Annotated in this window: 61 protein-coding genes and 6 tRNA genes (2 of these 67 cut by a window edge); 22 read left to right on the top strand and 45 right to left on the bottom strand. The window is 43.9% G+C overall.

Annotated features, from left to right (window positions below):
- The 12 genes from ccoN to V7R42_RS13110 form a co-directional block, all read left to right on the top strand.
- Window positions 1-1,408: the 3' portion of a cytochrome-c oxidase, cbb3-type subunit I gene (gene ccoN / locus V7R42_RS13055; RefSeq protein ID WP_014949589.1), read on the top strand. 26 nt of this gene lie to the left of the window's left edge; the window shows 1,408 of its 1,434 coding nt (coding positions 27-1,434); its start codon lies off the left edge, out of view; the stop codon is at window positions 1,406-1,408.
- Between the two features lie 15 nt (window positions 1,409-1,423).
- Entirely contained in the window at window positions 1,424-2,029 is a 606-nt protein-coding gene (ccoO, locus tag V7R42_RS13060) for a cytochrome-c oxidase, cbb3-type subunit II (protein WP_014949590.1), read from the top strand.
- A 1-nt stretch (window position 2,030) separates the two neighbouring features.
- Window positions 2,031-2,192, top strand: a complete 162-nt coding sequence (locus V7R42_RS13065) for a cbb3-type cytochrome oxidase subunit 3 (RefSeq protein WP_012518547.1) — start codon at window positions 2,031-2,033, stop codon at window positions 2,190-2,192.
- A gap of 16 nt (window positions 2,193-2,208) precedes the next feature.
- Complete coding sequence (gene ccoP, locus V7R42_RS13070) at window positions 2,209-3,162, top strand: cytochrome-c oxidase, cbb3-type subunit III (protein ID WP_334020715.1); 954 nt, start codon at window positions 2,209-2,211, stop codon at window positions 3,160-3,162.
- Window positions 3,163-3,393: 231 nt separating this feature from the next.
- Window positions 3,394-3,873, top strand: a complete 480-nt coding sequence (locus V7R42_RS13075) for a FixH family protein (RefSeq protein WP_334020716.1) — start codon at window positions 3,394-3,396, stop codon at window positions 3,871-3,873.
- A complete protein-coding gene (locus tag V7R42_RS13080; protein WP_334020717.1) occupies window positions 3,873-6,341 on the top strand; it encodes a heavy metal translocating P-type ATPase in 2,469 nt (822 codons plus the stop codon). Before V7R42_RS13075 ends, V7R42_RS13080 begins: the two co-directional genes overlap by 1 nt.
- A 1-nt stretch (window position 6,342) precedes the next feature.
- Window positions 6,343-6,573, top strand: coding sequence for a cbb3-type cytochrome oxidase assembly protein CcoS (gene ccoS, locus V7R42_RS13085; RefSeq protein ID WP_334020718.1), 231 nt, complete (start codon window positions 6,343-6,345; stop codon window positions 6,571-6,573).
- Window positions 6,560-7,219: a sulfite exporter TauE/SafE family protein gene (locus V7R42_RS13090; protein ID WP_334020719.1), complete on the top strand. Its 660-nt coding sequence runs from the start codon at window positions 6,560-6,562 to the stop codon at window positions 7,217-7,219. The genes ccoS and V7R42_RS13090 overlap by 14 nt, the downstream gene beginning before the upstream one ends.
- Before the next feature lie 45 nt (window positions 7,220-7,264).
- Window positions 7,265-8,002, top strand: a complete 738-nt coding sequence (gene fnr / locus V7R42_RS13095) for a fumarate/nitrate reduction transcriptional regulator Fnr (protein WP_334020720.1) — start codon at window positions 7,265-7,267, stop codon at window positions 8,000-8,002.
- A gap of 268 nt (window positions 8,003-8,270) precedes the next feature.
- The gene (uspE, locus tag V7R42_RS13100) at window positions 8,271-9,194 is read left to right on the top strand and encodes a universal stress protein UspE (protein WP_334020721.1); all 924 of its coding nucleotides are present in this window, start codon (window positions 8,271-8,273) and stop codon (window positions 9,192-9,194) included.
- 127 nt (window positions 9,195-9,321) lie between these two features.
- Window positions 9,322-10,275 (top strand): tRNA 2-thiocytidine(32) synthetase TtcA, encoded by a 954-nt coding sequence (gene ttcA / locus V7R42_RS13105; protein WP_334020722.1) that lies wholly within the window; start codon window positions 9,322-9,324, stop codon window positions 10,273-10,275.
- Complete coding sequence (locus tag V7R42_RS13110; RefSeq protein ID WP_334020723.1) at window positions 10,276-11,298, top strand: patatin-like phospholipase family protein; 1,023 nt, start codon at window positions 10,276-10,278, stop codon at window positions 11,296-11,298.
- Between the two features lie 14 nt (window positions 11,299-11,312).
- Here V7R42_RS13110 and V7R42_RS13115 read toward each other — a convergent pair whose 3' ends face one another.
- The 14 genes from V7R42_RS13115 to V7R42_RS13180 form a co-directional block, all read right to left on the bottom strand.
- Window positions 11,313-11,960: a DUF2987 domain-containing protein gene (locus V7R42_RS13115; RefSeq protein ID WP_334020724.1), complete on the bottom strand. Its 648-nt coding sequence runs from the start codon at window positions 11,958-11,960 to the stop codon at window positions 11,313-11,315.
- Window positions 11,957-12,748 (bottom strand): glucosaminidase domain-containing protein, encoded by a 792-nt coding sequence (locus V7R42_RS13120; protein ID WP_334020725.1) that lies wholly within the window; start codon window positions 12,746-12,748, stop codon window positions 11,957-11,959. Before V7R42_RS13120 ends, V7R42_RS13115 begins: the two co-directional genes overlap by 4 nt.
- Window positions 12,741-13,472: a stress protein gene (locus V7R42_RS13125; RefSeq protein WP_334020726.1), complete on the bottom strand. Its 732-nt coding sequence runs from the start codon at window positions 13,470-13,472 to the stop codon at window positions 12,741-12,743. Before V7R42_RS13125 ends, V7R42_RS13120 begins: the two co-directional genes overlap by 8 nt.
- A gap of 82 nt (window positions 13,473-13,554) precedes the next feature.
- The gene (locus V7R42_RS13130) at window positions 13,555-14,181 is read right to left on the bottom strand and encodes a LysE family translocator (RefSeq protein ID WP_334020727.1); all 627 of its coding nucleotides are present in this window, start codon (window positions 14,179-14,181) and stop codon (window positions 13,555-13,557) included.
- Between the two features lie 12 nt (window positions 14,182-14,193).
- Window positions 14,194-14,919 carry a Sir2 family NAD+-dependent deacetylase gene (gene cobB, locus V7R42_RS13135; RefSeq protein WP_334020728.1) on the bottom strand — a complete coding sequence of 242 codons (726 nt, stop codon included), beginning with the start codon at window positions 14,917-14,919 and terminating at the stop codon, window positions 14,194-14,196.
- A 121-nt stretch (window positions 14,920-15,040) separates the two neighbouring features.
- Window positions 15,041-15,871 (bottom strand): sulfurtransferase, encoded by an 831-nt coding sequence (locus V7R42_RS13140; protein ID WP_334020729.1) that lies wholly within the window; start codon window positions 15,869-15,871, stop codon window positions 15,041-15,043.
- Between the two features lie 125 nt (window positions 15,872-15,996).
- The gene (gene tpx, locus V7R42_RS13145; RefSeq protein WP_334020730.1) at window positions 15,997-16,494 is read right to left on the bottom strand and encodes a thiol peroxidase; all 498 of its coding nucleotides are present in this window, start codon (window positions 16,492-16,494) and stop codon (window positions 15,997-15,999) included.
- A gap of 74 nt (window positions 16,495-16,568) precedes the next feature.
- Window positions 16,569-17,261 carry a tRNA-uridine aminocarboxypropyltransferase gene (locus V7R42_RS13150; RefSeq protein WP_334020731.1) on the bottom strand — a complete coding sequence of 231 codons (693 nt, stop codon included), beginning with the start codon at window positions 17,259-17,261 and terminating at the stop codon, window positions 16,569-16,571.
- A gap of 231 nt (window positions 17,262-17,492) precedes the next feature.
- On the bottom strand, window positions 17,493-17,813 hold the full coding sequence (locus V7R42_RS13155; protein WP_334020732.1) for an STAS-like domain-containing protein: 321 nt from the start codon (window positions 17,811-17,813) through the stop codon (window positions 17,493-17,495).
- Window positions 17,797-18,519, bottom strand: coding sequence for an ATP-binding protein (locus tag V7R42_RS13160; protein WP_334020733.1), 723 nt, complete (start codon window positions 18,517-18,519; stop codon window positions 17,797-17,799). Before V7R42_RS13160 ends, V7R42_RS13155 begins: the two co-directional genes overlap by 17 nt.
- A gap of 855 nt (window positions 18,520-19,374) precedes the next feature.
- Window positions 19,375-19,563 (bottom strand): hypothetical protein, encoded by a 189-nt coding sequence (locus V7R42_RS13165; protein WP_334020734.1) that lies wholly within the window; start codon window positions 19,561-19,563, stop codon window positions 19,375-19,377.
- Window positions 19,564-20,667: 1,104 nt separating this feature from the next.
- Window positions 20,668-20,856, bottom strand: a complete 189-nt coding sequence (locus V7R42_RS13170) for a hypothetical protein (RefSeq protein ID WP_334020735.1) — start codon at window positions 20,854-20,856, stop codon at window positions 20,668-20,670.
- A gap of 130 nt (window positions 20,857-20,986) precedes the next feature.
- Window positions 20,987-21,193, bottom strand: a complete 207-nt coding sequence (locus V7R42_RS13175) for a hypothetical protein (protein WP_334020736.1) — start codon at window positions 21,191-21,193, stop codon at window positions 20,987-20,989.
- A gap of 9 nt (window positions 21,194-21,202) precedes the next feature.
- Window positions 21,203-21,487 (bottom strand): hypothetical protein, encoded by a 285-nt coding sequence (locus V7R42_RS13180; RefSeq protein WP_334020737.1) that lies wholly within the window; start codon window positions 21,485-21,487, stop codon window positions 21,203-21,205.
- Between the two features lie 84 nt (window positions 21,488-21,571).
- Here V7R42_RS13180 and V7R42_RS13185 point away from each other — a divergent pair, with 84 nt between their 5' ends.
- Complete coding sequence (locus V7R42_RS13185; RefSeq protein WP_334020738.1) at window positions 21,572-21,736, top strand: DUF3950 domain-containing protein; 165 nt, start codon at window positions 21,572-21,574, stop codon at window positions 21,734-21,736.
- Window positions 21,737-21,998: 262 nt separating this feature from the next.
- Here the strand turns inward: V7R42_RS13185 and V7R42_RS13190 are convergent, their stop codons facing one another.
- The 14 genes from V7R42_RS13190 to ovoA all read right to left on the bottom strand — a co-directional run bounded on the left by V7R42_RS13190 (window position 21,999) and on the right by ovoA (window position 33,787).
- The gene (locus V7R42_RS13190) at window positions 21,999-22,403 is read right to left on the bottom strand and encodes a hypothetical protein (protein ID WP_334020739.1); all 405 of its coding nucleotides are present in this window, start codon (window positions 22,401-22,403) and stop codon (window positions 21,999-22,001) included.
- Between the two features lie 65 nt (window positions 22,404-22,468).
- A complete protein-coding gene (locus V7R42_RS13195) occupies window positions 22,469-22,879 on the bottom strand; it encodes a hypothetical protein (RefSeq protein ID WP_334020740.1) in 411 nt (136 codons plus the stop codon).
- 12 nt (window positions 22,880-22,891) lie between these two features.
- The gene (locus V7R42_RS13200; RefSeq protein ID WP_334020741.1) at window positions 22,892-23,167 is read right to left on the bottom strand and encodes a helix-turn-helix transcriptional regulator; all 276 of its coding nucleotides are present in this window, start codon (window positions 23,165-23,167) and stop codon (window positions 22,892-22,894) included.
- Between the two features lie 84 nt (window positions 23,168-23,251).
- Window positions 23,252-23,902 carry a hypothetical protein gene (locus tag V7R42_RS13205; protein ID WP_334020742.1) on the bottom strand — a complete coding sequence of 217 codons (651 nt, stop codon included), beginning with the start codon at window positions 23,900-23,902 and terminating at the stop codon, window positions 23,252-23,254.
- Window positions 23,903-25,096 carry an integrase domain-containing protein gene (locus V7R42_RS13210; protein ID WP_334020743.1) on the bottom strand — a complete coding sequence of 398 codons (1,194 nt, stop codon included), beginning with the start codon at window positions 25,094-25,096 and terminating at the stop codon, window positions 23,903-23,905.
- A gap of 167 nt (window positions 25,097-25,263) precedes the next feature.
- Window positions 25,264-25,350, bottom strand: a tRNA-Leu gene (locus tag V7R42_RS13215).
- 59 nt (window positions 25,351-25,409) lie between these two features.
- Window positions 25,410-25,483: transfer RNA gene (locus tag V7R42_RS13220), tRNA-Cys, on the bottom strand.
- A 41-nt stretch (window positions 25,484-25,524) separates the two neighbouring features.
- Window positions 25,525-25,600: transfer RNA gene (locus tag V7R42_RS13225), tRNA-Gly, on the bottom strand.
- A 169-nt stretch (window positions 25,601-25,769) separates the two neighbouring features.
- Entirely contained in the window at window positions 25,770-26,342 is a 573-nt protein-coding gene (gene pgsA / locus V7R42_RS13230; protein WP_014949608.1) for a CDP-diacylglycerol--glycerol-3-phosphate 3-phosphatidyltransferase, read from the bottom strand.
- A gap of 123 nt (window positions 26,343-26,465) precedes the next feature.
- On the bottom strand, window positions 26,466-28,283 hold the full coding sequence (uvrC, locus tag V7R42_RS13235; protein WP_334020744.1) for an excinuclease ABC subunit UvrC: 1,818 nt from the start codon (window positions 28,281-28,283) through the stop codon (window positions 26,466-26,468).
- 31 nt (window positions 28,284-28,314) lie between these two features.
- Window positions 28,315-28,959, bottom strand: a complete 645-nt coding sequence (gene uvrY, locus V7R42_RS13240) for a UvrY/SirA/GacA family response regulator transcription factor (protein ID WP_334020745.1) — start codon at window positions 28,957-28,959, stop codon at window positions 28,315-28,317.
- 179 nt (window positions 28,960-29,138) lie between these two features.
- Window positions 29,139-29,867, bottom strand: a complete 729-nt coding sequence (locus tag V7R42_RS13245; RefSeq protein WP_334020746.1) for a pirin family protein — start codon at window positions 29,865-29,867, stop codon at window positions 29,139-29,141.
- Between the two features lie 207 nt (window positions 29,868-30,074).
- Window positions 30,075-31,538, bottom strand: a complete 1,464-nt coding sequence (locus V7R42_RS13250) for an aminotransferase class I/II-fold pyridoxal phosphate-dependent enzyme (protein ID WP_334020747.1) — start codon at window positions 31,536-31,538, stop codon at window positions 30,075-30,077.
- Between the two features lie 137 nt (window positions 31,539-31,675).
- Window positions 31,676-33,787 (bottom strand): 5-histidylcysteine sulfoxide synthase, encoded by a 2,112-nt coding sequence (ovoA, locus tag V7R42_RS13255; protein ID WP_334020748.1) that lies wholly within the window; start codon window positions 33,785-33,787, stop codon window positions 31,676-31,678.
- Window positions 33,788-34,214: 427 nt separating this feature from the next.
- Between ovoA and V7R42_RS13260 the strand changes: the two genes are divergently transcribed.
- Window positions 34,215-34,616, top strand: a complete 402-nt coding sequence (locus V7R42_RS13260) for a hypothetical protein (protein WP_334020749.1) — start codon at window positions 34,215-34,217, stop codon at window positions 34,614-34,616.
- Between the two features lie 70 nt (window positions 34,617-34,686).
- Here the strand turns inward: V7R42_RS13260 and V7R42_RS13265 are convergent.
- The 4 genes from V7R42_RS13265 to V7R42_RS13280 form a co-directional block, all read right to left on the bottom strand.
- A tRNA-Ser gene (locus V7R42_RS13265) sits at window positions 34,687-34,778 on the bottom strand.
- A 398-nt stretch (window positions 34,779-35,176) separates the two neighbouring features.
- Window positions 35,177-35,268 (bottom strand) — tRNA-Ser (locus V7R42_RS13270).
- Window positions 35,269-35,437: 169 nt separating this feature from the next.
- Entirely contained in the window at window positions 35,438-36,328 is an 891-nt protein-coding gene (locus tag V7R42_RS13275; RefSeq protein WP_334020750.1) for a DODA-type extradiol aromatic ring-opening family dioxygenase, read from the bottom strand.
- Between the two features lie 95 nt (window positions 36,329-36,423).
- Window positions 36,424-36,873, bottom strand: coding sequence for a DoxX family protein (locus V7R42_RS13280; protein ID WP_334020751.1), 450 nt, complete (start codon window positions 36,871-36,873; stop codon window positions 36,424-36,426).
- A gap of 194 nt (window positions 36,874-37,067) precedes the next feature.
- Between V7R42_RS13280 and V7R42_RS13285 the strand changes: the two genes are divergently transcribed.
- Window positions 37,068-37,973: a LysR family transcriptional regulator gene (locus V7R42_RS13285; RefSeq protein ID WP_334020752.1), complete on the top strand. Its 906-nt coding sequence runs from the start codon at window positions 37,068-37,070 to the stop codon at window positions 37,971-37,973.
- A gap of 173 nt (window positions 37,974-38,146) precedes the next feature.
- Here V7R42_RS13285 and V7R42_RS13290 read toward each other — a convergent pair whose 3' ends face one another.
- Together V7R42_RS13290 and V7R42_RS13295 are read right to left on the bottom strand one after the other, a co-directional pair.
- Entirely contained in the window at window positions 38,147-39,613 is a 1,467-nt protein-coding gene (locus tag V7R42_RS13290) for a DUF3360 family protein (RefSeq protein ID WP_334020753.1), read from the bottom strand.
- A 140-nt stretch (window positions 39,614-39,753) separates the two neighbouring features.
- Window positions 39,754-39,845, bottom strand: a tRNA-Ser gene (locus V7R42_RS13295).
- A 239-nt stretch (window positions 39,846-40,084) separates the two neighbouring features.
- On the opposite strand from V7R42_RS13295, the gene V7R42_RS13300 reads away from it, so the two are divergent.
- The 6 genes from V7R42_RS13300 (at window position 40,085) to V7R42_RS13325 (ending at window position 43,020) form a co-directional block, all read left to right on the top strand.
- Window positions 40,085-40,750, top strand: coding sequence for a Bax inhibitor-1/YccA family protein (locus V7R42_RS13300; protein ID WP_014949619.1), 666 nt, complete (start codon window positions 40,085-40,087; stop codon window positions 40,748-40,750).
- Between the two features lie 54 nt (window positions 40,751-40,804).
- Complete coding sequence (tusD, locus tag V7R42_RS13305; RefSeq protein WP_334020754.1) at window positions 40,805-41,194, top strand: sulfurtransferase complex subunit TusD; 390 nt, start codon at window positions 40,805-40,807, stop codon at window positions 41,192-41,194.
- The gene (locus tag V7R42_RS13310; RefSeq protein ID WP_334020755.1) at window positions 41,194-41,562 is read left to right on the top strand and encodes a DsrE family protein; all 369 of its coding nucleotides are present in this window, start codon (window positions 41,194-41,196) and stop codon (window positions 41,560-41,562) included. The genes tusD and V7R42_RS13310 overlap by 1 nt, the downstream gene beginning before the upstream one ends.
- On the top strand, window positions 41,562-41,873 hold the full coding sequence (locus V7R42_RS13315) for a DsrH/TusB family sulfur metabolism protein (protein WP_334020756.1): 312 nt from the start codon (window positions 41,562-41,564) through the stop codon (window positions 41,871-41,873). Before V7R42_RS13310 ends, V7R42_RS13315 begins: the two co-directional genes overlap by 1 nt.
- A complete protein-coding gene (locus V7R42_RS13320; protein ID WP_334020757.1) occupies window positions 41,870-42,217 on the top strand; it encodes a TusE/DsrC/DsvC family sulfur relay protein in 348 nt (115 codons plus the stop codon). The genes V7R42_RS13315 and V7R42_RS13320 overlap by 4 nt, the downstream gene beginning before the upstream one ends.
- A 365-nt stretch (window positions 42,218-42,582) precedes the next feature.
- The gene (locus V7R42_RS13325; protein ID WP_334020758.1) at window positions 42,583-43,020 is read left to right on the top strand and encodes a host attachment protein; all 438 of its coding nucleotides are present in this window, start codon (window positions 42,583-42,585) and stop codon (window positions 43,018-43,020) included.
- 86 nt (window positions 43,021-43,106) lie between these two features.
- On the opposite strand, the gene V7R42_RS13330 is transcribed toward V7R42_RS13325, so the two are convergent.
- The 7 genes from V7R42_RS13330 to lrp all read right to left on the bottom strand — a co-directional run bounded on the left by V7R42_RS13330 (window position 43,107) and on the right by lrp (window position 51,376).
- Entirely contained in the window at window positions 43,107-43,811 is a 705-nt protein-coding gene (locus V7R42_RS13330; protein ID WP_334020759.1) for an SOS response-associated peptidase family protein, read from the bottom strand.
- Window positions 43,812-43,917: 106 nt separating this feature from the next.
- Window positions 43,918-45,216 carry a serine--tRNA ligase gene (gene serS, locus V7R42_RS13335; protein ID WP_334020760.1) on the bottom strand — a complete coding sequence of 433 codons (1,299 nt, stop codon included), beginning with the start codon at window positions 45,214-45,216 and terminating at the stop codon, window positions 43,918-43,920.
- 10 nt (window positions 45,217-45,226) lie between these two features.
- Window positions 45,227-45,610, bottom strand: coding sequence for a fluoride efflux transporter CrcB (crcB, locus tag V7R42_RS13340; RefSeq protein ID WP_334020761.1), 384 nt, complete (start codon window positions 45,608-45,610; stop codon window positions 45,227-45,229).
- A gap of 75 nt (window positions 45,611-45,685) precedes the next feature.
- Window positions 45,686-46,993, bottom strand: a complete 1,308-nt coding sequence (locus tag V7R42_RS13345; RefSeq protein WP_334020762.1) for a replication-associated recombination protein A — start codon at window positions 46,991-46,993, stop codon at window positions 45,686-45,688.
- Window positions 46,980-47,792 carry an outer membrane lipoprotein chaperone LolA gene (gene lolA / locus V7R42_RS13350; RefSeq protein ID WP_334020763.1) on the bottom strand — a complete coding sequence of 271 codons (813 nt, stop codon included), beginning with the start codon at window positions 47,790-47,792 and terminating at the stop codon, window positions 46,980-46,982. The genes V7R42_RS13345 and lolA overlap by 14 nt, the downstream gene beginning before the upstream one ends.
- A gap of 16 nt (window positions 47,793-47,808) precedes the next feature.
- Window positions 47,809-50,604 (bottom strand): DNA translocase FtsK, encoded by a 2,796-nt coding sequence (locus tag V7R42_RS13355; RefSeq protein WP_334020764.1) that lies wholly within the window; start codon window positions 50,602-50,604, stop codon window positions 47,809-47,811.
- Window positions 50,605-50,890: 286 nt separating this feature from the next.
- A complete protein-coding gene (lrp, locus tag V7R42_RS13360) occupies window positions 50,891-51,376 on the bottom strand; it encodes a leucine-responsive transcriptional regulator Lrp (protein WP_334020765.1) in 486 nt (161 codons plus the stop codon).
- Window positions 51,377-51,561: 185 nt separating this feature from the next.
- Between lrp and ald the strand changes: the two genes are divergently transcribed.
- Window positions 51,562-52,695 (top strand): alanine dehydrogenase, encoded by a 1,134-nt coding sequence (ald, locus tag V7R42_RS13365; RefSeq protein WP_334020766.1) that lies wholly within the window; start codon window positions 51,562-51,564, stop codon window positions 52,693-52,695.
- 178 nt (window positions 52,696-52,873) lie between these two features.
- On the opposite strand, the gene pyrF is transcribed toward ald, so the two are convergent.
- The 4 genes from pyrF to V7R42_RS13385 all read right to left on the bottom strand — a co-directional run.
- Window positions 52,874-53,572 carry an orotidine-5'-phosphate decarboxylase gene (gene pyrF, locus V7R42_RS13370; RefSeq protein ID WP_334020767.1) on the bottom strand — a complete coding sequence of 233 codons (699 nt, stop codon included), beginning with the start codon at window positions 53,570-53,572 and terminating at the stop codon, window positions 52,874-52,876.
- A 6-nt stretch (window positions 53,573-53,578) separates the two neighbouring features.
- Window positions 53,579-54,748: a lipopolysaccharide assembly protein LapB gene (gene lapB / locus V7R42_RS13375; RefSeq protein WP_334020768.1), complete on the bottom strand. Its 1,170-nt coding sequence runs from the start codon at window positions 54,746-54,748 to the stop codon at window positions 53,579-53,581.
- The gene (locus tag V7R42_RS13380) at window positions 54,748-55,005 is read right to left on the bottom strand and encodes a LapA family protein (RefSeq protein WP_334020821.1); all 258 of its coding nucleotides are present in this window, start codon (window positions 55,003-55,005) and stop codon (window positions 54,748-54,750) included. The genes lapB and V7R42_RS13380 overlap by 1 nt, the downstream gene beginning before the upstream one ends.
- Before the next feature lie 266 nt (window positions 55,006-55,271).
- Window positions 55,272-57,017 carry the 3' portion of a PilZ domain-containing protein gene (locus V7R42_RS13385; RefSeq protein ID WP_334020769.1) on the bottom strand. The gene runs 597 nt beyond the window's last position, so only the last 1,746 of its 2,343 coding nucleotides appear in the window; the start codon falls outside the window, past its right edge; the stop codon is at window positions 55,272-55,274.

Raw genomic sequence — 57,017 nt, forward strand, 5'->3', positions numbered from 1 at the left:
TGACTACAATTATAAAGTAGTTAGGCAATTTACCATCATGACCATAGTCTGGGGTATCATTGGTATGGGCCTAGGGGTATTTATTGCCGCGCAGTTATTTGCACCTATGCTTAACTTTGACACACCATGGCTAACATTCTCACGTTTGCGTCCGTTGCACACTAACGCCGTTATTTTTGCCTTCGGCGGCTGTGCGCTATTTGCAACGTCGTACTACATCGTTCAGCGTACCTGCCAGGTAAGACTGTTCAGTGACAAACTTGCCGCATTTACCTTTTGGGGCTGGCAAGCCGTTATCGTTTTAGCTGTTATCACCCTGCCTATGGGTTTAACCAGCTCAAAAGAATACGCTGAACTAGAATGGCCAATTGATATCCTTTTGGCACTGGTTTGGGTCGCTTATATCATTAACTTCTTCGGAACCCTAGTCATCCGTAAAGTTTCGCACATTTATGTTGCAAACTGGTTCTTAGGCGCGTTCATGTTAACTGTTGCAATTCTTCATATTGGTAACAGCATGGCAATTCCGGTATCTTTCACTAAATCGTATTCACTGTATGCAGGCGCAGTAGACGCTATGATGCAGTGGTGGTACGGCCATAACGCGGTAGGCTTTTTCCTAACTGCGGGCTTCCTTGGTATGATGTACTACTTCGTACCTAAGCAAGCTGGTCGCCCGGTTTATTCATACAGACTTTCAATTGTTCACTTCTGGGCACTTATCTCTCTGTATATCTGGGCTGGTCCTCACCACCTTCACTACACTGCCCTACCAGACTGGACTCAGTCATTAGGTATGGTGATGTCTATTATCCTATTCGTTCCATCTTGGGGTGGTATGATTAACGGTATTATGACGTTATCTGGCGCGTGGCATAAACTTCGCACCGACCCAGTATTGCGTTTCCTTATTGTTTCATTGTCTTTCTACGGTATGTCTACCTTCGAAGGTCCAATGATGGCAATTAAGACCGTTAATGCACTGTCTCACTACACTGACTGGACAATTGGTCACGTACACTCTGGTGCTCTAGGTTGGGTTGCAATGGTTTCAATTGGTTCAATTTACCACTTAATTCCAGTGCTATTCGGTCAGCGCGCTATGTATAGCACCAAGCTAGTTAACGTGCACTTCTGGTTCGCCACTATCGGTGTTGTGTTATATATCGTAGCAATGTGGATGTCTGGTGTACTACAGGGTCTAATGTGGCGTGCAGTAAATGCAGACGGTACGTTAACCTACAGCTTTGTTGAGTCATTAGAAGCGTCTAAGCCTTTCTATGTGGTTCGTTTCATTGGTGGTTGTTTCGTGGTAGCGGGTATGCTTGTTATGGCATACAACACATGGAAAACCGTTCGTGCCCCTAAAGGCAGTATCGCTGCAGATCCAGCGACTCAGCCGGCGTAGTAAAGGAGACGAATAATGAAAAACGCACATGAGTTAATTGAAAAAAACGTTGGTCTGTTAACGGTATTAATCCTTATCGCTATCAGCTTCGGTGCCATGGTTCAAATTACGCCGTTGATGTTTCAACAGCAAACCATGGAACCGGTAACAGGCTTACGTCCATATACCGCGCTTGAGCTTGAAGGCCGTGATATCTACATCCGTGAAGGTTGTGTAGGTTGTCACAGCCAGATGATCCGTCCATTCCGCGCTGAAACAGAGCGTTATGGTCACTACAGCGTTGCTGGCGAATCAGTATGGGAGCACCCTTTCCTTTGGGGTTCTAAGCGTACTGGTCCAGATCTGGCACGTGTTGGTGGTCGTTACAGCGACGAATGGCACCGAGTTCACCTGCTTAATCCTCGTAACGTGGTACCAGAGTCGAACATGCCAGGTTTCCCTTGGCTTGCGGAAAACACGCTTAATGGCGAATTAACAGCTGAAAAAATGGAAGTATTCCGTGGATTTGGCGTTCCGTATACCGACGAAGATATCGCGGGTGCGAAAGCGGCAGTACAGGGTAAAACGGAAATGCAAGCCCTTATTGCTTATCTACAATCTCTTGGCACACATTTGAAATAATATGGACCAGGGAATTGTAGGCAGCATTTTTACTGTCATCGTCTTTGTAAGCTTCATCGGAGTCGTGTGGTGGGCGTTTAGCGGCCGCAACAAGAAGAAATTCGACGAAGCAGCAAACCTACCGTTTGCAGACGAAGAAAAAGAAAAATCAAAAGAAGATTAGCAGGAGTCTCGAACTCATGAGTATGTTTTGGACAATTTGGATTTCAGTGATAACCCTAGGGTTAATCATTGGTTGCTACTTCCTTCTACGCTGGACCCTTGCTAACAAGACCGGCGTACCTGAAGGTGAGTCAATGGGCCACAAATTCGATGGTATTGAGGAGTTGAATAATCAACTTCCTCGCTGGTGGACAATTATGTTCTACATGACCATCGTTTGGGGCTTTTTATACCTAGCGCTTTATCCTGGCCTAGGTGCGTATGAGGGTATTTTGGGTTGGAAGAGCTCTAACCAAAATATTCAATCGCTAGAAGAGTCAGCTCAGGCGCGTATTGACGCTAAAGAGCAAGGCTACCTAGTAGAATATGACCGTGAACTAGATTTTGCTGCTGAGAAGTTCGATCCGATCTTCGAAGCGTACGCACAAGTTCCTGTTGAAGAATTGGCTAGAGACCCAGAAGCAAATAAAGTAGGTCAGCGTTTGTTCCTACAAAATTGCTCTCAGTGTCACGGTTCTGATGCACGTGGTCAAAACGGCGGCTTCCCTAACCTAACGGACAATGACTGGTTGTACGGTGGTTCAGGTGCGAAAATCGTTGAAACCCTTACGCTTGGTCGTAAAGCAGCAATGCCAGCATGGCTTGACGCTATGGGTGAAGACGGTATCGAAGAAGTGGTTAACTACGTACTTAGCCTAAGCGGTCGCGATGTAGATCCTCAGCTTGCCGAAGCAGGTAAGGCGCGTTTCGCAGCATGTGCGGCTTGTCACGGTATGGACGGTAAGGGTAACCAAATGCTTGGTGCACCAAATCTTACCGACAACATCTGGCTATATGGCGGCAGCCACAGAGCGGTAACTGAAACGCTTACTTACGGTCGTAACGGTGTGATGCCTTCATTCAAGAAAACCTTGGGTGACGACAAAATTCACGTTGTTGCAGCGTACGTTTACAGCCTTTCAAATGATTAATGATTTAAATCATTAAATATCTTAAAAAGCCTCGTTACTACGGGGCTTTTTTTATGAGAAAATACAGCCATATAGAGAGTGCCGTAGCGAACAATTTTTTGCGCGCTAAAGGCTTGTGTGACCAACACTAAATTTATTGTTATTAGCGGCTTAAACACAGTTTTTTCGGTAGTAATAATAGAAATGTTGTTAGCGACCTTGCTAGTAAAGTAAATACGAGAAAAAATTTCGATGAATAGTCCCTGGTATAAAGAGTTCTGGCCCTGGTTTTTAATTGCCGTTCCTATTATTACCCTCATCATGGGTGGCGTATTGTTAAACCTTGCTATTTCTACCGAAGATAGCCTGGTGGTAGACGACTACTACAAGGAAGGAAAAGCAATTAATGCGCGATTGGACAAAGAAGCCATCGCCCGCCGTTTAAACATTACCACCGATTTAACCATTGAAGGCGGTAGCATCGCACTACAGTTCCATTCGGGGATTCCTCAAGAAGGTAACGCGGTTAAATTAAGTTTCTATCACGTAACGCTAGAAGAGCGCGATGTTAGCGTTTTATTGAGTCGCGACGCTAACGGTATTTATCGCGGTTTTGTCGAAGAAAACCTTGATGGTAAATGGCGTGTATCGCTAACACCCATTGATGATAGCTGGAAAATTCAAAATACCGTCTATCTGCCCCACTCTGGCAAAATGAAATTCAATCCATAATGGCCAAGCACGACTGTTACCATTGCGGTTTGCCCGTTGCGGAATCCGATGATGGAAAATTTACTACCGTCATATTAGGGCAACAACGGGATATGTGCTGCCCAGGCTGTTTGGCAGTCGCAGAAGCTATCGTCGATAACGGTCTAGAGGACTATTACCAGTTTAGAACAGAGCCGGCGCAAAAATCTGACGATGGGATTTTAGAAACCCTAGACAAACTCAAGGTATACGACGACCCTTCCCTTCAAGAAGAGTTTGTTTTTGAAGAGGGGCAAGATAAGCAAATTCAGCTGACTCTTGAGGGTATTACGTGCGCTGCGTGTGGCTGGCTTATCGAAAAGCAGCTGTCAAAAGTTGAAGGCATTAAGCAAGTAGCAGTAAACGTTCAAGAGCGCCGCGCTTTAGTTACTTGGTCACCGTTTCAAATAAAGCTTAGCCAAATTCTTTCTACGCTGAAACGCATTGGTTATGTTGGGTCGCCATTTCACCCCGACGAGCACGAAGCCAGTTATAAGCGCGAACAAAAGACCTTTCTGAAAAAGCTTGGCCTTGCTGGCATTATGACCATGCAGGTGATGATGCTGATGACAGGCCTGTATTTTGACTGGTTTGGCGCCATTGAGTTAGAGACCCGCCAATATTTTTACTGGGTTGCCCTTACGCTTACTACACCTGTGGTGCTGTATTCAGGCAGCACCTTTTATGTGGGCGCCGCTAAAGCGCTAAGCGCCAAAACGGTTAATATGGATGTGCCGGTTACACTCGCCATATTCGGTACTTACATTGCTGGCATTCGCTCTACTGTATTAGAGCAAGGTGAAGTGTATTTTGAATCCATTTGCATGTTTATTTTTCTGCTGTTACTTAGCCGATTTTTAGAACATCGCAGCCGCCATCGCGCCGCACAGATTTCTGCCAATATGATGCAGTATGTGCCCGTATCAGCTACTAAAGTAATGCCCGATGGTAGCCTAACCGAGTGTCTGGCTAAGCAGCTAAAAATTGACGACGTGGTACTGGTGAAGCCTGGTGAAACAGTCCCCATTGATGGGGTGGTAAGCGACGGCAACGCGGCGGTTGATGAGTCTATGCTTACCGGTGAATTTAATCCTGTACGAAAATCAAACAAAAGCCCTGTGTACGGCGGTACAGTCTGCCAAGATGGCAGCTTAACCATTACGGTTACGCAAACTCTCAAAAATGCACTGGTAAATCAAATTGTAAGGCTTCAGGCAAGCGCCATGGCAAGCAAGCCCAAAGCAGCACAGATAGCCGATAATTTCTCTCGATACTTCGTTACTGCAGTACTGCTAATATCAGCGTTAACCTATGGCTTTTGGGCGTATCAGGGTAGCGACGAGGCATTTTGGATCACTATATCAGTGCTGGTTGCAACCTGCCCTTGCGCATTGGGATTGGCTACACCATCAGCGTTAACCTGCGCTATGGCAAAGTTAAACAGGCAAGGTATCTTACTAAAACGCGCTGATGCGCTAGAACAAATTACAGACATTGATACCATCGCGTTAGACAAAACCGGTACGCTCACAAAAGGCAAGTTTACTATTACAAATGCCTGGTATGCAGACGGCGTGGATAGTGATAGTGCGCTATCAATTGCCCGCGCTTTAGAATTACGGTCTGAACATCCAATTGCCAAAGCCTTTAATGAGGATAAAGCCCTTAGCGAGAAAATAGCCCTTAGCGAAAATAAGGCCTCTCGCGGTAGTGTCGATTCTAGCGAATGCCCTCTTCACAAAGTGACTAATTTTAACGTCACACCAGGAGGCGGTATCAGTGGTGAAATCAATGACACGTTGTTTTCTATGGGTTCTGCAGCATTCAGCGTTAACGAATCACAGCTAAAACTCATTGATGACTTCCCTTCAGCTAACGTGTTTCTTACGGTTAAGGGACATATTATGGCGGCGTATGAAGTGAAGGATACGCTGAGAGAAGATACGCAAGAAACGCTCGATATATTAGCTACAAGCCATACCCTTGCCGTTTTGAGTGGTGACACACAACAAAACGTTAACGCGCTTACCGCAACACTGCCTATTTCGACGGCTAAAGGTGGCCTAACACCAGAGCAAAAGTACGAAACCGTTCAAGCTATGCAGCAATCTGGTGCCAAAGTGATGATGATGGGTGACGGTATCAACGACGCGCCTGTTCTTGCCAGTGCTGATGTGGCGATTGCAGTGGGTAATGCCACCGACGTGGCTAAAACTGCCGCCGACGTGATATTACTTGGCGATCAGTTGCTTTCTGTGCCAGAACTTATTCGAACTGCGCATCAAGTGAAGCAAAAAATAAGGCAAAATATTGGTTGGTCGGTAGGTTACAACGTCTTGATCTTACCTTTCGCCGTATCTGGACTACTTTCTCCATGGATGGCTGTTGTTGGTATGTCGTTAAGCAGTATTATTGTAGTTACAAACTCAACGCGACTTTTGAGCAAATAGCATGAGTATTATTTACGTATTGATTCCAATCGCCATCATTATCGTTGCCGTTGCTATCGTGATATTCTTTTGGGCGGTGAAAACCAATCAATTTGAAGACTTAGACCGTCAGGGTTACAGCATACTGTTTGACGATGATCTTCCGCCTGAAGAAAAAAAGCTCGCTGAGCAACGCAAGCAACTGCAAGACAGTAAAATAGATAAAAGCCAAGCGCCACATGGAAGGGATTAATTACTTCTCGGCCTTTCTAATTGGCTTAGCAGGCGGTGTGCACTGTGTAGGTATGTGCGGTGGAATAGTCGCGGCGCTCAGGATGGTATCGCCTAAAGGCGCTTCAGCACTGCCCTATACCCTTGCCTATAACATGGGGCGTATAGTGAGCTATACCATCGCTGGCGCAATGACCGGAGCACTTGGAAAAATAGCAGCAGACTATATCCCCCTTGCCAACTATGCCCTTTCTCTACTTAGCGGAGTTATGTTGCTTCTGTTAGCCTGCTATTTGGGCAAGTGGTGGACAGGCTTAGCGCTACTTGAAAATGCAGGTAAAGGACTCTTTTCCAAACTCCAGCCGTTATCTAAGCGCTTTTTGCCGTTCAAAACTCCTTTTAGTGCCATACCTTATGGGTTTATCTGGGGCTGGTTGCCTTGTGGACTCGTGTATTCAACACTGACTTGGTCACTGGCAGCGGGTAATGCGCTTGAAGGTGCTGCTACTATGTTTTTCTTCGGTTTAGGTACATTACCCACCTTGCTCGCTGCAAGCGCTGGCAGCCAATATATTATGCGTAGTTTTCAGCACCATCATTTTAGACAAATAATTGCAGTAATGATGGCAATATATGCCGCTTATGTTATTCATGAAGCAATCGTTTAAAAATGGGTGTATTATTGTCCGGTATTCTTTTAGAGAGCGTGCATTATGAGCAAAGGAAGCCAATTTTCTATTCACTGTCAAAACTGTAGTTTTAGTCACTTATGTTTACCGGTGGCGTTAAACAAGACAGAAATTGAGTCTCTTGACGATATAATCGAGCGTAAAAAGCCGCTTCACAAAGGTGATACGCTTATTCAAACTGGCGATAAGTTCCGTTCTCTATTCGCTGTGAGAACTGGCTCATTTAAATCTTTCGTAACTAATACTGAAGGTGAAGAACAGATTACAGGCTTCCATTTTCCTGGTGACATTATTGGTTTTGATGCCTTACGGGAAAACAGACATCAAAGTTATACCTCTGCCTTAGAAACCGCCATGGTCTGTGAACTGCCCTACGAAACCCTCGACGAAATGTCAGTACAATTTCCAAAGCTTCGCCACCAGATTATGAGCTTCATGAGCGCGGAAATAAAACAAGATCACGACATGATCATGCTTTTAAACAAGCGCACTGCCGAAGAGCGTCTATTGTACTTCATTTCACATTTGTCGCAGCGCTTTGAGGAGCGTGGTTTTTCGCACAGAGAATTCCACTTAACCATGACGCGTAACGAAATTGGAAACTATTTAGGATTGACGATAGAAACCATTAGTCGTCTGTTAAGTCGTTTTCAAAAAGACAACATCATAAAAGTGGACGGAAAACTAATCACTATTGTAGATTTCGATCTACTCAACACTAAATTAGCAGCGCTAAACGGTCCAAGCGTTGTCTGCGGATGATGTTTTTTTGTCTCGACAATGCGCGCGTAATGCGCGCTTTTTTATGCAATAACGTTTTGTAACATTCAGCTCCTTCTAACGTCTATCCCTTTCCGCCCCTCTATGTGTTTAATGAACATAAATATCAATGCTTAATAACTGGCTTGTAAAATTCTTGATCTAAAACAACTTACGTTTTTCACAATGTCGATTATAGTTATTATGAGCTATTTGTTAAAGAACATCGATTTGGACAGCCGCTACTAAGTTTCGTAGTTAAGGGGACGTTATGATTGAGTGTAAACGAATTCTGGCCGTGGTAGATGCCGAGCGCGATAACCAACCTGCACTTAGCCGAGCTTATGAACTCGCTTCAAAAACGGGCGCTTCAGTTATCGCTATGATGGTGGTTTATGATTTATCTTATGATATGGCGACGATGCTTAGCCCCGATGAACGCGAGTCAATGCGCGATGCGGTAACGAAAGAGCACGCTAAATGGTTAGCGACCCACTTAAGAGAACAAGGGTTCACAGAAACTGACATAGTTGTAGAGTGGAATAATCGTGCGTATGAGTCGATCATTTACTACACCCTAAACAACCAGATCGATATAGTGGTAAAGGCAACCAAAAAGCACGACGATCTTGCTTCTGTCATTTTCACGCCTACAGACTGGCATTTAATGCGTAAGTGCCCTCGCCCCGTGCTGCTCGTTAAAGAGCACGGCTGGCCAGAAGGCGGAGAGATTATTGCTGCGGTAAACGTAGGCAGCGAAGACGATGAACACGCCGCACTAAACGACAAACTTACCCTCATTGCTAATGACTACGCATCCTTACTAAAAGGTAACGTTAATTTGGTGAACAGCTACCCGTCAACGCCTCTAAACATTGCCATAGAAGTGCCTGAGTTCGACCCCGATACCTATCACGATGCGGTAAAAAATCACCATTTAAAGGAAATGCGAAGTCACGCGTTGAAGTATGGTATCCCTGAAAACAAATGTGTAGTAAGAGAAGGATTGCCAGAAAAGGTCATTCCTCAAGTGGCAAAAACACTAGATGCAGAGCTAGTCGTAATAGGCACCGTGGGGCGTGTAGGTATTTCAGCGGCCCTAATTGGTAACACTGCAGAACACGTGATTGACGAACTGAATTGCGATGTACTCGCCATTAAGCCTGATGGATTTGTGTCACCATTATCGGTGTAATCTTTACATCAGCCTTATGTAGCAGCGAACACGGTACGCCACCAACAAAATTAACTTCACAGGCATGGTCTCGAAAAGGCGCTTTAATGTATAATGGTGGCTTTATCACAAACTAAGCTAGTTAATTATGAGTTTAGGCACAAACAGTGCTGACGCGTCGCCATTAAATGCTGCGCAAAGTAAGCAAAAGTACAACTTCAACAAACTTCAGAAACGACTTCGCCGGAATGTGGGTAAAGCCATTGGCGATTTCGGTATGATTGAAAACAACGACAAAGTCATGGTGTGCTTATCTGGCGGTAAAGACAGCTACACCATGCTTGATATTCTATTGTTTTTAAAGAAGATTGCGCCTATTCACTTTGATATCGTTGCGGTTAATCTTGATCAAAAGCAGCCTGGTTTCCCAGAACATATCTTGCCTGAATATCTAAAGAGCATTGGCGTTGACTACAAAATTGTAGAAGAAGACACCTACTCGATTGTTAAAGACAAAATTCCAGAGGGAAAGACGACATGCTCCCTCTGTTCTCGCTTGCGCCGTGGTATTTTGTACCGCACAGCAAAAGAACTTGGTGCCACTAAAATTGCATTAGGTCATCACCGCGACGACATGCTAGAAACATTCTTCCTCAATATGTTCCATGGTGGCAAGCTAAAATCCATGCCGCCAAAACTGGTGAGCGACAACGGTGAACACATCGTCATTCGTCCGTTAGCATACTGCACAGAAAAAGACATTGAGAAATATTCTCAGGCCGTTGAATTTCCGATTATTCCATGTAATCTTTGTGGTTCACAAGAAAATCTACAGCGCCAAAACATAAAGGCTATGCTTCAAGACTGGAACCGTCGCTTCCCAGGCCGTATAGAGTCGATGTTTCGTGCGCTTCAAAACGTAGCACCTTCACATTTAATCGACAGCAACCTTTATGATTTTAAAGCGATAGCTACCCAAGACGGCCCAGTTGAAGATGGCGATATCGGGTTCGATGAACCTTCTTTTACTACAGAAAATAGTACGGACTTCAGTGATGAAGATAATGCTATTGAAGTTATAAACATTATGGAACCGAAGTAAATGAAAATTGGACTTGCGTTAGGTGCCGGTGCCGCAAGGGGCTGGACTCACATTGGTATCATTGAAGCACTAGAAAAACTCGGCGTTAAAATTGACGTGGTAGCAGGTTGCTCTATTGGTGCCTATGTTGGTGCTGCCTACGCAAGTGGCAAGCTGGAAGGATTGAAAGAGTGGGCCTGTTCGCTTAGCGACTGGCAAGTGCTTGCTCTTATGGGCGTAGGCCTTAGACGTGGCGGGATAGCAAGCGGACAGAAGGTTTTCGACAAGTTAGCAAGCGAGTTTTGCGAATCAACCTATGAAGACATGCAAAAGCCCTTTGCGACGGTAGCGACTGACCTTTATACCGGCCGTGAAGTGATATTTAACTCTGGTCCCATCGGCGATACCATTCAAGCATCTTGCGCTATCCCCGCACTTTTTGCGCCTGTAGCACACGGTGATCGTTGGTTGGTAGACGGTGCCGTTGTAAACCCTGTACCGGTGAACTTGTGTCGCCAATTAGGGGCCGACTTTGTCATCGCGGTTAACCTTAACGCCGATTTCCGCCCACTTCGCCTTGAAAAATTAAGGCAAGACCATGAAGAAAACCAACGTAAAACTGAAGACTTTTTTACGAAAAGCCAAAATGTATTGCGACAATGGTTTTCACCTGACAATAAAGAAGAAAAAGCGATAGAGAAAAAAGGCGAACAGCACAAGGCTTCGTCTGACGATGTGAAAACAGAAGAAGGTATTGCTTCTGATGTTATTGAAAAAGTGGAAGAAGAATTTACCGAAGTGCCCGCTAAAGTAAACAAGCGAAACCCGCCTGGAATTATGAGCGTAATGAGTAGTTCACTTGAAATACTTCAAGCTCGCGTCACACGTTCACGTTTAGCTGGCGATCCGCCTGACATTCTTATTGAGCCTCAGCTCACCGACGTGGGTATTATGGAATTCCACAGAGCCGAAGAGCTATGCGCGAAGGGCGAAGAAACCATCGCGCGTTTAGCAGAGCAAATTAGGTATCAGCTTCTTACCTAATCCCAAATATGCATCTAGCTTGAAGCCATAGCGGTAACACGTAGCGGCGCATGAGGCAGCGTTAAGCCTTTTGCGTCGTTGATCCAATCTTGTTCTAGATGCAACACGCCGTTATTAATTTGCACACCTTGTGGTGTAATAAAATCTAAATTCTTGTCATCAAACTGAATCATCAAGCCTTTTACCGAAGGCATCATGAAAGACAAAAAGCTTCCCATTTCATTAAAGAAAGCTTCGTACTGACCATACAAAAAAGTAAGGTCGTCTTTTGTGTAATACTGCTTTAGATATTCCGGCTTGGTTTCAAGTTGTACCGACATATCACACACGTTCGCCCGTTCGTTTAAATCGATGCGAACCAGTGCGTTGGCAAGCTTCAATGCTTTTTCAGTTGGCACGGTGAACCGCCCTTCATCACTTACTTCTAGGGGCATTGTTTTTTTATCGGTTACGATAGATGCTCCGTTGACTTCGCATAAACGCCCTTCACCAACACGGACAAACCCAAATGCAAATTGGAGGGCTTGGGTATCTTCGTTATCCAATTTTTTAACATGGCTGTAGAAACGGCTGTACTCAACGTCTATCGTTTCAGCAGCAACGGACGGACTGCCCACACCAATAAACAGAGATGAAGCAAAAAATAAAGCAGCACGTATCATTCGGATAAAAACTCCTCGTTAAATAGGATCATAGTTTGAAGCTCTTCAACATAAGCGGCTCCTCGCTCGGAATAATTCATCAGGCCTTCAGCTAAAGCAACGCCAGTAATAGGAATTTGGTTTGCACGCAGTCGGCTGCGGATCTCTCTTAAATCCTCATATGCGTCGTGACGATTTAAGTTTCGCATATAGGTGTACGTTGCGCGCGACAAACTATCAAACTTGGCAACTTCATGAGAAGCTCCGTCATTTCTGCGGTTGGGTACAAAGCCGCAACCTTTAGAGAAGCACCACAGCCCGAAAAAATTATAGCCCTTTCTTGCAAAGCGGCTGGTTCCCCAAGCCGATTCATTTGCCGCCTGCACGAGTACCAGCTCGGCTGGCAGGACATCAATCTTTTGCAACAGCGCCAAGAGTTTCATCTTAAGCGGTTGTGCGGACTTAACCCGATACTCTTCTACCAGCCACTCAAGCCTTGCCATATCTTCATCAGAAAGCGACGTGTTGGCTAACGCCTTCCTGTACAGAGTTTGTACATAATGCCTTAACGTAAGCAGGTAAGCATTTTGCTTCTCTACTTCGGGGCGTAGATAGTTAAAAAACGCTTCTTTTTTCTCTTTTACGTCAGTATAGGCAGAAAAGTCAGGCACAGGCTTTTTAGCTTCAACCGTTTGCGGTATGTCTAAAACATCCGGCTCGTCCTTAGTTAAAATAATGGCATTAATGACAATTACCGCTAATACACCCAGCGTTATAAGAACAATTTTAAAGGTTTCACGTTTATGCATCGAAGCTAGACTCATTCACATCGTTTCCAGATGCTTCCGTGCTCACTCCTTGTTCACCAATCAGTTCCTGATAGAGCAACCCCATCATACTAAAATAAAAAGGTAATACCCATACAAGAGAAAAGCCAAAGGTTAACGGCACCGATGCGAACAGTAGAAAAAACACACCAAAAATACTGGCAATTTGCGCCCAGTACGCATTAAACACGCGGCATGAAAGGATAATTGCACTAATTGGCGTTAGTTTTCTATCAACAACCAGCATCAGTGAAAAAGACGACGCTAAATAAAAGTACACGCCAGGAATAATAAGCAGCATCATGCCAAGCTGAACAAGAATACTGTTTACTAATTGAGTCAATGCCACCAAAAATATAAGAGGAAAAAACTGAAATACCGTAAACACTGAAATTTTAGCGCCACGGGCAACAAAGACCCCCATCATGTACAAACCGGTCAGTAGTGGGGAGACGATGCAGATGGCCGCAATTTCAATAATAGACTGGTGTTCAAATACGTAGCTCCCATCCTCATTTACTGTGATGTACTGCTGAGCAAACAAGCCTAACACGACAAACGTCAAAAATAGCACTACGCTTCCTTGCAACAAGGAGCCGTAATTTGCTTTGGTTAAACCGGCAGCGCGGCGCAATAGACCTTTGGTATCAAATTGATACTGTTTAGACAACGTATTGTTCAGGCGGTCTTGGTTTACGTCTTTCACACAACTCTCTTATCTTTTTGAAAAATCGGCGCGATTATACCAATTCACAAAAACAAATGCCTGTTTGTAAGGTAAACAAACGTTAACCTAGCACTAATTTCGCAGCTAAACCAACGAGTAGCACACCCATCGCACGGTCTAACCAATACCCTTTTTTACCTATAAGTTCGGCGACTTTACTGGTGCTCAAAAGGTATGAAAGAAAACAGAACCACAGTCCAGTAGCTATGGCTAAATAGACACCGTAGCCAAGTTTCACTGCAAATGGGGTATCAATACTAATAATTGCAGTAAACAACGAGAGGAAAAAAAGCGTTGCTTTTGGATTAAGCCCGTTAGTAAGAAAACCCGTCCATACTGCACGCTTTGCAGATATTTGCGATGTCTTCTGTGCGGTATTTACGGCCTGTTCCTGTTTCACAGGCCCACTTTTAAGCGCTCCATACGCAAGATAAAGTAAATAAGCCGCGGCAGCATAGCTGAAGGTGGTAAATAGCCAAGGCGTTGTATCAATCACCACACTCAAACCAACTAGCGAGTAAGCCACATGTAGTAAAATAGCCAAACCAATACCTATACTGGTGTACATGGCAATACGTCTGCCATAGGCCACGCTGTTTCGAACAACCACCGCAAAATCAGGCCCTGGGCTAGCAACAGCCACAAGGTGTACCAATGCAATGGTAAGAAATTCGTTCATATACTGCATGTTTTGCGCCTCCTACAGCGCATACTTTGATATTAATTCATCAACCCATTGCGGAACAATATGAGAAGCAAAGCCTGTCAGTGATTCGTCGAATAAGGCATTGGTTGCGCCAGGCTCCAAATTTGCCTCTATGGTGTGTGCGCCACTTTCTTTAGCGATCTGAACAAAACCCGCGGCAGGATAAACATTCCCTGATGTGCCAATAGCAATAAACACATCAGCCTTTGAAAGCGCATCATAAATCTCTTCCATGTACATGGGCATTTCACCAAACCACACGATATCCGGTCGCAATGTTACTCTGTTGCAACATGGGCACTTAGTGGTGTGATCAAAGCTCTCACGCCAGTCAAAAGTTTGCTGGCTTATAGCGCAGCGCGCCGATAACAGTTTGCCGTGCATATGATAAACCGACTCGCTCCCACCGCGCTCATGCAAGTCATCCACGTTTTGCGTAACCAACATTAATTTATCGCCAAATGCTTTCTGGAGTTTGGCAAGTGCCTCATGCGCCGCGTTAGGTTCAACCTCATCTTGCTGTAACTGAGCACGCCTCGCGTTATAAAAGCGGTAAACCAAGCTTGGATTTTGTTCAAAAGCCTCTGGGGTGGCTACCTCTTCTACGCTATGGTTTTCCCATAGGCCGTCATTATCGCGAAATGTCTTTAAGCCAGACTCAGCGGAAATTCCCGCACCGGTAAGGATGACGATATTGGGTAGGGCTTGATTAGCTGACATCGGACTGTTTTTACTCTGTTACTTAAGGTTAGTTATACGTTTTACGTCGAAATTAGCAAAGTTAGACCGCTTCGCTTCCAACGCAATTAAAATTGAGAAAGAACGGTAAATCTTCACTGATTTATACGTCTTTTACCACAGGGTACTGAGTATCGGCGCCCCACTCTGACCAAGAGCCATCATATACTGAAACCTGTGTAGCGCCGCACAATAGTGCCGCCACACCAATTATGCAGGCAGTAACGCCAGAGCCACACGTGCAGATGATGGGGTTGCGTAAATCAACATTAGCGCGTTCAAAGACAGCGTTAAGCTGATCAACCGGCAAAAAAAGCCCGTTCTTTAGTAAAGTATCAAAAGGAATATTAAACGCACCTGGCATATGCCCAGAACGCACACCTTCTCGAGGCTCTGACACTTCGCCTTTAAAACGCGGCGTACTGCGCGCGTCTATAAGTTGCGCTTCCGTATTTATTGCTTGAAGCACTGCACTGGAATTTGCGAACCAACCAGGTCGCGGCGTAGCTTGATAGGTTAACTTCCCGTATTGCTGCTGTTCCGAAACGGGTAATCCAGCTTTCCCCCACGCAGGTTGCCCGCCATTTAAGATATACACGTCTTGGTGGCCTAGCGCTTTTAACATCCACCATACTCTTGGCGCAGAATATATTCCACGAGTATCGTAAACCGCAATAGGCGTATTTGCTGTTATGCCCTGATTGCCTAGGTAAATAGCAAGGTCATTTGCAGAAGGCATACTGTGAGGAAGACCTGTTGTATGATCGCTTCCCTCATTGTCTAAATCAAAATCGACTGACGCAGGTAAAACCATTGCCGTTCGCGTATCTGGTGTTTTTGAAACGGGGTCATCCATCAACGCTCTTACAAGCGTTACAGGCTTTTGTTGCATCACATTGGCCAACTGACCAACTGAGAGCAATACTGATGCCATTACATCCTCCTAGAAAGGCACCCGCAATGGCGAGTACCCTGCAATACCCCGACAAAAATGAATCGGTACGTATTAATCTGCAATATTTGTTTAATTAGTATTGAACTAATTCACGTGCGAACATTTTATTTCAACGCAGCAATAGCCGCGTCATAGTTAGGCTCTTCTGTTGTTTCTGCTACTTGTTCTGTGTAGACCACTTTGCCTTCAGTATCGATAACCACCACCGAGCGCGACAGTAGCCCAGTAAGCGGCGCTGATTCAAAGGTTACTCCATAGTCATCGCCAAAGCTTGATCGAAAAGTAGAGCCTGTGATTACATTTTCAATACCTTCTGCACCGCAGAAACGACCCGCTGCAAACGGAAGATCTGCCGATACGCAAATAACCGCAGTGTTATCTAACTTCGCTGCTTCTTCGTTAAATTTACGTACAGACATTGCACATGTTCCCGTGTCGATAGAAGGGAAAATGTTCAATACAACATTTTTTCCTGCAAGCTCTGACAGTGTTACTTCACCCAAATCTGCTTTTACTAGTGTAAAATTTGGTGCAGAAGCGCCTACTTCAGGAAGCTGACCTTTTGTCGTAACTGTATTGCCTTGAAAAGTAACTGATGCCATTCGCTTTCTCCGTGTTTTGTTAATATAAAATAGTGGATGTAAAACAACACTTTCGCAAATAAAAGTGACGTTGTTTAAATGTTACTTTTAACCTGCGACTCTGCAAATGCAAGTTTATGCTGCAAATGCGGCTTACCTTTTAAATATTCCCGTCTAAACACACTGAAATAGTGCGCTAACGTTTGTGCCCCTTGCTTCTGCTGCGCAAGGTCTAAAACGCTAATACCAACTTCAGCAGTACAGTGTTGGAAATCATGGGTAGATTCGCGAAGTAAATAATCTGACGCGACGTCCATACTCACGCCCAACACAGGAAATTCATGCAAGTAAGGGCTCTTCACGAACATTTTTTTTGCTTCACGCCACGTTCCATCCAAGAAAATAAATAGTAACGTTTTCCCCGTATTCAATGGTGGCGTATCAATACAACGTTCAGCTGCAGCATATTCGTGTGGAAATACCACGATAGGAAAATATTTTTCGTTACGAAGTAACGCCAATAGCGCCTCTTCTGGCTCGGTGCGCTTCCACAAAAATGCGTGGTTATCTTTAACCACATCCGCAATTAAACGACCGGTATTGGTAGGCTTATAGTATTCGCCTTTGTACATCAAGAACAAAACCGCCACGTCTGTGCCAGCTTCAGGTTTATATTCACAAATACAGTTTTGCGTTGGAAGCAAACACGCGTCGCAGCGAACTACTTTACTCCCACGTGCGTAGAATGGACGTTCAGCACGAGATAACTCGTCTAAACGAAGTGACATAACAGAATTCAAGATAGTGTGTCTTAGGCAAAAATTTTTACGGATTTTACCATAGTAATTTGTGATAAAAGAGCGCTATTATCTTATCAATTTTTTGACTAAGATTTGGAATATTTGGGAGTTGATAAATGGTGCCCGGGGCCAGACTTGGACTGGGCACATAAAATATTGAAAAATATCAAAATACTAGAAAAACGCACTACCAAGTGTTACTACCAGTGTTACTTCCAATTAATGTGCAACAGCTATCTCATCACGATAATCACTCTGAGTAACCCTAGTCTTTATAACGTGCTTCAGAATCGCTCTGGCTTGTTCGGTTGTGTTAATTATCTTAAGCCTTTTTTTAAATTCGCTTTTTCCTAGCTCTGCTGCAATGAGCCCTATTGATTCATCAGCAAAGGATGGGGAAACTTTTCGAAACTCAAAATCAATAATAACTTGAGTTGAAACTCCACTTAGTAACATCAAGAGTTGTTTCCTTGCCTCAGCTCCAGCAGGTCTAGAGGAAAGAGCATCAAAATGCTCTGATAACTTAATCAAAGATTTCATCGTACTCATCCTCCTCCATAGTTGCGGGCGTTGGCCACTCGCTATATACAGCTCCTGTATCGAGTGCCACGTTAACATTCCATTCAAATATTATAGCTGTGCCTTGCCAGGCACTATTTAAATGTACACTGCTATTTTGACCATTGCCACAAATATATAGTTCATTGCCAGATAAAACGATCAATCTTCCAGAGTGTTGCTCTGCCAATCCTTTAGCTAGCGCAAGGCCATACCCTGAATGTGTACTGTTAGGTTTACCTGTTATTCCGTACTCACAGGCCAATTGGCAATGAGAGCTTGATTCTAATCGCTCACTTAACGCTTCATTATTAGAAAGCGATTCTTCTATTCCTACGCCCGTATCAACAATTGCTATTTGAGCAAGCCCTCCATTTGGCCACGCTTGACCACATACCAGTCCGAATGGCCTCTGATCGGGTGCTACGGAGTGCGCGCAGCAGTTTTGGAGCAGTTCAGAAATCAAAATCGACAAATCATCCTCAGTGGCCTGACTTACACAGTTTTGAAACATGCTGGAAATTTCTGAGGCCAGCCCAGGAACATTATCAACGCTAGTTATAGCTCTAGCCTCTACTATTCGGCCGGCTTGGTTACATCTGAACACGCGAGAAGGAGGCTGCTGCCCAATTGCTTCATAAAGCCCCATACGATTGATGTACCTCTCATTTTGATGGTTTATACTCAATTCGTATCCATTTATTCTGCAACTTGACGCCAGAAAAGCTAAATGAAATGGTTTGATGAACGGTGGCAATGTCAAAGAGCCATATTGTAGGTTCGGTAATGATTCTACAAACTCGGCAACCTCAGAGCTACTTACTTGAAACATAAAATCCCTTTTTAATCCATAGTGTTAACTTCAAAGCAATACCAGCCAATTGGTAATATTTCGAAACTAAACCCATATTAATGGGATCATTGAGTATCGCAAGCTATTCTGGGCAAATTATTGGAACAACAATAGGTAAATTGGAAACCCGCCCGGGTTCTCTTTTGGAAGAGGCTGAATGTTTTTTTCTGAAACAGCCTAATACCAGCATTTCATTTGAAAACAACTAGCAGTAAGAATAAACATAAGGTTCTCATCGTTCAATTATGAGTATTAGCTTTTTATAAAGAAACCTAATGTCCGACCTCTACCATCAGTATCTTTATTGTAGTGATTTGTTGTTAATGCCTTTTGTGCGCATTTTAGCCTATTTACATACCAGCTTAGATCTTAAGTTTTCTGAAGCTCTTTATCGATATTGACTTTAATTGAGTAGGGGGGTGAGCGGGTTGGGCAGAGTTTCAATATCAGGTTTTGACAGGTTTTACGATGTTGGGTTTTATTGGGTTAGTGCTTTGTTAGTGTTATTTTGAATCAGGCTTGTAGCCTCGCCCTTTTATCACCCTTACCGTAATCTTACCGCGCTTTAACACCTTAACATTTATTAACGTGTCAGCCCGTCCAAGCCAGACTTAGTCCAATTAACTAATTTAACTAACAGGACTCTTTTCGGATCCCTTTACTCACTGTGCCAGAATGGTAATTATCGACTTAGCTTTTACGTCTTAATAGCCTCCGCCACCATGACTGAGGTTCCGCCACCAGTTCTTTGCTCTGGCTTTCCGCTTTTTCCATACGTTTTGATGCAACAACGGTAACGCCTTTGTAAGTAGCGAGTGTTTTCCCGCCGTCAATGCGCATACACATGAAATCATCTTTGATTTGCTTTTCATCCGTCATGCTTTCACTCATTCAATACAGTAATGTTATCTACCATACTATAAGTGTTAATCTCATATAACGCATCCTGCGCCATTCTGAGAAGATTTACAGCTGTTTGCAGTGTTACAACAACATCATCGTGATCTATCGTGAAATTGTCCGTATGAGTGTCTCTCAAGCCTATTAGATTACTTAGTAATACTTCGACTTGTTCGATTGTCGTTATTGGTTCCATAAGCCACCAGCATGTGATTGAGTTCTATTTAAAGTTAGCGGCTGGTGGTTATCAATGTAACTGTACCCAAGACCAATTTTTGCGTATGTCTAAAGATTTCCCTATTCGTGTACCAAATATTTTGAGCAACAGTCTACGATGAGCGCAATTTTAGACTATTCACAAAACGCGCTATCAACTCTTCTAGTTTCAGTCTCAATAGCTAAAGAGAAGATTACACTATTACTGAGATAGTTCTTGAACAACAAAACGTAGTTTACCCCCGCAAATCCTTCCAATCTTGATACCGCTTCAACAGTAGCGTATTTACCATACCAAGAATAAGCTTTGTTGATAGGAGTTATACAATCCCCTCGTTTGTATTTAAAACTTGGGCTCGCTTCGATATTACATGTGAAAATAGTCAGTAATAGAAATAAAAGTAAGGTTCTCATCGTTCTTCCTTGAGTAAACTTTTTAAATTCAGAGAGGTCAAAATATGGCTTCACCCATTAGTATTAGCAATATAGTAGCAATAAAACATTAATTGTCTTTTTAGCGCGCTCCTACCGATTAACAGGCCAATTTGGATCTGAAGTTTTCTGAAGCACTTTATAGATGTTGAGTTTTGTTGAGTAGGATTGTGATCGGATTGCCTGAAGTTCAATGTTGGGTTTTGTAAGGTTTGAGCATGTTAGGTTTTGTTAGGTTAGTGCTTTGTTAGTGTTATTTTGAATCAGGCTTGTAGCCTCGCCCTTTTATCACCCTTACCGTAATCTTACCGCGCTTTAACACCTTAACATTTATTAACGTGTCAGCCCGTCCAAGCCAAACTTAGTCCAATTAACTAATTTAACTAACAGGACTCTTTTCGGATCCCCGTACTTGCCAAGCAATATTAGTACTGCTCAACTTAGCTTTAGCGTTTTTAATAGCCTTCGCCACCATGATAGAGGTTTCACCACCAACTCTTCGTTCTGGCATTTCTCTTTTTCACTGCGCTTAGATGCAACTACGGTAACGCCTTTGTAAGTGGCGATTGTTTTTCCATCGCCAACGCGCAAACACATAAAATTATCGTCTTTATCTTCTTCCATAATTCAACAGTATCGTAATCGCTAGCTCATAAGATTAGCAAAAAATTGAGCATTTGGTACACAGCGTGAAAGTTATCACTAAATATTAGCGCATCCTTTCGCGCTGCGGCCTACAGAGCTTTTACTAAAGCTAATGGCTTTCAACATCAAAGCTCGAGCACTCGCTTTTTATTTGATTAATCAACGCAGAAATTACGCTATCGTGCTTGGACTCCAGCTTAATATCGCTTTCCCAAATATAGCCTTGCAGCATATTTGCTAACTCAAGAATTGATTCATATGAAGAATTTGCAATAGCTGACATTTCAGTTAGCGTGATAGTGTTTTCTTTTTGCATGATATTTCCTTAATTTTTCTCAACATGAAATTTTGCTTTAGCACTAAATACTGGTTCATATCTGACACATATCCCCCCTTCAAGCTCCTCACGCATTACTTGCCCGTCAGCCTCAATAGCCTCGCTCAGTAAATCACAAGCGCTCCACAGAAGGTTCCCTGTTACTTCTTCATTCATTGGGTTACCGTCGCACTGCAACGAAAGCATTGTTTGCAATATTGCAGAGGCTTTATTCATATTAGCTCGAACTAAATCATCACGTTCATTCGCTTTAGTTACGATTGATTGCTCCATGGTCGTTCCTCCATTGTTGGGTTTTAAGTAATAATGTACACTGGTACGTACCAGTTAAAACAACATAACAAGTGGTACGTACCAGTGCAAGATAAAAACAAAAAAAGTTTTGAACGCTTAGGTTCAACAAGAAAGCAAATTCGCTTCGAAGATGATCTCCTAAAAAAAATTGATGAAGACAGAACCAAAACCAACCAGGCTTTCTCCGAGTGGGTAAAGGATGCTTGTGAGCGTAAATTAAAAACTTAAATTTCGGCCTCGCGGTGTTTTACCTTTAAATTCGTTTGTTTTTTCCAATAAATAGTGAGTCAAAATAACTGTATGTATGGCTTACTATTAAGGAGTACAGAAACTGTACACTGGATGGCATTTTTCATTTTTTGTAACTCATTGATTTTTCTGATTTACGAAAATTTGCCAGTGTACGGAATCTGTACCGCTAACATCTGCCAGTGTACGGAATCTGTACCGCTAACAAGATTTGCTGTACAGATTTTGATACCTGGCTTTTTTAAGCACAGCGCTTTCTATCTATATCGCCAATGAAAGTTCGAAGTGCTTTATTTGTAGGTTTTAAATCCATTTCGAAGCCTCTTATTTCATCTATTTTCTCGTAAGTTAATGCGTAGTAGTTCGGTGTACGTCCGTTCTTGCTTAATCCTGAACCTTTGCTCAACTCTATGAAACCACCAGCTAACAGCTCTCTTAAAGCCGCGCTCAGAGTTGATTTTGATTTGAAGCCCTTGTCGCGTAGTTGCGAATGAACAGCGCACAACTTGCCGTTGTTATTACCTTTGTACTGATAAGCAAACCAGAGTAACAGGCGAACCGAATTAGCACTGAGCGCGTTAAAATCGGGATGATCCATCACTCTGTTAGGGATACCAGCGAAAGGCCTAGTCTTATTCTTTGCCATAAATCCCCCAGCACCTAACCCAAATTTGGGTAGAAAATTCCCCGAAAAGAGGTAACCTCGAAGGGTTACGCTGCTTTTCCATCTGGGTTGTGCCAGGCTTCGTATTCGACCTTCGAAAGCCCTCGGTTAGACCGGTATGCGTTCAAAAGTCGTAAAGCTTTAACTCTGTCATTATCACTCGCTAACCAATACCTGTTGAATGGCTTTTGATGACAATACACAACGGTTTCTAAGTCCGGCTTTGCTAAAAAACCAATTCCTTTCTCATGCCGAAGCGAACTAATTGTCGTATGTAGACACGACTCTCTATAGCTTGAAAATGCTTCAGGCTGAGTAATGCCTAACGAACCATTTTTCAAAATTGCGTAAAGTGCTAACTCAATCTTGAAAGGTGGTCTAGTTGGAGTAGTATTGTCGATGGTGTTGGTGTTGGTGTTGGTGTTGCTGCCCTTCGGGGTGGCTTCATCTTTTCTCATTTTACTTCCCCTTTACGCCGCAATAACGTCAAGCAAACGGCTTGCTCGTGATTTTCTGTACTCTACAAGACGATTTACAAGTTTTTTTAAATCTTCGTCACTCATGCCGATTGAACGCGCAGTAAGTACTGCTTGCACTTCTTCGGCTATATAACCAGTTGCACGTGCGCCGAGGTTTAGAGATGGGGGAAATAGGCCTTCGAGTACTTGCCGGCGAAGGCCCGAAGTGGACCAAGTTGTAAGGTTTAAAACTTCTGCGGGTTTAAGGATTGATATTTCTTGCTTCATTTGAATCACCATGTGCGTTGTTTACCGTTCATAGTGATTTTCGGGCCTTATCGGATATAAGTAACGGACATAAAATTAGAAACTTTATCCGTTCGTCTTCTCCCATATACGCCAATATTTTAAAAATGTTTCTTGTTCTGGCATCTGATCGTTTTCAAAGGAAAAATAATCACGCAACTCGCTTCCAAGATATGTTTCTAAATACTTTCTGTATTTCTCATCGCGTAAATCTATGGATTCCTCGACGTTAGCCACATGCTCTAACAGATCACTAATATCGCCAGAGCAATCGTAAAAATACTCGGCTATTTTTGCCTGTGTTTTATCGCTAGCAAGTTTAAAGTATTTACAATCGCGAACTAATAGTACGGCAAGTGAAAAGTTATTATAAATTAATCCTTTATAGGCTCGATTCAGGCCTGATTTCTTCAAACCTAGTAAGTCTTCTAAGGGCACTTGACCTTTATTGTTAAAATACTCATCGAAGACACTACTTAGCCACACAAGAAGCTTTGGGCTATTTAGAACTCCAGAGTTAATTTCATGTAGCAGTTTTTCTAGAGGCATCAAAAAGCTTTCGTTATTTTCCGCTATATCAACTTTTACCCTATGTCCAAGCACTTGAGGCTCTGGGAATTGATTTGAAAGGAGTTCTAATAATAGCTTGGCCCCCTCTTCGCTATTAACAGCATCAACACATTCCCACTTATTTCTATTGAAGCGACTGGAACTCATCTAACCAAACTCCTTTATTCTTATTGACCACCATTCCATCATTGTCCGTCTACGCTCTAGGTATTGCGCACGGTTATAAGCAGCTCTCACTTCGTTTTCATCCTTATGAGCCAACGCTGCTTCAATGACATCATGGTCAAAGCCCTCCTCGTTCAAGGTTGTACTCGCAAGCGCCCTCATTCCATGTGCGACTAAACGCCCCCTGAAGCCCATATCGCGCAATGCTTTATTAGCTGATTGCCTGTTAGCTGGCTTTTTAGGGTCAATATGGGAAGGAAAAATGTATTCTCGATGAAAACTTAACGGTTTCATTAGCTCGAGTATTTCTAAAACTTGCGGAGTAAGTGGTACCAAGTGCGGCCTATCCATTTTCATGCGTTCGGCGGGTATGGCCCAAATAGATTGAGCAAAGTCAATTTCTGACCACTTGGCCTCTGCTGCTTCACCTGGGCGCACCATCGTATGTAACTGAAACTCAATTAAGCAGCGAGTAGTTATTTTGGCAGAAGAATACTTTAAGGCTTTTACAAGCTCGGGTAGCTCTTCGGGTGCTAATGTTGGTTGGTGCTTTACCTTAGTTGAAGGTATTAGCTCTTTTATTCCTATAAGTGGATTGTGGTGGATAATGCCGGCATTAACAGCATAGGTCATAACACTATTCATGCGCCTAGCAACTTTGCGCGCAATTTCGTGGCTATTGCGCCCTACGATGGCGTTAATTACCTCTATGGCCTTTGGGGCCGTTAATTGCTCAATAGGAACTTTACCAACAAGCGGAAAAACATCATTGGCAAAAGAGCGCTTGATATTTTTAAGCGTTCCTTCTGAAACTTTGCTGGTATGTATTTCAAACCATTGCTTCGCAACGCTCTCAAAAGTTTGCGAGGCTGATAACAGCGCCTTTTCTTTTGCTTGGTCCTTGTGCTCTTTGGGGTCAATGTCTTTAGCTAGAAGTTTCCGAAATGCTTCGCGTTCCTCTCGCGCATCAGCAAGTGAAACCTCTGGGTAACTACCTATACCAATGTTACTGCGCCTTTTAGTGTGGGGTTTTGAGTAATTAAATATCCACAGCTTAGCGCCGTTTGGTTTGATGCGTAAGGCAAGCCCCTTGCCGTCAGACAGGTTATATTCCCGCTCCTTGGGTTTGGCTTGTTTTACTTGGGTTGCGTTTAACGCAGTTACGTTCCGAGGCATGTTTTTGTAACACCGTTTTTGTAACATTTCGTTGTTGTTAACTTAAGTGTTACTAAAAACATGGAATGGTGCAAACATTTATAAACGTTCATAAGCGCCCGAAATACGGTTAAGCCTATGTTATTTATCGACAAAAAGCGCTTATAGAATTTTATGGAATATAGAAATGGTGCCCGGGGCCGGACTTGAACCGGCACGCTGTTACCAGCGAGGGATTTTAAATCCCTTGTGTCTACCAATTTCACCACCCGGGCATCGGGTTGCTTTTCAGCAAAGGTGTCAGGCGTAGAACCTGATGCTGCGTTGCAGCGTTTGGAGGCGGAACCCGGAGTCGAACCGAGATAGACGGATTTGCAATCCGCTGCATAGCCATTCTGCCATTCCGCCAGATGCGTCTGGCGCGTGATTAAAACCTATCTCTAAGAGATTGGAGCGGGAAACGAGATTCGAACTCGCGACCCCGACCTTGGCAAGGTCGTGCTCTACCAACTGAGCTATTCCCGCATGTCTTAATCGACCATTTCGTTTGGTTGATGTCCTCTCGAAATGTGGGGTGCATTCTACCTACCCATTCAAAACTGTCAACACAAAAAAGCGTTTAAATTGAGATAAATGCGGTTTTTTATGATCGTTTGCTATTTTTTTATTCACTTTGATTAATGTACGATCAATTTCACTTTACTGCGCCACTTCGAAGGTGCGGCCAGGCCGCTTTTGTATAAACAAACATTGACCAAATTGACAGCACTGCTGAGAAATATAAAAGAATATAACCTAAAGAAACCCAATAAATAGTTATGCCCATAAAGGTTTCTAATCCAGACAATAGCCCAATTAAGGCTAACATTTGCGCAGTGGTTTTTGCTTTACCTATAAAAGACACTTTAACGGCATCCCTTACACCATTCGACCCCATCCATTCGCGTAACGCCGACACATAAATTTCACGCACTAAAAGCGCAATAGATGGCAAGGTAATCCAAAGGTTTGCATAACTATGTGTGATCATAAGAAGCGCGGCACCTACAATCAACTTATCGGCAACCGGGTCTAAGAACGCACCGAATGGGGTTGATTGCTGCAGTTTTCTTGCTAAATACCCGTCAAACCAGTCTGTGATGGCCGCTAGCCAAAAAATAAATGCGCCCGCTTCGTGTGCCCAGCGCCAATCAAGAAAATAAACAACTACAAATACAGGAATAAGGATTACTCGGAATAAAGTAATACAGTTTGGAACAGTCCACATAAAAAGTACGTCTCGGTGTTATGCCTCTATGGGCGTTTTAGCGCGGTAGCGTATAAGCTCTGCATCTTTCATGGTTGTAACACATTACCTTAATTCGTAATGCATTGCTTGTTACTCATTCATTTATTGATGAAGGTAGTCATAAATAGTATCCGCGAGTTCTGGGCTGATGCCTGGTACACTCGCTATTTCATCTTTACTGGCCTTTTTAAGACCTTGCAAGCCACCCATGAATTTGAGTAGCGTTTGTCTGCGCTTAGCACCAATACCAGGTATGCTTTCCAAACTCGACGTGGTTTTAACTTTCTGGCGTCGGTTGCGGTGCCCAGTAATGGCAAATCGGTGAGACTCATCGCGAATATGCTGAATAAGGTGAAGCCCTGGCGAATGGCTGTCCATCGGCAGAACCTGATGGCTACCCGCCAGTATTAGTGTTTCTAAGCCAGGCTTACGGGTAGTCCCTTTTGCCACCCCTAACAACATAGGCTTTTTGTCATGGGGCCAATCTTCAAAAAACGCTTCTGCTTGAGCAAGCTGTCCTTTACCACCATCAATTAATAGAAGGTCTGGTATTTTTTGTACTTCTTTAACTGATTTGTAGCGACGTTTTAACGCCTGTGCCATAGCCGCATAGTCATCACCTGGTGTAATGCCTTCAATATTGTATCTGCGATAGTCGCTCTTATGCGGGCCTTCTCGATTAAACACCACACAAGACGCCACAGTTTGCTGCCCAGACGTGTGTGATATATCAAAACACTCCATACGCTGGATTGGCGTATCGACTTCTAGTGCTGTCTCTAAATCTAGATAGCGCGCAAATACGGATTTTTGTTGGCTATATTGTGCATCTAATGCAGTTTGCGCATTTGACTGTGCAAGCTGCAGGTATTTACGCTTTTCTTCCCTCGCCCCTTTAAAGAAATGCACCTTGTGCCCTGCTTCACTGGCTAGTACATTGGCTATGGCGTCTTCATCACTTAACGTGTTGCTTAGCACTATCTGCTTAGGAATAACTTTATTACCCGCTAGATAGAATTGAAGAAAGAAGGATTCGAACACTTCTTGCTCGTCGGCAGTATTAGGCACTTTAGGAAAGTACGCTTTGCTGCCTAACAGCTGCCCTTCGCGAATAAACATCACCTGAATACACGCCATATTGCCTTTGAATGCAAACCCGAATACATCCATTTCGTCTTGTGTACCGGCCACCCACTGACGTTCTTGTACTTTTCTAAGCGCGTTTATCTGGTCGCGATAACGGGCAGCGGCTTCAAAATTTAGCGCTTCGCTGGCTTTTTCCATCTTTTCCACCAGCCCACCAATAACTTGCTGATTTTTTCCTTTTAAGAACAACCGAGCGAAATTAACCTGCTCTTTATATTCTTCGTCGCTCACATAGCCTTCAACACAAGGCGCACTGCACCGTTGCATTTGATACTGAAGGCAAGGTCTGCTGCGCGCACGGTAATAGCTGTCTTCGCATTGTCGAACAGGAAAAATACGCTGCATAGAGCGTAAGCTTTCTCGCACTGACCACGCACTAGGGTATGGACCAAAGTACTCGCCCTTTTTCTTTTGAGGGCCACGATGGAAAGAAAGCCGCGGATGTTCGTGATCGGATAGAAAAATGAAAGGATAAGATTTGTCGTCACGCATGACCACGTTGTAACGCGGTTTGTATTTCTTGATGAAGTTGTTCTCAAGCAAGAACGCTTCGGTCTCGCTGTTAACAACAGTGACATCCATGTTCGCAATCTGACTCACTAACGAACGCGTTTTCGCGTTATCAAGGTTACTACGAAAATAACTTGATACACGCTTTTTAAGGTTTTTGGCTTTTCCTACGTAAATAACCTCTTCCTGACTGTTGTACATGCGGTACACGCCAGGTTGAGAGGTTAAATTCTTAAGAAATGCTGCTGAATCAAATGCAGACATATTCACTTTGACGTTGCGCGTCTAGTGACGCTTAAAAGGTGTTAGGGCTGATAAGTTTATGACGATAGGCCAAGTGCGTTAGCTCTACATCAGAATTTACGCCTAACTTTTGAAACATTCGGTAACGGTAAGTGTTAACCGTTTTAGAGTTAATACTGAGTTCTCGAGCTATATCTGGCACTTTGTGACCTTCGGTTAATCGCATTGCTATAGTAAGTTCTCTACTCGACAACTCATCAAACGGATTATCCGAACTTGGTAATAACTTACCTATAGCAATACTATTAGCCACTTCTTGATCAATGTACTTTTGTCCTGCTGCTACTTTATGGATAGCGCGTATTACTTCGTCTGGTTCTGCATCTTTTGTCAGAAAACCATATGCACCAGCATCCATAACTTGCATTGGAATAGGACTTTCTTTGTGCATTGAAACACAAATAACACGTGTATTTTCGGACATACGAACAATTTTTTTAGTCGCTTCAAGTCCACCAATACCAGGCATATTCACGTCCATGAGTACCACATCTGGGGCATTCTTTCGGCAAAGTTGCACCGCATCTTCACCATTCTTCGCTTCTGCGAGAATAGTAAAATCGTCTACGTCTTCCAGAATCCGGCGTATCCCTGTTCTGACCAAATCGTGGTCATCTGCTAGGATTATTTTTATCACTCTAGTATCTCACTGACTTCAGTTTTACATTCAACTGGATTAAGGCCGCCAATTATCATTAATGGTAATGACTACCAGCCTGTAATTTCGTTCAAGTCATCATACCATGAGATAAGAATTCGTGAAGTAGAGATACACAATTTGAAACTAAATTATTGATCTAGAATACGTTTAGGTACCTATTTAGGTAATTCAAACCACAAGGCCACACTTTCCTCTAAGGCTTTCAAACGAATGATGTCTCGCTCGTAAATACCCAAAGCATCACCAGCCCCTATTTCAACTTCATTAGTTTCACTGTCCACCATAGCCTGCGCATTGCCGCTAATCATGTGAAGGTAACCCTTACCGTCTTCAGTGCCATGCTCCCATGTTTCGCCAGCTTTCAACGTTAAACGGCTGATTGCCGCATTTTGCTTAATGCGTAATGACCCTTCCCTACCGTTATCGCTTACTAATAATTCAAGCTTTGAATCATGGTTATTGCCACCCGCCTGTGTACCAAAAGTCTTTTGCGCATACCCCGGTGTGCCCCCTTTTTCGTTTGGGACAATCCAAATTTGAAGGAAATTAACAGGCTCTTCACTAGAGGGGTTAAACTCTGAATGCATTATGCCTTTACCAGCACTCATTACTTGCACGTCGCCCGCAGGCACAACGTATTCATTACCGGTGTTGTCCTGGTGCTTTAATGCACCGCTCACGACATAGGATATTATTTCCATATCTCTATGACCGTGGGTCTCAAAACCTCTGCCCGCCTGCACAACATCGTCATTAATCACACGCAGTGCAGAAAACCCCATGTGTTTTGCATCAAAATAGTGTCCAAACGAAAAGCTGTGTTGGCTTTTTAGCCAGCCAAAGTTTACTTTTCCTCTTTCATTCGCTTTTCTCAAATACATCATCGTGCATTCCTCATAACCGTAAGCCGCCACTGACACTTCAGCCCAACAGGAATAACGTTGGGCGATAGAATATGTGACAAGAGCTAATTATTTAATACGGTCATTTTAATTCCCTTTAATAGAAATAAAATGTCAAATATTTGAGCTTATTATTCTAATATTTAGAATAGAAGTAACTACCGGTCTACAATTGCGGGTTAAGATACGCTAAGAAATAAAACACAAGCGTTGCAACGCGGTTTCTACAACCGCAGGGTGACAGGCTAAATTTAGCCTAATATGGTATGGAGAACCGAACGGTGCGCCATCGGTACCAATAACGCCTCGCTCGATGCATTCTTCCACAGTGGTAACAGGTGAATATTTAAGGGCTGGACGAGAAGCGTCACTTAAAGAAGCTTCATTCACAGAATCGAGCGTGTTCTGTTGTGTTAACTGGGAAGGAAACGTTGAAAGGTCTAGCCACAAGAAGTAACCAGCGCTGCCCATTGTATAATTGACGGTTAAACCATAGTGCTCAAAGAAACGCACAACAAGTTTCCGATTAAAGCTTAACGCACTTTTTACGTTATCTAACCACGTACTTCCCTTTTCATAGGCAGCAATCAACGCAACTTTCCCTAAGTTGCTGGCGTTCAGGTGCCTGCTATTAATAGCTTGAACAAAGGTTTCTCTTGTCTCTTTATCTTTAATGACTGCAAAGGATGCGCCGGGAATACTCGCCAAGTTAAATGCCTTAGACACGCTATTAATATGGATGATTCGCGGCCGTTGATGAGAATTGATGTTACCACCATTTAGACTTTCTTGGCGCACCTCGTTCTTATTGCTTACCTCTGCACCAAACATGGGTATAAGCGTTGGTTCATTTGACGAGTTAAATGCAAACTCGCTGTGTACCTCATCAGTGATAATTAAAATATCATTCTTGGCGCAGAAATCGATAATAACACGCTGCTCTTCTGTACTTAAAACTGTACCTGTAGGGTTATTAGGATGGCAAATAACAAAAGCAGCCGCAGAGCTATCGAAGGCTGTAGTATCTATGGTTGTGTTAAACCCTTTGGCGTCTTCCTCACGATTCTTGTCGCTCCCCTTTGTCACTGCAACTTCAGAGAGCCTAGTCTGAATTTGACGCGCTTTTGGAATGACTGGAATAGATACTGGTGTTAAGCCGTTATTATTTATAGCCTCAGTTAAAGGGGAATAAGTTGGCGTTAACACCATGACCGTTTGTCCAGGCTGACAGAAAGCGCGAAGCGCTACATCCAAGGCCCCTATTACACTCGCAACATCAACAACGTCATGGCTTTCTACTTTATACCTACTCTGTTTCGACGCATTGCGCTCAAAGCGTTTGGCCACTGCATCACCGATATCAAGGGACTGATATCCGTAAGTAGAGCGAAGGTTTTGTGTAATAGCACTAAGTATTTCATCACAAGGCGGGATGTCCATATCCGCTATCCACATGGCGATAGGGTCTTGCTGAGGCGCGACAATGTTGGTTTGAGATACAGATGCGCCCTGAACGCGGCGAAATATCGCTGAGTATTTAAGACGGGTCTGGTCGAGTTTCAGATGAGAAGGAGTCTGCCACACATCCTTGTAAGGCATAAACTCGCTTTGTGTAGCGTTAAACACAGGGAGATGTCTCAGCGCGTTGTTCACTTTCGCATATCCTATTTTAACCCCTTTATGCTTTGTTAAGCGGAGCCACAGCCTTTCGAGAACGTTATTTCAACTACGTAAAAACAACGCTTACTGCGTGAGTCTCAGATTTAGCGGCGCACCTAAACTACACTATCCTATTTTATTTTTTCAAACACGTTGAATTCAGAGAGCGTATGTTGATATTTACGTTTAGTTTCACGAATGACAAAAGGTATGTCTACAGGCTCTCCAACGCGTTTGAATTCGCTGCCTAGTGTATTCTCTAGCGCTTGAGTAGAGCTCAACGTTTCGCCATTTTCGTCTTTATAGCCGCCCAACCATTCACATCTTTCTGTGTATTCTTCCAGCCATGTAAAGGGGCTGGCAACTACAAGCAGGCCGCCTTTGTTTAATCGTTTTGCCATATCGGCAAGCACTTTTTTCGGGCTGTACACTCTATCAATAAGATTGCCCATAAAGATAAGATCGTAGCCCGTAAACTGCGGTTTCAAATTACATGCATCGCCCTGCGCGAAAGCAACGTTGTTTGCACTTTTATCTAAACCTAAGGCTGAAAGCTTGCGCGCCTTAAACGACGTAAGCTCACCTTCTTCAATAAGGTTGTAGCGTATTTCACCACGCTCTTGCATATCGAACGCGGTTTTTATAAAGCGTGCAGAAAAATCGATGCCATCGACATGATCGAAGTATTTCGCAAGTTCAAAGGTAGACCGTCCAACGGCACAACCCAAATCTAACGCTTTAGCGTGTTGACGACCTTGCATAGCGTCAATACAAAACTGCGCACTGGCTTTAGCAAAATTAGGTACACCATAGTACTCATCGCCGTAATGGAATTCACTGTATTGCGAAACCTGTGTATCACTTTCATAATCAAAATCGTTCACTGCTATAACTCGCTTTCCCTGAACATATCGAAACCCGGCATGTTGAAAGAAGTGACGCCGAAAAGCGTAACGGCTGTCTTTCATTGCCTCGTTACCTGTAGATACCCAACTACCACCTTTAATCAGGTTGTGCTTATTGTCGAATGTTGGTGTTGTAAAGTCGTCATATAAAGGATGAACTTTAAAGCCCTCAAACGGGTAGATGGGTGTTTCTGTCCATTGCCATACGTTACCAACAACATCATAGAATTCGCCGCACTTATTTACATTAACTGGCTCACTCGACGCATACTTTTGCAGCGCTATGTTGAATCCTTCGCTGTATACGGTTTGTGTTACACCAGCCTGCTGTCGTAACACTTGCCATTCATTTTCAGTAGGCAAACGAATAAGCTCACCCGTTTTTTCACTCAAGTAGTTACAAAACGCTTTCGCTTCATGATAGTTAACATCTACTGGCCAGTCTAAAGGTAGCGGATGCTCTTCAAGCATACTGCGGTACGCATAGTCATCGCCTTTCTTAATCCAAAATACGGGGTGCTGCGCCTGCGTATATTCACGCCACTTATTGCCTTCAGCCTCCCAGTATTTTGCGTTGTTATAGCCGCCATCTTGCACAAACGATAAATACTCACCATTACTTACAAGAAATTTAGACGCACTAAACTCGCTAACGGATTCTTGCTGAGAGCCATATTCATTGTCCCAGCCGTAATAAGCACTGTCCCACGTTTTGTTGTTGACTACCGTTTGAGTTGGAACCGTAACTAATGCGTTAGGTACTAACGCTTCAGCCTTAGTTTGCATTGTGTGGCAAACTGGCCATGCGGGACTGGGACGTACCGATGCAATAGGCAACTGTCTAATAAGAACAGATGAAGTTTCCAAATGAATACGTTCATGCTCTATACCCATAATAACGGGCCACATTGGGTTTTCCCAATCGATAGGCATACTGAACGATATGGTATCAATGAGGTCGCACACCAAGGTTCGTACTTGATTCCGATATTGACGTACTTCTTCCACCTGTGGCCAATCGTAATTTGCGTCGTTGAGATCATCCCAACTCATTTCATCAACACCAATGGCAAATAGCGATTCAAATTTGGGGTTAATGCGCTCGTTTATTGCCTTAGAGAGTACGAGCTTATTAATGAAGAAAGTCGCAGTGTGGCCAAAATAAAAAATTAATGGATGGCGCAACTTTTCAGGTCGTTGATAAAATACGTCATCATTGGCAAGACAAGAGAAAAGCGATTCGTAGGTATCAAAAGAATCGAGGAAATACGCCTTTATTTCCTGTCTTTTTTGCTCAACTGTTCCGTCCCGTAAATTAAGTGTGGGCATTGCCTGCATAATGTCCTCTCGATTTTTGTTATTACTACCAACTGCGTAGGATCAGCGCTATAAAAATAAAAGAAGAACGCTTTAAAATGCCGTAATGATTTCAGTTGATTGCTAACCTTTTATATATACCAAGCTTTTATGAACAAAGCGCGACATAACTAGGTTTTTATGGAATGTTCTGTAATTACAAGATACAGACAGGATGAGATCAGAAAATATTTCATAACAAACTTATGCCTGCGATGTTGCTATGAAACACCGTTTAATTTAAAGCAAGTTATCATAAAAGCATCGAGATACCGTGGGTGTCATGTTACGTTTACCTAGTTTACTAAATACCCCCATTCAACGTTGGCTAATAAGCTGCGTCGGTAAACAGCATATTTATACGCTTATACCTTCACACTTCCAGAAATGAAAAAGGACTTTTCTTAACATGAAATCAATAAGTTATATAGCAGCAACGCTCCTCTTGTTGTACGGTTCACCCGCGACTGCAGCTGACAACTATACTAATGCGCTTCTCAATGAAGCCGTTCGCAAAGGCAATAAGAGCACCCCTTTAATTGTAAACCCAACACTCACTATGGAGCGCCTATCAACCAGTGACGGAGAGATCACTTATCACTATCGCTCTATGACGTTGACTCAAAACAAAGGCGTTAATCAATTTGTAGAGGAACAACAAAAGAAGCTCTATCCGTATGTGTGCACTTCACCCTCGCAAGAAATTCTTAGGCGACATGGAATTACAGTGAATTATTTGTACAACGATAAGAATAATGATTTTTATGCGGTGATAAGTATCGACACTACAACGTGTAACAAGGTTGGTTGAAAACGTTCTAGCAGCACGTTTTTATTCCACCCATAAAAAAACCCGCAACTAAGTGCGGGTTTTTCGTATTTGGCGGAGAGTGAGGGATTCGAACCCCCGGTGGGTTTGACCCCACGTCTGATTTCAAGTCAGGTGCATTAAACCGGGCTCTGCCAACTCTCCTGAAGTGACGCTTATCTTAATGATTTACGTAACGCTGTAAAGCACTAATTTCAATTAAATCAATCAAATGGTGAAATATTCACCTTTTCGCAAGAATAATAACCATCTTAGTAAAAAATGACCTGCGTTCTCATTATTTTCAAACACTATTAGCGTTAACCATATAAATGAACGTAGAACATAGAATGAAGTTTTTAATGTTATTAAAGTTCTCGCTTAAAAAATTCTCATTAGGTCGCTATGCACATCGACAGTTCATGATGCCCAAAATGACAATGTTCGTTTAGCTTTGAAGACTGTAGTTACGCGTAGGTTTAATTCTTGGCGATACCTATATTTTAAAGTGAGTAAATTTAGCCCATAAAAAAACCCGCAACTGTGTGCGGGTTTCTTGTATTTGGCGGAGAGTGAGGGATTCGAACCCCCGGTGGGTTTGACCCCACGTCTGATTTCAAGTCAGGTGCATTAAACCGGGCTCTGCCAACTCTCCTGAAGTGCTGCGTATCTTAATGATTTATGCAGGACTGTAAAGCACTAATTTTAACATTTTAACTCAAACGACCAATTGATAATCAAAGTGTTCAAAATTTAATTGCTCTCGTTTAACCCAGCCGCTATTCAATAAGGTGTTGCATTTACACAGCATTAAGAAGCACTAGTTAATCACACCACACAAACATGCTTGCAGGTTTGGTTAAAAGCGTTAAAGACATGGCTTTATCTGCAGCTCTATTATTAATACCGTAACAAACATGGAGGGGAAGAAGGTGCTCTTCTCTGGGATGAGCATATCGCGCATCCGGTGCGCTGTACCAATCAACAAGTCGAGCTTTGCGTTCATTCTCGCTGTAGGCACTGGTCTGCATTGTTGTATGAAGCCAGTTATTAAAGCGCGTTGCTTTTCGCATTGCATCATTAGAGCTATCAAAAAAGCCCTGCATGTTGTGAAATGAAGACCCCGAGCCCAATACTAAAATATTAGCTTCGCCCTTTACATCACTATTTATAGGCGCTATTCCAAGTTCAATAGCTTTCCTAATTGCTTCGCCTAATAGCACATGCTTTTCCGAATCCAAATCAGACGTAATGGATAGTTGAATACAAGGCACATCGGCATTGGGATACATAATACTCAGGGGAATAAACATTCCATGATCGAAACCACGTGCCCTATCCTCCCGTGCAGCAATGCTTTGTTCGGTTAAACGCTTTAATAATAAAGTGGCAAGTGCTACTTCTCCTTTAGCCGGATATTCAAGGGAATACGACTCTTTGGGGAAGCCATAATAGTCATAAATCAAGGAAGGTTCTGGGTGAGTAGTCACACAGACGTCAGTCTCTTCCCAATGGGCACTAATCACTATGATTGCATCAGGCTTGGGTAAATCTGTTGATAATGTTTTGAGCGCTTCAATCATTTCCAGATGGTAGGCAGGCGTTCTCGCCTCTCCTACTGACTGCATTTCAAGAAGTGGAAGCGGCCCTCCACCATGAGAAATATACGCAGTGTTTATTCGCACAGACGGGTGAGTATGCGTTCGCTGTTGCATAAAACCATTCCAAGTTAGATGTAGTTAAGGGCTTTATTGCCAATAAAACCGGCGCATTCGAGCCGGTTTCATGAGTCGTTGGCATTTCACAGGCGCTATTTATCAAGCTTGTCACTAATAAGAGCGTCAATTGAAAACTTACCACCACCCTGAATAGCTAGTGCACCTGTTGCAGCAAGTAGCGCTAGCGCAAATTCGTAACCATTGTTAGTCATAAACAAGCCGTTTGCTGCATGTACACTAAAAATCGCGATCACCATGGTAAATGCACTCACCAATGCCGCTGGGCGAGTAAGCAAACCTAAAATTAGTGCTAGACCACCAAAAAATTCAGCGCTACCGGCCAGCAATGCCATTAAAAAACCTGGCGCTAAACCAATGCTTTCCATCCATTGACCTGTGCCTTCTAATCCATAACCACCAAACCACGCAAAGAGCTTTTGTGCGCCGTGTGCGGCAAGAATAATGCCTACGGGAACACGTAGCACCAAGCTAGAAATACTGTTGTTAGATGTAAAAATTTTTTTCAAAAATTGATTATTCATTGCCGTATCCTCTAAATCTCTCGTCTTCGAAAGTGTCATATCAAAAATGATCAACGCGCCACCTTTCTTTTGGAATATGGCGGTGCGCTAACCTTATGTACGTAGAATAGTTACCAACAGCAATTGAATAAAGAGTCAAAATATTGAATGATTACCAACATATTATTGTTATTTTGGTAGTTAGGTTATAGAAGATGGATAGATTAGCGCTGTTGAAAACATTTATTATTGTTGCCAATGAAGGCAGCTTTACCAGAGCTGCGGAAAAGCTCGACACTTCAAACCAATTGGTAAGCAAATATATCGCTGAACTGGAAAAACAACTTGATACACGATTATTTAACCGTACTACGAGAAAAATTCATCTAACTGAGGCGGGCCAACAATGCTTACAGCATGCAAATCATATTCTTGAAAGCGTAAGTGACATGGAAAGCCAGCTGGGTTTGCTGAATACAGAAGCAAAAGGGGTATTGCATGTAAGTGCGCCAGTTTCTTTTTCTACACTACATTTAGCTGGCGCACTTAGTGCATTTCAACAAGCACACCCTAACGTTTCAATTAACCTTCAACTAAACGACAGAAAGGTTGATGTTATAGATGAAGGATTTGATGTAGCGATACGGGCCGGTCAACTTGTCAGTTCAACGCTGGTAGCCAAGAAGATCACTAATATAAAACTTGCCTTGTGTGCTTCGCCTGCTTATTTGCAAAAATACGGCACTCCACAACACCCAAACGAATTAAAGCCCGAACATTATCTTGAGTATTCCTACGTCAACTACGATAACGATAAGTCTGCGCTTGTTGCAGCGCTAAAGGCCAATGCCCAGAAAGTGGCGCCTAAACTAACCGTCAATAACGGTGAAGTGCTTACGAATGTAGCAATACAAGGTAAAGGTTACGTACTTCAACCTACCTTTATTGCTGGTGAAGCACTTAAAAATGGGGAACTCGTGTCAATACTGAATGACTTCGTACCACAAGCCATCTCTTTATATGCAGTTTATCCCCATCGAAAGCTCATCTCTAATAAACTAAGGGTTTTTATCGACTTTTTATCTAGCTATTTTGAAGATACGCCCTATTGGGACAAATAAATCACGGTACGCGTAACCTTTTCTTTGTGTTGGTTAAACCCAAGTGCAGCAATATAGGTTACAAATATTATGGACTAAACAAAAACGGCGTAGAGACATACTTCTACGCCGTTTGCGTAATAGCATAGCGGCAATATACGTATTAGAGGTGTGCACTCACCTAAAAGCACGCATTATATTCTAAACGTTTCCATAATTGCTGGCACACCCGGAAACATGCCAATAAGCGCCATGACCGTACATAAAACTAAAAACGTAATACCCGGAATTAACCAACGCCCCGCTTTACCTAGCTCTCCAGCTCTATCTTTGCATCCAACGAGCCCTAAATTGTCTAAGAGCATGGTAAAAGACCATCCAAATACTGGGTTAACTAAAACCGATGAGATCACAACCAATGCGGCAGATTGGGTCGTTTTACCTTCACGCGTCATTTGCATACCCGCTTCCATTAGCGGCAGAAAAACCCCAACGATAAGCGCTACACATAGCACCGGAGGCCAAATGGCCAAGTCCATAGGGTAACCCCATATTGCGGCAACAACACACAATAGCCCCGTAACCAACGCACCACCAGGAATAGGCCTGCGCGCAATTGATGCGGGGATAATATAGGTTCCCCACGATGACGAGATATTCCCCCCTCCCAGTAGGCTTCCCACTGCCTGACGACTAGATGCCGCAATCATGGTGTCATCTATATTCATGTGCGCTCGTTCACTTTTTTTAGGGTAGCTAAGCTTTTGGAAGACTTGATGACCTAAGAAATCTGGCGACCACATGGACACAGCTAGCACGGCGAAAGGCAGCACAGCAATGAAGTGCGACCAGTCTGGTAGACCTAGTTTCCAGCCTGTCTCTTCCCCCCACCAATAAGCAGGATTTAAATTGGGCATACCTGGCGACGTTGTGAATTCAAATGGCGCACCTAGTGACAACGCAATAACCGCCGCCATCACTGCGCCAAGTGGAATGGCAAGCCATCGCTTTTGAATATGCTCTAGCCATGCATACATTAAAATAGTAGCGATAATCACCACAAAAGCTAAGTAAGCCATATCGAAGCTTTCCGCCCACGCAAATAATTTTTTTACCTGACCAGTAATGCCGATAAACCCTAAATACAACAGTAGCCCACCGCATACGCCGTTACTGGTTAGCTTTGCAAGCACACTGCCGCCCTTAGTTATGCCTAAAATAAAGCCAAATACGGCAATGAGCAGGCCCAATGCCATAGGATGCCCGCCAGAAGCAACGATAAGTGGTACAAGTGGTAGTAGCGGACCATGAGTGCCCGCCAAGTTAGCAGATGGGTTGAGAAATCCTGAAATCAGTACAACAAACAAAACGGCTGCGATGAGCAACTCAAAGCGCACGTTTTCAATAACAAACTCTGGCGATAGACCTAGCGGTGCAGCGAATGCCCCTACCACAGCGGCAACCATAACAATTTTACCAATGGTTGCCGCCATTCCGGGTACAAAGTCTTCCCACTCAATGCGGTAGTCTTTGCCTGGCAAATTCAAACGCCAACGCTTTGGGGAAAGTATTTGTAGTTCGTGGTTTAAATAATCGTCTCGAGATTTGAAATTACTACTTGGTTTGTGAAGATTTTGATAGGAAAAACTTTCTTGTGACACATAACACCTTTAGATTGCGCGAAGAAAACGCAAGCCTAAACATGTGAACGGGATGTAACAATGCGACTGTGGTCTTATACTTAAGGCGAAATTCAAACAGACATAAAAAAACCCGCAGCGGTGTGCGGGTTTCTTGTATTTGGCGGAGAGTGAGGGATTCGAACCCCCGGTGGGTTTGACCCCACGTCTGATTTCAAGTCAGGTGCATTAAACCGGGCTCTGCCAACTCTCCTGAAGTGCTGCGTATCTTAATGATATTTTTATGACTGTAAAGCGAAAAATTAAAAAAGTTGTTCAAGTGCCGAGAAATCAATCAAATACACGGCTTCAAACGTATAAAAGGCGGTTTTGTATTCACCTGACACCATTTTCATCTGAAACTACTTGAAAATGGGAACTAAAACCCATACAACATACACTAAATAATTGTGACCCATTTTGGTCATATCATAAGTCCTGTTGGAGGAAACAATGGATCAACGTTCGATGTATTCAAGTGCATCTCAACCATCGGTATTGCAGACGAACAAGGTTCTACGCAACACCTATATGCTGCTTGCGATGACACTGGCGTTTAGTGCGGTTTGTGCTGGTATAGCAATGGCAGTAGGCATTTCTCCTATGATGTCTCTTGTTATGACTATCGGCGCGTTTATTACTCTATTTGTAGTTCAGAAAAAAGCGGATTCGGCTTCTGGTATCTACTGGGTGTTTGCATTCACAGGTTTAATGGGGGCTTCACTAGGTTACACGCTTAATTTCTATTTAGGCGTTGCTGGTCCGGGCTTAATTATGGAAGCGTTGGGTGCAACAGCCCTTGTTTTCTTTGCGCTATCTGGCTACGCGTTAACCACGAAGAAAGACTTCTCGTTCATGGGCGGCTTCTTGGTAGTTGGTTTAGTTGTGGTACTTGTGGCAGCAATTGCGAATATCTTCTTCGCAGTTCCAGCGGTTAGCTTAGCAATTAGCGCAGCGATTGTGTTTATAATGTCAGGTTTCATCTTGTTCGATACAAGCCGTATCATTCACGGTGGTGAAACAAACTACATTCGCGCAACAGTTTCGCTATACTTGAACATATACAACTTGTTTACGTCTATTCTTCACCTTCTAGGTGCGTTTGGCGGCGACGATTAATACAGTGTTAAAGGTTTAAAGCAAACACCCCTTAACCGGGGTGTTTTTATTTGTATGGCAGAATATTCAATACTTATCACATCGTCCCCGTTTCAGGGTGACACAGCTTTACGCGCCCTCGCCTTTGTGCAAGGCGTTATCGACAATGGCGATGTTATAAACAACATCTTCTTTTATAGTGATGGCGTGCATCATACCAACAATTTAATGCTTAATACCGGTGACGAACTGTTCGCGCTTGATAGCTGGAAAGCACTGGCTAACACGCACAATGTAAAGCTTCTAGTATGTATTACAGCCGCTGTTAAACGAGGAATTGTGAGTGAATTAGAAGCAAAGGAAAATGGCTTAGCACACGCTAATTTAACAGCGCCGTTTGAGCAAGCTGGCTTAGGTGCGTTTTTCACTGCGCTTCACAAGTGTAATAGGCTGGTACAATTCTAATGGCACATTTACTTATTAGATTTACCCAAAGTCCCTATTCTAATACGAAAAGTCAAGACGGTTTAGATTTTGCGCTTGCTGCAACCAACTATGGACACAACGTAAAAGTGCTCTTCGAGAATCAAGGGGTACTGCAGCTTGTCAAAGCAGCGTCTATGGAGGGGCTCAAAAATCACACCAAACGGCTGGCCAGTATGCCCTTCTTCGACATAGAAGAGTGCTTTGTATGTAAAACAAGTTCAGACTTATACAATGTTGAGAGCACGCTCGCCAATACAGATTTAAGTGAAGAGTTAGACTGCCAGTGGATCACTTCAGAGGAAAAGCTCTCGCTTATACAGAGCGTAGATCACGTGGTGACATTTTAATGCTTATTACTATTTCTACACCACACCTAAGCGACGCAGATAAGCAATTGTTGATCTCTGCCTCTGAGCAACCTGCCGCTAATATTTGGGTTATATTTAATGGAGACGGTGTATATGCGCCAGCGTTGGAAGCCGCATTTTTTCAAACACTTCCAAATTTAGAAGACAATGAATCAATGCTGAACTTTGCCTTTGTTTCAAATGATGCTATTGCGCGAGGCGTAAACATGCCAAAGCATATCAAAGCAGTTTCCAACTCAGAATTCGCTACAATCTCAGCAAAACATAAGCACTGGATCCCCCTTTCATGACACAAGAAACTTATAGTTTTAATTATAAGGGCCAAGATATCCCTACAGACAAAGCTGGCTATTTGCTCGACTACACGCTTTGGGAAGAAGGCATGGTTGAGTTGCTAGCGCAAGAAGAGAATATTGAGCTCACAGAGGCCCATTGGGAAGTTGTGAGGTTTGTACGTGCGTTTTATGAAGAGTATGAAACTAGTCCGGCAATCCGTGCCCTCGTAAAGGCCATGGCTAACAAATTTGGACCTGAAAAGGGTAACAGCCGATATCTGCAACGGCTATTTAAAAAAGGCCCGGCTAAGCAAGCCACCAAACTGGCTGGATTACCAAAACCAGCGAAGTGCTTGTAAAGGCGATTACGCATTGTATTTAAAGCGCTAGCGCCCCTCTGCTAGCCTTTTTCCCTTTCGCATATTCCTTGAGATTACTTACTCGTCATATCGCAGTATCGATTGTTGTGTATCGACAACGCTTAACCCCACCTACTAGCCTTCTACTAAAAGCTCTCGTTAAGTTGCTGCTCGGGTTGAAGCTTAATTCGAGGTAGCTATAAGAAGCGCCACCCTATTGTTATCTTTCTTGGCTTTGGTGTTGATATTGCAACACCTCTTTTACATTAGCGTTTTAACTGGGGTTTTAGGCACATTTTTCATACTTGTCTTTCACCGAACACCATAAACGTGAATGTTTTACATAAATGGACATAGGAGGCTGTATGACAGTTCAGAAACACTACGTAATTGTGGCCAACCACGACAACGCCACAGCTTACACCTATACCAACCACGGAAGTGCGCTTGTTGAAGTAAAGAAATGGCACAATGAGTTTAGTGGCGCGAGTGACCAAGACATTTATACAGATAAACCCGGCAGGCAATCGGCTCCCGCTTCACAGGTTCCAGGGGTAGACAGTATGAATCGAAAAGATGCAGCGGAGTTGGAAGATGAACGTTTTGCCAGCGACATTGCGCAATGGCTGGATAGCGAGCGTAAACGCGGTGCATTAGGCTCTATAGATATTATTAGCGGGCCAGGGTTTCTTGGAAAACTAAGAAACGGAATGTCATCTCAATGTTCAGATGTTATAGATAAAGAAGTAAAGAAAAACGTTTTAGGTGCGGATGAAGAAACCTTGCTTTCCTACCTCAAATAGCGCCCTAATCAAACGGTGAAAAAACACAGGCGGCTGTCGTTAACACCGCCTTTGTTTTATAAGCATTTGGGTTTAAGCCAGAGGTTTTATTCAGCCTTTAATACATTAACTTCACCAATAACCTCAGCACCTTTGAACGTATTTACTCGCGTAACTTCAATGTCGCTATAAATGCGCGGATTATTTAGAATATATTCTACCTCAGCATTAAGTGCGCCCTGTAAATCAGCCGCAAGCCATGAATTGATAGCATGACTGTTGTGGGGAAGAAAGCAAGGGATGGATTTTTCATGATACTGGCTAAATCCCTCTACGGGCGGGCGCGTTACTACCGCACAGGAAAATAGCCCATTGCTAAAACGCCGGTATACTGCGCCAATAAGTAAGGCGCCGCTTGTGGGCTTCATTAAATAATGTGCTTTTCCTTTTCCAACCGGGTTCGACTCCCCTACCGCCGTTGCTACAACCACTGCTCGCCGCTCTCGGATGAACTTGCCCCAATACGGACTATCTAAATTGCGGGCATTGAACGTTGTTCTGTCGCCAATCATTAATGAGTCGCCGACAGGCTTGGCGTCAAACCACCACGTAGCATCAATTGTGCTATCGCCCGAGACGATTAAATTAGTAATTTGTCTTTCAGGCGTTTTTCCAAATGCTGGATAAAAATTAATGACATTGCTGGAGGAAGATTCGTTGGCAAAAAGCGGAATGGTACGTGTAAGCCCGACTTCTTCAAGTAGCGCAATAACGTCAGGTGAGTCTGTAATACGTTGTATAAATCCGCACATAAAACACCTTCGTAAGCGTCATACATCTCTTAAAAAAAATCCGATATTAAGAAATATCGGATTTAATATCATTGCAGGCTAGCATATTCCACAACGAATAAGTGAGTTACTTGCTTGCCTTGATCACTTCTTGACCCGCCATATATGGCACCAGCGCTTTTGGAATAGTAACGCTTCCGTCTGCCTGCTGATTATTCTCTAGAATAGCTACAAGCGTCCGCCCTACGGCCAAACCAGAGCCATTCAGTGTATGTAACAGTTCAGGTTTGTTCGTTTCAGGGTTACGGAATCGTGCTTGCATACGTCGCGCTTGGAAGTCCAACATGTTTGAACATGAAGAAATTTCACGATAGGTATTTTGCGCAGGTAGCCATACTTCAAGATCGTAGGTTTTGCATGCGCCAAAGCCCATATCACCAGTACAAAGCAACACTTTGCGGTAGGGTAATTCTAGCTTTTGCAGAATAACTTCCGCATGACCTGTTAGCGCTTCTAGCGCATCAAAGCTTTCTTCCGGTTTTACTAGTTGTACAAGTTCTACTTTGTCGAACTGATGCTGACGAATTAGACCACGCGTATCACGACCGTACGAACCAGCTTCTGAGCGGAAGCACGGTGTGTGTGCCGTCATTTTCACAGGCAACGTCTTAGCATCTAAGATTTCATCGCGGGCGATATTTGTCAGTGGCACTTCTGCCGTTGGAATAAGGCTAAGCCCCTGTCCTTCTTCGGTTGCTGGCTTAGTGTGGAAAAGATCTTCACCAAATTTAGGCAATTGACCTGTACCGTATAAGCTGTCGGCATTGACCAAATAAGGTACATACATCTCTTGGTAGCCGTGTTCTTGTGTATGCGTATCAAGCATGAACTGAGCAATTGCACGATTTAAGCGAGCAATATCGCCGCGCATCACTACAAAGCGGCTTCCTGTAAGCTTGCTTGCGGTCGCGAAATCTAAGCCGTTGTTTAAACCTTCAGCAACATCTACGTGATCTTTTACTTCAAAATCAAACGTGCGAGGCTCGCCCCAACGGGAAATTTCAACGTTGTCGTCTTCGTCTTTCCCTTCAGGAACCGACTCATGCGGCAGATTAGGGATGCCTTGCGTAAGGGTGTTAATTTCGTCTAACAGTTCGTTTAGCTCTGCTTTAGCAGCGTCAAGCTCGTCGCCAAGCTTCCCCACTTCAGCCAAAAGCGGTGCAATATCTTCACCCTGCGCTTTCGCTTTACCAATGGATTTACTTCGTACGTTACGCTCGTTTTGCAGATCCTGTGTTCTGGACTGAAGTGTTTTTCTTTTTTCTTCAAGCGAACTGAAAGCTGCTACATCGAGGTTAAAACCACGGGCAGCTAATCGCTTAGCTGTTTGTTCTATATCGCTTCGCAAACACTTTGGATCTAACATGTGTTTCTAATTATCCTTTCATTAATTGAATGGCTAGCCAACCTGCTATCAGGCAAGCGCCAACGTTAAGAAATACATTCGCCGCGGCTTTAAGCCACAACCCGTTTTCTAATAAAGTTAAGGTTTCAACAGAAAATGTTGAGAATGTAGTAAAGGCGCCTAAAAGCCCTACACCGATAAGCGCCCGGTATGGAGAGTCGCTTAAATCGTGACGTTCGATAATGCCGTACAGTAATACGAGTGCAAACGACCCGACCACATTCACCGTTAGTGTACCAAACGGCATGTGTTTTCCAAATAAGGAATCAACACTTGTGGTAACAAAATAGCGTAAACAGGCGCCGGTCGCCCCGCCAGCGGCAATAAAACAATACAAAGCTAACCCTTGAGGCACAAAACACTCCCTAACGCGTTCTTTTTATAAACTGTTTCATGTTCCTCAATTTAGATGAGGTGCACGTTTTCAACTTTACCTCTTATTGTTGCTTCTCGCATTAAGTGAATCGAGAAATTCGCGCTTGGCTTTTAATGCTTTTTCTAAACCACGCTCATTGGGATTGTACAAGCGAGTTCCGGTCAGGATTTCTGGAAGGTAAGACTCTCCAGCTGCAAATGCATTAGGTTCGTTGTGCGCATAACGGTAGCCGTCGCCATGACCAAGTTCTTTCATAAGCGAGGTGGGCGCATTGCGCAAATGCATAGGAACTGGCGCATCTGAAGTTTTTCGCGCCAGTGCTTTTGCTTCGTAAAATGCCATGTACACCGCATTACTTTTTGCTGCCAAGGCGCAATATACCGCAGCTTGTGCAATAGCGCGCTCGCCCTCTGCTGGGCCTACACGATGAAATGTGTCCCAGGCATTGATACAAAGCTGCATCGCTCTTGGGTCGGCATTACCAATATCCTCTGAAGCGATAGCGAGTAGCCGTCTTCCTACATATAGTGCGTCGCCCCCGCCATCTAGAATTCTTGCGTACCAGTATAGGGCTGCGTCTGGATCTGAGCCTCTTACAGATTTGTGAAACGCAGAAATAAGATCATAAAAGGTATCGCCTTTATTGTCGTAACTGGCCACTTTCTCGCCTACTGCATGCTCAACATCATTAACGGTGATATCATTAGCGCTCGTAAAGTCGGCAGCAAGCTCTAAATAAGTGAGAAGACGACGCGCGTCGCCGCCACTTAAATCGATAAGCGCATTTCTGGCTGTTTCTTCAATACCTAAAGCTCTGTCGCCAAGACCTTTTTCAGAATCACTTAGCGCTCTATCGACTAATTCAGATAACGCGTGTTGTTCGAGTGTTTTAAGCACGTATACACGGACCCGAGATAACAAAGCTTTATTTAATTCAAACGAGGGATTTTCAGTCGTTGCGCCGATAAACGTGACAACGCCCGACTCAACAAATGGAAGAAACGCGTCCTGCTGACTTTTGTTGAAACGGTGTACTTCATCAACGAACAGCAGCGTTCGTTGATTGTAACGCGCGTTTTCTTCAGCGGTATCCATGGCAGCTCTGATGTCTTTTACACCAGAGGTAACGGCTGAGATACGCAAGACTGACGCGTTCGTGTATTGCGCGATAAGCTCAGCAAGGGTGGTTTTACCTGTGCCCGGCGGCCCCCACAAGATCATAGAATGGCAGTGGCCTGCCTCTAGCATCTTACGAAGCGGTTTGCCCTCACCAAGTAAATGTTCCTGGCCACTATACTCCTCTATGCTCACTGGGCGCATGCGCGCCGCTAGCGGAGCAAACTCTTGATTAACGCTGGTCATCAATTATGAAGCTATCTGGAATATCAACTGAAAACGTATCGGCTGGCACGGGAAAGCGGGTTTCAATATTTCTGAACACTAACGTGCTGACTTGCTGTTGCGCATCGAGCATATTAAGCGAAGCCAATTCATTATCTTGATTAAACGTTAAAGTAAGCGTGGCGATTTGACCACCTTCTTCTTTTGGCGTGATTTGATAACTTTGCAATGCAGTATCGTTTTTGGCGTTGCTCGCCGAATTATCAGCGGATATCCCAGTGCTCATTTGGCTAATAGAGAACTTTGACCACGTCGCTTCATCTGTCGATGTGAGCAAAACGATAGGGTTATCCTTAATCGCATTGTCTTGAGATAGTACCGTCACCTGCTCTACAAAGGTATCCACGTTCCACACTGCTTCGCCATCGGCAACCAAAAGGGTGTCATCTGGAAACGTCGTTTCCCAGCGCAACTTATTGGGGCGGGTCATAGTAAGCGTGCCTTGGGCTTCGTGAACGACATTTTGCTGTGCATCTACTACTGTTTGCGCAAAACTTGCACGAAACTGCTTCATCTCGCTTAACAACGCCTGCAGCGACGTACTCGCAGAATCATTGATAAGCGATGAAGCTTTAAGCTGGCTGGTGTTTGCTGTTGCATTAACCTGCGCAGCGTCGTGAGCACTGACAGCCTCGTGAGCATTGTTCTTGCCAGTAGTTGATCCTGTTGTATCTAATTCTACCGCAGCGTTAGCAGCAGTCATTGCTGTACCTGCCGTTGCCAATGCACTCACAAAATAAACCGAAACTGCTTTATTCATTTATTCAATCCATTCGTTATTCTTTGTGGGGCGGCGGTGCAAGAACCTCACGGTTCCCGTTATGCCCCTGTGCACTTACGACACCACTCATTTCCATTTGTTCAACCAAGCGCGCAGCCCGGTTGTAACCAATTCTAAACTTGCGCTGCACACTTGAAACGCTAGCCCGTCGTGTTTCAGTAACAAACGCCACGGCTTCATCGTAGAAGGCATCGAATTCTTGATCCTCACCTTCAGGCTGTTCACCTGGCAGTAAAACTTCAGCCGTCGCTTCGCCATTAAGGATTTCGTCAATGTATTCCGGCTCGCCACGCTTTTGCCAGTCTGCCACTACAGCGTGCACTTCGTGATCATCTACAAATGCACCGTGCACACGGGTTGGCACAGGGCTTCCAGGAGGCAAATAAAGCATATCCCCCATACCTAGCAACGTTTCAGCACCTTGTTGGTCGAGAATGGTTCTTGAGTCTATTTTGCTGGAAACTTGGAATGCACAGCGGGTTGGAATGTTTGCTTTAATCAAACCAGTGATAACATCCACCGATGGGCGCTGTGTGGCAAGAATAAGATGTATACCAGCAGCACGGGCCTTCTGTGCGATACGTGCAATAAGCTCTTCTACTTTTTTGCCCACTATCATCATCATGTCGGCAAATTCATCGACCACCACCACGATAGCGGGAAGCTTAGCTAAGTCTGGCGCCTCTGCGTCCATACTCTCTTCATTCTTCCAAAGCGGATCTTTAATTGGCGTACCATGAGCAATAGCTTCTTCGACTTTGGCGTTGTAGCCTTTTAGGTTACGCACGCCAAGCGCGCTCATTAAGCGATAACGGCGTTCCATTTCACCTACACACCAACGGAGTGCATTGGCGGCTTCTTTCATGTCGGTCACCACTTCAGCAAGCAAGTGAGGTATACCTTCATAAACGGAAAGCTCAAGCATTTTAGGGTCAATCATGATCATACGAACGTCTTCTGGTGTGCTCTTATAGAGCAAACTTAGGATCATTACGTTCACACCCACAGATTTACCTGAACCTGTAGTACCTGCAACCAAAAGGTGAGGCATCTTGGCTAAATCGACCACAACTGGCTGGCCTGAGATGTCAGCACCCAATACCATGGTTAATGGCGATTTATTCGACTGGAAAGTATCGCAGCTAATCACTTCGCTCAAACGCACCATTTCACGTTTTTTATTGGGAAGCTCTAAGCCAATTACCGACTTACCTGGAATAACTTCCACTACACGAACCGAAATAGCTGACATAGCGCGGGCTAAGTCCTTCGACAGCCCTGAAATCTTACTCACTTTCACCCCAGGTGCTAAATCAAGCTCAAACCGAGTAATAACAGGTCCGGGGAATACACCTACGACGGTCGCCTCAATGTTGAAGTCGGCCAGTTTTTCCTCTACCAAACGAGAAATACCCTCAATCTCTTCAGGCGTAAGTGGATTTTCGTGTTTATCGGCACGTTCAAGTAAATCGAACGATGGCATAGGTGGCAGGTCAGGATCTATTTCACCACCTCTAGCCTTCACTGGTTTAGCGCCTAATGCAGCTGGCGTAAATGTCGGGTTGGCACCTTGATTCGGCCCCTGAGTTCGAACAGTTTGTGACGGTGGCGCTACTGTACTTGAACCAGTACCTTCGGTAGATAGCGTGTCATGGCTTGTAGAAGATGCTGGCTTACTTCCTGTTTCGTAGGGCAAGTCTTCGTCAAACTCTTCTAAGTCGTCAAAATTAATGTGCGGACTTTGCTGAGTTTCTTGTTTATGCTCACTTTGATTGCTTGCACCTTCTGACTGAACAGAATCATCTTGGCTCGATTTACCCAATCCCACTTTATCTTTAAAGCTACCAGTAACCGCGTTACGCATGCCCGACAATGAGAACCCCGACTTTTTACTTTCAGTTGCATTTTCATCTGCACTTGAAGTGGATTCTACTTCCTCGTTTCTGGCGCTATCACTAGCGTTACTTTGAACAGATTCACCACCATCGTAGGTATAAAACGGCGGTTCATCGTCTAAATTGCCAATTCCAAATGTGGGCTCGCTGCGCGTTGAATCATAATTTCGTACTTGTGGTTGCTTCTGTTGCTCTGTTGAGGCCAATGGCTCGGCGCGCATACTCGTAATGTCTAGTTCAGCAGTTTCACTACTTTCTTGTTCTGACGATTTGTTGTCCAAAGCTAGTCGCGGCATTTCAAACGCTAACAAAGTCTGAGGTGCTGAAAGGGTTTTACGCCCCAACCACAGCGTACCTTCCCCTAATCTGTCGATAATAGTGAGCCAGCTAATTCCTGTTAGTAAGGTAAATCCCGTACAGAAAAAGCAAAGTAACAGTAATATAGTGCCAGCTGTATTAAAGTAAGGTACTAGCGCTGAACTAATCACGTCGCCAATAAAACCGCCGGCTGAAAAGTTATAAATGTCATCGAAATTAATGCTGGCTATGCCCGTTGCGCCAAGGGCCATTAACAGCCCACCGATGATTCTCAATCCAATAGTAAGGTAATCGAACTCATCTAGCTCTTTGATGTGCTGGAATAGAAACCACCCTAGAAAGGCGGAACCGAAAGGCAATAAATACGCTAAAAACCCAAAAGTAAAAAGCAGCAGGTCAGCGACCCACGCTCCCGTTGCTCCAACCCAGTTGTGAACGTCCAGTTGTAATCCAGCTTGACTCCAACCTGGGTCTCCTGGATGAAAAGATGCTAGTGCCAGCAATAAGAAGAAGGCGAAAACACAGGCGATAATCATGCCTGCTTCCCACACTCGCTGAACCCCTGTTAATCGCGCCATAACCCTAAAAAACCTTCAATTTCCATCGCATGTATTACCGCAGATAGCTTTTTACGCTATGCGGTAACCGCAGTACTAACCGCAACAAAGAGCTTAGCGAACTCTTTGCTATTCCTACATATTTATGATTGATTTACTTTTTTTGGTAAGTTGCTGAGTGTACGCCTGAATTAATACACCCATCCCCTACCCCATGTTTGAGTGTACCGCTATTCCTTTGGTTAAACACAAACACTGTATTTTTGCACAGCCTACCACAAAACCACACTATTGAGCCACGCTTTCATTACTTCAAATTAATACGCAGCGACGATGTACTTTTTACTTCTTCCATTACAACATAAGTTCGAGATTCGCTTACGCCAGGTAGGCGCAATAAGGTGTCTCCAAGCAATTTCCTATAACTTCCCATGTCTGCGACTCGTGCTTTAAGAAGAAAGTCGAAATCACCCGACACTAAGTGGCATTCTTGAATATCGTCATGCAATTTTACGGCAGCAGAAAATTCTGCAAAGATGTCTACCGACGTTTTCGTCAATGTAATCTCTACGAAAACAAGCATAGCGGCGCCAAGTTTCTCTGGATCAACAACCGCGTGGTACCCTTTAATATAGCCTTGCGCCTCCAGTCTCTTCACTCTTTCAAGACAAGGACTGGGGCTTAACCCCACTTCTTTAGCGAGTTCGACGTTAGATATACGCCCGTTTTTCTGTAACTGTATCAGGATATTCCTGTCTATTCGGTCTAGGTGTTTTGGCGTCTTTACCAGCATATAAAATATCTTAAAAGTCATTTTTAGGAGAATTATATGCCACAAATATCTTTTCTTCAGCAGATAGTTCGTTTTTTTATCACGTATACTCCGCAACTATGTTCACTGGCTTTATGGCCGAACACTTTCAATCAAAAGTTCAACCAGAGCCACTTAGAAGCTCACTGTAAAATTGAGGACTATACATGTTAGTTGGTGTACCAAAAGAAATTAAAAACCATGAATATCGTGTTGGCTTAACGCCAGCAGCAGTAAAAGAGTTTGTTAGTCACGGTCACAGTGTGCTGGTTGAAACTAACGCCGGTGATGCGATTGGTTTTACTGACCACATGTATGTTGAAGCAGGCGCAACCATTGCGTCAACGGCTGAACAGGTGTTTGCTGAAGCAGAAATGATCGTAAAAGTAAAAGAGCCTCAGCCTAACGAGTGTAAAATGCTCCGTAAGGGTCAGACGCTGTACACCTACCTTCATTTAGCCCCCGATCCAACACAAACAAAGCTGCTTGTTGAGTCAGGAGCTACTTGTATCGCGTATGAAACAGTGACTGACGACCGCGGTGGTCTTCCACTACTAGCACCTATGAGTGAAGTAGCTGGCCGTATGTCTGTTCAAGCTGGCGCGCACTACCTTGAAAAAGCACACGGTGGAAGCGGTACTCTGCTGGGCGGCGTACCAGGCGTAGCGCCAGGTAAAGTATTAATTATCGGTGGTGGTGTGGTTGGAACTAACGCTGCTAAGATGGCACTGGGCCTAGGTGCTGATGTTACTATTCTTGATCGCTCGCTTCCGCGTCTTCGCCAGTTAGATGATATCTTTAACGGCCAGGTGAAAACGGTTTACTCAACTGTAGATGCGATTGAGCACTACTCTTCAAAAGCTGATCTTGTTGTTGGCGCTGTACTTATTCCTGGTGCTGCTGCACCAAAGCTTCTCACTCGCGAACAAATTAAGGCAATGAAGCCTGGTTCAGTGCTTGTTGACGTTGCTATCGACCAAGGTGGCTGTTTTGAAACATCAAAAGCGACCACACACCAAGACCCAGTATATGTTATTGACGATGTGGTCCACTACTGTGTTGCAAACATGCCAGGTGGCGTTGCGCGTACTTCTACGATGGCACTTAACAATGCTACATTGCCGTTCGGCTTAGCTTTGGCAAACAAAGGCCCAGCTAAAGCACTGCTAGAAGACAGGCACTTGCTTAACGGCCTAAATGTTCACGAAGGTAAAGTAACCTACAAAGCTGTAGTTGACGCACTAGGTGAAGAATTAGGTCTAACCTATACACCAGCTGAAGTAGCGCTAAAAAGCGAATAATTTTTTGGTGCTACTTGCGGGCGGTACGCCGTTCTGTTGAATAAAAAGCTGAATAAGAAAAAAGCTCGGTATACGAAATCATATCCGAGCTTTTTTTATTTGCACAATGAAGTGCTTTTATACTGCCTCTGCTACACGAAAGGGTGTAAAAGCGCATAAAAAACGTATGCTAATAAGCCTAACCGTTTATCGATGCATTTACGGCCTTCAATACAGCAATTGGATCTTCTGCTTGAGTAATAGGTCGCCCCATAACTAAATAGCTCACACCAGCTTTCATGGCGTCTGGTGGCGTCATGACACGTTTTTGGTCGCCAGCGTCCGCTCCCACTGGGCGAATTCCTGGTGTAACTAGCAGAAATTTCTCGCTATGTTTTCCACGTAACGCACTGGCTTCCTGCGCCGAACACACAATACCGTCTAGCCCTGCTTTCTCCGTCAGTGCCGCCAAGCGCAGCACTTGTTGCTCAGGTGTCACTCCGCTAACTACATCTGCTAACTGAGATTCGTCCATACTGGTTAAAACGGTAACCGCAATTAGCTTGGTCTGAGGGTTACTGCTCGTTGCGATCGCTTCTTTCGCCGCTTGCATCATAGGTAAGCCGCCTGAGGCGTGTACGTTTACCATCCATACGCCCAGCTCTGCCGCCGCTTTACACGCTTTGGCTACCGTATTTGGGATATCGTGGAATTTGAGGTCAAGAAAAACATCAAAGCCTTTAACAATTAGCGCTTTTACGAACTCTGGCCCAAATAAGGTGAACATCTCCTTGCCCACTTTTAGCTTGCATAAGCTTGAATCTAATTTATCAACAAACGCCAATGCAGTGTTTTTATTGTCATAGTCTAATGCAACAATCACGCGTGGGTCATGCATGTTCTTTTATTCTCCGTCTAGCCCTTTGATAGGTTTTACTACACCCCACTTCTTACAACTGGGGCATAACCAATATAATTTTCGACCGGAAAAACCACAGCTGCCACAGCGATATTTAGGGCGCTGCAACATTTGCTTCTCTACCAATTCTTTAAGTAAACGTAAGCTATCGGCCGTGGTTTTATCTGAAAGCTGGTCAATATAAAGCCCCATTAGGGTTTTAAAACCGCGCATAGTCGGGCGTTTGCGAAGCTGCTCAAGTAAGTACTCTGCTGCCCGTGCCGTTTCGCCGCGCTTCATTAGCACATCGACCATGGCTAAATAGGATGTGGCACACTCTTGCCAATGTGCTTCTAAGTTCTTCTGAAAGCTTTCCCAGTCATTAGTTTCTTCAGCAATTGTTTCAAGACGTGGTACGGCTTCGCTAAACCAATTAATATCACGCTCGGCCACTTGCGTAAAATACGCATTAGCATCGGTAAAGCGTTTTTGATTAAGTGCTATATCACCTAGCATAAGCCACGGCCTAACCGCGTGTTCGTCGGCGTTTACCGCTTTTTGCAATAAGGTTAATGCTGCCCCCTGACTGTCGTTTTTCAACTCAACCGATGCTTGCTCGCAATAAAAGTGGGCTAGACGTTCGCACAAATCATCATTGTCGCCATGACACTGCACCATACGCTCGGCCAATTCTATGGCTCTTTGCCACTCTTTCGTGGTCTGGTAAATACTAAAAAGTTGCTGTTGGGCAACAAGGTAGTGTTTATCGCTGTTAAGCAGTTGAAGAAAGGCATTTTCAGCACGCTCTAGAAAGCCTGCTTGTGTGTAGTCGTGACCAAGTTCTCTTAGTGCGTTTTCCCGTTGGGCCGGCTGGAGTTCATCACGGCTGACTAAATTTTGATGAACCTTAATGGCGCGGTCTATTTCGCCTCGGTGACGGAAAAAGCTCCCCATCGCGATGTGCGTTTCCACTGTGTCGCTATTTACATTAATCATTTTGATTAGCGTATCGACCGCTTTATCAGGCTGGTCTGAAAGAAGGAAGTTAAGACCCTTGTAATAATGCTTAGACAGAATACTAGACTGTTTTCGCTGCGCTTGGCGGACACTATTTCGGCCCATTATCCAGCCGTAACCTGCCGCAACAGGCAAAAGGAGAAACAGCAGTTCGAGCATTAGTGTTCTTGTTCCAGACTCTGTATTTTAGACTGCGCAGACATAAGTTGAACGCGTAATTTTAGCCAGCTTACTAGCATTACCAAAATACCGATACCAACGCCTATTGAAAGTGTTATTGCTATTAATGTCGATAAGCGAAGATTCACCTGAGCAATTAAATAATTAACGGTTACTTGCGCTTCATTTTGTGAGCCAATAACAAACGCGATAGCGAGTAGCACCAAAATGATAAGAAACGTTAGGATCCCTTTCAACACTCAACCCTTTTTTGTTGATTTATTTACAAGAATAGCAAAATGCGAAAAGAGATTACACTAAAAGCGTGAGTGAAATGATGTTATACCAATTCGCGTAGATAATTGCCCACTTGCTAGACCTCCCCGAAGGGCGAGTTTTAAATGTCCGTACGCTTTGTCGTGTCACATTGGTGTAGAACAACTAAACCTGCGGTAACACGCCGCGATTACGAACATTTTGAGTCTCGCTGCCCTGAGTGGGTAACTATCCATGCGGACGGGGTTTAGGCAGCACCTTCGCTTGCTAAACCCTGCCGTTGAGGTTTGGCAATTAGGTTGTCTACCACTAAATCGTGGTGAAGTGCTGACATATTAGTGATAAAAATGCAGTGTGTGTACCCCGCCTGCATTGTTTCAAGCTTCTCATACATCGCTTTGTCTAGCTTTGATAGCTGGGCAAGACGCTTCTTGGTTAAAGGTGTTATTGCGCCGTGACACCGAATCGCCGTTACATCTGTGGCACTGAGATGTATTTTTTCTTCATCTAACTGAGCTTTTATTTGTGTGCGCAGTTTAGAAAACAGAAAATCACGTTCTTTGATATATACTAGGCGGTTATCGCTCTTTCTCACACAGTGCACCACTAACGCTTGTTCAGACGTTTCTTTGAACATCGCTTCTAGAATTTGAGACTTGGGCTTAGCCTGCCCTTTGTCTGCAAAAAAGCCGTGCAGTGGAATAATATTTTGAGTGCGGGAAAAAGGGTAAAGGTCGTCAGATGCATCACTTTGATATACCGTTTTGAGCCTGTCTAGTGTAAAGCGATTCATCACGCAGAGTACCGACAAAGATGGCATATGCCTTACCGCCAGTTCCCAGATATAACGATGGGTTGCGCGCTGAATACGCGCAATATCTCTTGCTTTGAAATACGCAGTATTCTCTTCAACCATATGATCGACACTTGAACTCACTTTCGTTTTACGTGTGTCTTCAGCAAGACACAACCTCGCCACGCCGGTTTCTGCTTGGTAATGCACGACCTTGTATTTCTCACCTTTAATTTTCAACTCGGGCACTGAAACGCGAATTTCTTTTTGAAGCTCACTCTTCGGTGCAATGACTAATTTCATTCCATTTGCACTCAAATCAGCAACGCGTGCATCGATAGATGTAAGCAGTCCAGTTTTAATAGAAGCAGGCTTATCAATAATATAACGTGTCTCATTACGTCTATCTAAATCATCTTCCATCACATAATCAATTCGCCACTTTTTGCCGCTTGCCCGCAAGGTCTTAGACAAGGGTTTGAAATCGCATTTTGCCGAGAGGGTCAGATTAGTAAGATAAGCAGACACATCTTTACAGTATAAGACATGTGAAACCTGTGCCAATTGTTCAAATTCCTTACTGGCAATATCGTGAATAGCAAACGCTTTTTGTTTATCTTCGCGTGTAACGGTATCCATTCGACAATGAGTACAAATGAAGTCGCCGCTTTTTACGAGAAGATAGACCAACGCATTAAGTTGTTTAAGTGCTAGCATCTGCCTATGTGTCGCCGTTATCTGCACGTTGCCATTTTTGGTCTTGATGTTGCCGTGAAAAACATAGGCTTCGTTATACTTTCGCAACTCGTTAACTAACGCCGCGAATATAGGTTTATCTTGTAAACTCGCCAATAACTTTTCAGTGTCATTGTGCTCAGCATTCGCTTTAGTGAAAAGCGCAATAAACGGTTTAAGCGATTTCTTGTCTGGCGCGAGAAACACGGGTAACCACGGGCTATTTTCAAGAATGCGGTCGCGCTCAAGCTCTTGCATAGCACGTTCAATTTCTAAATCGCGCTGCAATGGTTGCTTATAAGCGGTAATCGACACATAGCGCGTTAGAGCTGTAAGGAAACCTTTGTCCACATCGTCTGGAAATACAAAGGTTGTCTCATATTTCCCTAAGTGCTTGTTATATTTCACGGACTCTAGTTCAAGCGCTATTGCAGTAGGTTCTTTAGTGAATCCTTGCACTTCGGG

This window comes from Alteromonas sp. S015, from assembly GCF_036864485.1.
In the GTDB taxonomy this organism is placed as follows: Bacteria; Pseudomonadota; Gammaproteobacteria; order Enterobacterales; family Alteromonadaceae; genus Alteromonas.

Coding starts and splice junctions, on each gene's coding strand:
- ccoO (WP_014949590.1), top strand. CDS start 1,424: ATGAAAAACGCACATGAGTTAATTGAAAAAAACGTTGGTCTGTTAACG.
- V7R42_RS13065 (WP_012518547.1), top strand. CDS start 2,031: ATGGACCAGGGAATTGTAGGCAGCATTTTTACTGTCATCGTCTTTGTA.
- ccoP (WP_334020715.1), top strand. CDS start 2,209: ATGAGTATGTTTTGGACAATTTGGATTTCAGTGATAACCCTAGGGTTA.
- V7R42_RS13075 (WP_334020716.1), top strand. CDS start 3,394: ATGAATAGTCCCTGGTATAAAGAGTTCTGGCCCTGGTTTTTAATTGCC.
- V7R42_RS13080 (WP_334020717.1), top strand. CDS start 3,873: ATGGCCAAGCACGACTGTTACCATTGCGGTTTGCCCGTTGCGGAATCC.
- ccoS (WP_334020718.1), top strand. CDS start 6,343: ATGAGTATTATTTACGTATTGATTCCAATCGCCATCATTATCGTTGCC.
- V7R42_RS13090 (WP_334020719.1), top strand. CDS start 6,560: ATGGAAGGGATTAATTACTTCTCGGCCTTTCTAATTGGCTTAGCAGGC.
- fnr (WP_334020720.1), top strand. CDS start 7,265: ATGAGCAAAGGAAGCCAATTTTCTATTCACTGTCAAAACTGTAGTTTT.
- uspE (WP_334020721.1), top strand. CDS start 8,271: ATGATTGAGTGTAAACGAATTCTGGCCGTGGTAGATGCCGAGCGCGAT.
- ttcA (WP_334020722.1), top strand. CDS start 9,322: ATGAGTTTAGGCACAAACAGTGCTGACGCGTCGCCATTAAATGCTGCG.
- V7R42_RS13110 (WP_334020723.1), top strand. CDS start 10,276: ATGAAAATTGGACTTGCGTTAGGTGCCGGTGCCGCAAGGGGCTGGACT.
- V7R42_RS13115 (WP_334020724.1), bottom strand. CDS start 11,960: ATGATACGTGCTGCTTTATTTTTTGCTTCATCTCTGTTTATTGGTGTG.
- V7R42_RS13120 (WP_334020725.1), bottom strand. CDS start 12,748: ATGCATAAACGTGAAACCTTTAAAATTGTTCTTATAACGCTGGGTGTA.
- V7R42_RS13130 (WP_334020727.1), bottom strand. CDS start 14,181: ATGCAGTATATGAACGAATTTCTTACCATTGCATTGGTACACCTTGTG.
- cobB (WP_334020728.1), bottom strand. CDS start 14,919: ATGTCAGCTAATCAAGCCCTACCCAATATCGTCATCCTTACCGGTGCG.
- V7R42_RS13140 (WP_334020729.1), bottom strand. CDS start 15,871: ATGGCATCAGTATTGCTCTCAGTTGGTCAGTTGGCCAATGTGATGCAA.
- tpx (WP_334020730.1), bottom strand. CDS start 16,494: ATGGCATCAGTTACTTTTCAAGGCAATACAGTTACGACAAAAGGTCAG.
- V7R42_RS13150 (WP_334020731.1), bottom strand. CDS start 17,261: ATGTCACTTCGTTTAGACGAGTTATCTCGTGCTGAACGTCCATTCTAC.
- V7R42_RS13155 (WP_334020732.1), bottom strand. CDS start 17,813: ATGAAATCTTTGATTAAGTTATCAGAGCATTTTGATGCTCTTTCCTCT.
- V7R42_RS13165 (WP_334020734.1), bottom strand. CDS start 19,563: ATGACGGATGAAAAGCAAATCAAAGATGATTTCATGTGTATGCGCATT.
- V7R42_RS13170 (WP_334020735.1), bottom strand. CDS start 20,856: ATGGAAGAAGATAAAGACGATAATTTTATGTGTTTGCGCGTTGGCGAT.
- V7R42_RS13175 (WP_334020736.1), bottom strand. CDS start 21,193: ATGCAAAAAGAAAACACTATCACGCTAACTGAAATGTCAGCTATTGCA.
- V7R42_RS13180 (WP_334020737.1), bottom strand. CDS start 21,487: ATGGAGCAATCAATCGTAACTAAAGCGAATGAACGTGATGATTTAGTT.
- V7R42_RS13190 (WP_334020739.1), bottom strand. CDS start 22,403: ATGGCAAAGAATAAGACTAGGCCTTTCGCTGGTATCCCTAACAGAGTG.
- V7R42_RS13195 (WP_334020740.1), bottom strand. CDS start 22,879: ATGAGAAAAGATGAAGCCACCCCGAAGGGCAGCAACACCAACACCAAC.
- V7R42_RS13200 (WP_334020741.1), bottom strand. CDS start 23,167: ATGAAGCAAGAAATATCAATCCTTAAACCCGCAGAAGTTTTAAACCTT.
- V7R42_RS13205 (WP_334020742.1), bottom strand. CDS start 23,902: ATGAGTTCCAGTCGCTTCAATAGAAATAAGTGGGAATGTGTTGATGCT.
- V7R42_RS13210 (WP_334020743.1), bottom strand. CDS start 25,096: ATGCCTCGGAACGTAACTGCGTTAAACGCAACCCAAGTAAAACAAGCC.
- pgsA (WP_014949608.1), bottom strand. CDS start 26,342: ATGTGGACTGTTCCAAACTGTATTACTTTATTCCGAGTAATCCTTATT.
- uvrC (WP_334020744.1), bottom strand. CDS start 28,283: ATGTCTGCATTTGATTCAGCAGCATTTCTTAAGAATTTAACCTCTCAA.
- V7R42_RS13245 (WP_334020746.1), bottom strand. CDS start 29,867: ATGATGTATTTGAGAAAAGCGAATGAAAGAGGAAAAGTAAACTTTGGC.
- ovoA (WP_334020748.1), bottom strand. CDS start 33,787: ATGCAGGCAATGCCCACACTTAATTTACGGGACGGAACAGTTGAGCAA.
- V7R42_RS13260 (WP_334020749.1), top strand. CDS start 34,215: ATGAAATCAATAAGTTATATAGCAGCAACGCTCCTCTTGTTGTACGGT.
- V7R42_RS13275 (WP_334020750.1), bottom strand. CDS start 36,328: ATGCAACAGCGAACGCATACTCACCCGTCTGTGCGAATAAACACTGCG.
- V7R42_RS13280 (WP_334020751.1), bottom strand. CDS start 36,873: ATGAATAATCAATTTTTGAAAAAAATTTTTACATCTAACAACAGTATT.
- V7R42_RS13285 (WP_334020752.1), top strand. CDS start 37,068: ATGGATAGATTAGCGCTGTTGAAAACATTTATTATTGTTGCCAATGAA.
- V7R42_RS13300 (WP_014949619.1), top strand. CDS start 40,085: ATGGATCAACGTTCGATGTATTCAAGTGCATCTCAACCATCGGTATTG.
- tusD (WP_334020754.1), top strand. CDS start 40,805: ATGGCAGAATATTCAATACTTATCACATCGTCCCCGTTTCAGGGTGAC.
- V7R42_RS13310 (WP_334020755.1), top strand. CDS start 41,194: ATGGCACATTTACTTATTAGATTTACCCAAAGTCCCTATTCTAATACG.
- V7R42_RS13315 (WP_334020756.1), top strand. CDS start 41,562: ATGCTTATTACTATTTCTACACCACACCTAAGCGACGCAGATAAGCAA.
- V7R42_RS13320 (WP_334020757.1), top strand. CDS start 41,870: ATGACACAAGAAACTTATAGTTTTAATTATAAGGGCCAAGATATCCCT.
- V7R42_RS13325 (WP_334020758.1), top strand. CDS start 42,583: ATGACAGTTCAGAAACACTACGTAATTGTGGCCAACCACGACAACGCC.
- V7R42_RS13330 (WP_334020759.1), bottom strand. CDS start 43,811: ATGTGCGGATTTATACAACGTATTACAGACTCACCTGACGTTATTGCG.
- serS (WP_334020760.1), bottom strand. CDS start 45,216: ATGTTAGATCCAAAGTGTTTGCGAAGCGATATAGAACAAACAGCTAAG.
- V7R42_RS13345 (WP_334020762.1), bottom strand. CDS start 46,993: ATGACCAGCGTTAATCAAGAGTTTGCTCCGCTAGCGGCGCGCATGCGC.
- lolA (WP_334020763.1), bottom strand. CDS start 47,792: ATGAATAAAGCAGTTTCGGTTTATTTTGTGAGTGCATTGGCAACGGCA.
- V7R42_RS13355 (WP_334020764.1), bottom strand. CDS start 50,604: ATGGCGCGATTAACAGGGGTTCAGCGAGTGTGGGAAGCAGGCATGATT.
- lrp (WP_334020765.1), bottom strand. CDS start 51,376: ATGCTGGTAAAGACGCCAAAACACCTAGACCGAATAGACAGGAATATC.
- ald (WP_334020766.1), top strand. CDS start 51,562: ATGTTAGTTGGTGTACCAAAAGAAATTAAAAACCATGAATATCGTGTT.
- pyrF (WP_334020767.1), bottom strand. CDS start 53,572: ATGCATGACCCACGCGTGATTGTTGCATTAGACTATGACAATAAAAAC.
- lapB (WP_334020768.1), bottom strand. CDS start 54,748: ATGCTCGAACTGCTGTTTCTCCTTTTGCCTGTTGCGGCAGGTTACGGC.